At 69.1% G+C, this 56,225-nt stretch carries 56 protein-coding genes and 2 pseudogenes (1 of these 58 running past the window's edge); 36 read left to right on the forward strand and 22 right to left on the reverse strand.

Annotated elements, in window-relative coordinates:
* Positions 1-247: 247 nt before the first annotated feature.
* Positions 248-589 (reverse strand): hypothetical protein, encoded by a 342-nt coding sequence (locus tag GPY60_RS07915; RefSeq protein ID WP_156687101.1) that lies wholly within the window; start codon positions 587-589, stop codon positions 248-250.
* 137 nt (positions 590-726) lie between these two features.
* Between GPY60_RS07915 and GPY60_RS07920 the strand changes: the two genes are divergently transcribed.
* Positions 727-2,709, forward strand: a complete 1,983-nt coding sequence (locus GPY60_RS07920) for an APC family permease (RefSeq protein WP_156687102.1) — start codon at positions 727-729, stop codon at positions 2,707-2,709.
* A gap of 1 nt (position 2,710) precedes the next feature.
* Here GPY60_RS07920 and GPY60_RS07925 read toward each other — a convergent pair whose 3' ends face one another.
* Positions 2,711-4,426, reverse strand: coding sequence for a CocE/NonD family hydrolase (locus GPY60_RS07925; protein ID WP_156687103.1), 1,716 nt, complete (start codon positions 4,424-4,426; stop codon positions 2,711-2,713).
* A 61-nt stretch (positions 4,427-4,487) separates the two neighbouring features.
* Here GPY60_RS07925 and GPY60_RS07930 point away from each other — a divergent pair, with 61 nt between their 5' ends.
* The 8 genes from GPY60_RS07930 to GPY60_RS07965 all read left to right on the forward strand — a co-directional run bounded on the left by GPY60_RS07930 (position 4,488) and on the right by GPY60_RS07965 (position 12,147).
* Complete coding sequence (locus GPY60_RS07930; protein ID WP_156687104.1) at positions 4,488-5,087, forward strand: TetR/AcrR family transcriptional regulator; 600 nt, start codon at positions 4,488-4,490, stop codon at positions 5,085-5,087.
* A 46-nt stretch (positions 5,088-5,133) separates the two neighbouring features.
* Positions 5,134-5,823, forward strand: a complete 690-nt coding sequence (locus GPY60_RS07935) for a M15 family metallopeptidase (protein WP_156687105.1) — start codon at positions 5,134-5,136, stop codon at positions 5,821-5,823.
* Between the two features lie 60 nt (positions 5,824-5,883).
* Positions 5,884-6,696: a methyltransferase domain-containing protein gene (locus tag GPY60_RS07940; protein ID WP_156687106.1), complete on the forward strand. Its 813-nt coding sequence runs from the start codon at positions 5,884-5,886 to the stop codon at positions 6,694-6,696.
* Positions 6,697-6,824: 128 nt separating this feature from the next.
* Complete coding sequence (locus GPY60_RS07945) at positions 6,825-8,075, forward strand: MFS transporter (protein ID WP_156687224.1); 1,251 nt, start codon at positions 6,825-6,827, stop codon at positions 8,073-8,075.
* 72 nt (positions 8,076-8,147) lie between these two features.
* Positions 8,148-9,734, forward strand: a complete 1,587-nt coding sequence (locus tag GPY60_RS07950; protein WP_156687107.1) for a methylmalonyl-CoA mutase family protein — start codon at positions 8,148-8,150, stop codon at positions 9,732-9,734.
* Complete coding sequence (locus GPY60_RS07955) at positions 9,735-10,148, forward strand: cobalamin B12-binding domain-containing protein (protein WP_156687108.1); 414 nt, start codon at positions 9,735-9,737, stop codon at positions 10,146-10,148.
* A gap of 2 nt (positions 10,149-10,150) precedes the next feature.
* A complete protein-coding gene (locus GPY60_RS07960; protein WP_156687109.1) occupies positions 10,151-11,107 on the forward strand; it encodes a TIGR03564 family F420-dependent LLM class oxidoreductase in 957 nt (318 codons plus the stop codon).
* A gap of 8 nt (positions 11,108-11,115) precedes the next feature.
* Positions 11,116-12,147: a CaiB/BaiF CoA transferase family protein gene (locus GPY60_RS07965; protein WP_156687225.1), complete on the forward strand. Its 1,032-nt coding sequence runs from the start codon at positions 11,116-11,118 to the stop codon at positions 12,145-12,147.
* A 38-nt stretch (positions 12,148-12,185) separates the two neighbouring features.
* On the opposite strand, the gene GPY60_RS07970 is transcribed toward GPY60_RS07965, so the two are convergent.
* Positions 12,186-13,079 (reverse strand): LysR family transcriptional regulator, encoded by an 894-nt coding sequence (locus GPY60_RS07970; protein WP_156687110.1) that lies wholly within the window; start codon positions 13,077-13,079, stop codon positions 12,186-12,188.
* 142 nt (positions 13,080-13,221) lie between these two features.
* Here GPY60_RS07970 and GPY60_RS07975 point away from each other — a divergent pair, with 142 nt between their 5' ends.
* Both GPY60_RS07975 and GPY60_RS07980 read left to right on the forward strand, forming a co-directional pair.
* The gene (locus tag GPY60_RS07975) at positions 13,222-14,118 is read left to right on the forward strand and encodes an SDR family oxidoreductase (RefSeq protein ID WP_156687111.1); all 897 of its coding nucleotides are present in this window, start codon (positions 13,222-13,224) and stop codon (positions 14,116-14,118) included.
* Complete coding sequence (locus GPY60_RS07980; RefSeq protein ID WP_156687112.1) at positions 14,115-15,032, forward strand: TIGR03620 family F420-dependent LLM class oxidoreductase; 918 nt, start codon at positions 14,115-14,117, stop codon at positions 15,030-15,032. The genes GPY60_RS07975 and GPY60_RS07980 overlap by 4 nt, the downstream gene beginning before the upstream one ends.
* Here GPY60_RS07980 and GPY60_RS07985 read toward each other — a convergent pair.
* Positions 15,004-15,324, reverse strand: a complete 321-nt coding sequence (locus GPY60_RS07985; protein WP_156687113.1) for a DUF4286 family protein — start codon at positions 15,322-15,324, stop codon at positions 15,004-15,006. The two genes, GPY60_RS07980 and GPY60_RS07985, sit on opposite strands and share 29 nt — an antisense overlap.
* Before the next feature lie 19 nt (positions 15,325-15,343).
* Positions 15,344-15,712 (reverse strand): 2Fe-2S iron-sulfur cluster-binding protein, encoded by a 369-nt coding sequence (locus tag GPY60_RS07990; RefSeq protein ID WP_156687114.1) that lies wholly within the window; start codon positions 15,710-15,712, stop codon positions 15,344-15,346.
* 96 nt (positions 15,713-15,808) lie between these two features.
* Here GPY60_RS07990 and GPY60_RS07995 point away from each other — a divergent pair, with 96 nt between their 5' ends.
* From GPY60_RS07995 to GPY60_RS08010, 4 genes are all read left to right on the forward strand, one after another.
* Positions 15,809-17,224: a class I adenylate-forming enzyme family protein gene (locus GPY60_RS07995; protein WP_156687115.1), complete on the forward strand. Its 1,416-nt coding sequence runs from the start codon at positions 15,809-15,811 to the stop codon at positions 17,222-17,224.
* Positions 17,202-18,107 (forward strand): acyl-CoA dehydrogenase family protein, encoded by a 906-nt coding sequence (locus GPY60_RS08000; protein WP_156687116.1) that lies wholly within the window; start codon positions 17,202-17,204, stop codon positions 18,105-18,107. The genes GPY60_RS07995 and GPY60_RS08000 overlap by 23 nt, the downstream gene beginning before the upstream one ends.
* Positions 18,094-19,182, forward strand: coding sequence for an acyl-CoA dehydrogenase family protein (locus GPY60_RS08005; RefSeq protein ID WP_156687117.1), 1,089 nt, complete (start codon positions 18,094-18,096; stop codon positions 19,180-19,182). The genes GPY60_RS08000 and GPY60_RS08005 overlap by 14 nt, the downstream gene beginning before the upstream one ends.
* Before the next feature lie 63 nt (positions 19,183-19,245).
* Positions 19,246-20,013 carry an enoyl-CoA hydratase/isomerase family protein gene (locus GPY60_RS08010; protein WP_156687118.1) on the forward strand — a complete coding sequence of 256 codons (768 nt, stop codon included), beginning with the start codon at positions 19,246-19,248 and terminating at the stop codon, positions 20,011-20,013.
* Between the two features lie 3 nt (positions 20,014-20,016).
* Here the strand turns inward: GPY60_RS08010 and GPY60_RS08015 are convergent, their stop codons facing one another.
* Positions 20,017-20,868 (reverse strand): proline iminopeptidase-family hydrolase, encoded by an 852-nt coding sequence (locus tag GPY60_RS08015; RefSeq protein WP_156687226.1) that lies wholly within the window; start codon positions 20,866-20,868, stop codon positions 20,017-20,019.
* A gap of 133 nt (positions 20,869-21,001) precedes the next feature.
* Between GPY60_RS08015 and meaB the strand changes: the two genes are divergently transcribed.
* Both meaB and GPY60_RS08025 read left to right on the forward strand, forming a co-directional pair.
* Positions 21,002-21,883 (forward strand): methylmalonyl Co-A mutase-associated GTPase MeaB, encoded by an 882-nt coding sequence (gene meaB, locus GPY60_RS08020; protein WP_156687119.1) that lies wholly within the window; start codon positions 21,002-21,004, stop codon positions 21,881-21,883.
* A gap of 170 nt (positions 21,884-22,053) precedes the next feature.
* Positions 22,054-22,962, forward strand: a complete 909-nt coding sequence (locus GPY60_RS08025; protein WP_197283594.1) for a thiamine pyrophosphate-dependent enzyme — start codon at positions 22,054-22,056, stop codon at positions 22,960-22,962.
* Between the two features lie 30 nt (positions 22,963-22,992).
* On the opposite strand, the gene GPY60_RS08030 is transcribed toward GPY60_RS08025, so the two are convergent.
* Entirely contained in the window at positions 22,993-23,634 is a 642-nt protein-coding gene (locus GPY60_RS08030; protein WP_156687120.1) for a response regulator, read from the reverse strand.
* 106 nt (positions 23,635-23,740) lie between these two features.
* Between GPY60_RS08030 and GPY60_RS08035 the strand changes: the two genes are divergently transcribed.
* Positions 23,741-24,958 carry a sensor histidine kinase gene (locus tag GPY60_RS08035; protein WP_156687121.1) on the forward strand — a complete coding sequence of 406 codons (1,218 nt, stop codon included), beginning with the start codon at positions 23,741-23,743 and terminating at the stop codon, positions 24,956-24,958.
* Positions 24,959-25,031: 73 nt separating this feature from the next.
* Here the strand turns inward: GPY60_RS08035 and GPY60_RS08040 are convergent, their stop codons facing one another.
* Together GPY60_RS08040 and GPY60_RS08045 are read right to left on the reverse strand one after the other, a co-directional pair.
* Positions 25,032-26,648 (reverse strand): FAD-dependent oxidoreductase, encoded by a 1,617-nt coding sequence (locus tag GPY60_RS08040; protein WP_156687122.1) that lies wholly within the window; start codon positions 26,646-26,648, stop codon positions 25,032-25,034.
* 27 nt (positions 26,649-26,675) lie between these two features.
* Positions 26,676-27,341, reverse strand: a complete 666-nt coding sequence (locus GPY60_RS08045; RefSeq protein WP_156687123.1) for an IclR family transcriptional regulator — start codon at positions 27,339-27,341, stop codon at positions 26,676-26,678.
* 137 nt (positions 27,342-27,478) lie between these two features.
* On the opposite strand from GPY60_RS08045, the gene GPY60_RS08050 reads away from it, so the two are divergent.
* From GPY60_RS08050 to GPY60_RS08085, 8 genes are read left to right on the forward strand one after another with little or no spacing between them, the layout of a single operon-like run.
* Positions 27,479-28,342 carry an alpha/beta fold hydrolase gene (locus GPY60_RS08050; protein WP_156687228.1) on the forward strand — a complete coding sequence of 288 codons (864 nt, stop codon included), beginning with the start codon at positions 27,479-27,481 and terminating at the stop codon, positions 28,340-28,342.
* Complete coding sequence (locus GPY60_RS08055) at positions 28,342-30,057, forward strand: bifunctional 3-(3-hydroxy-phenyl)propionate/3-hydroxycinnamic acid hydroxylase (RefSeq protein WP_156687124.1); 1,716 nt, start codon at positions 28,342-28,344, stop codon at positions 30,055-30,057. The genes GPY60_RS08050 and GPY60_RS08055 overlap by 1 nt, the downstream gene beginning before the upstream one ends.
* Positions 30,005-30,922, forward strand: coding sequence for a 3-carboxyethylcatechol 2,3-dioxygenase (locus GPY60_RS08060; RefSeq protein ID WP_231639468.1), 918 nt, complete (start codon positions 30,005-30,007; stop codon positions 30,920-30,922). Before GPY60_RS08055 ends, GPY60_RS08060 begins: the two co-directional genes overlap by 53 nt.
* Positions 30,919-32,646, forward strand: coding sequence for an FAD-binding protein (locus tag GPY60_RS08065; protein WP_156687126.1), 1,728 nt, complete (start codon positions 30,919-30,921; stop codon positions 32,644-32,646). Before GPY60_RS08060 ends, GPY60_RS08065 begins: the two co-directional genes overlap by 4 nt.
* A gap of 2 nt (positions 32,647-32,648) precedes the next feature.
* Positions 32,649-33,953, forward strand: a complete 1,305-nt coding sequence (locus GPY60_RS08070) for an LLM class flavin-dependent oxidoreductase (protein WP_156687127.1) — start codon at positions 32,649-32,651, stop codon at positions 33,951-33,953.
* A gap of 31 nt (positions 33,954-33,984) precedes the next feature.
* The gene (locus tag GPY60_RS08075; protein ID WP_156687128.1) at positions 33,985-34,815 is read left to right on the forward strand and encodes a coniferyl-alcohol dehydrogenase; all 831 of its coding nucleotides are present in this window, start codon (positions 33,985-33,987) and stop codon (positions 34,813-34,815) included.
* Entirely contained in the window at positions 34,803-35,792 is a 990-nt protein-coding gene (locus tag GPY60_RS08080; RefSeq protein ID WP_156687129.1) for a cyclase family protein, read from the forward strand. The genes GPY60_RS08075 and GPY60_RS08080 overlap by 13 nt, the downstream gene beginning before the upstream one ends.
* Before the next feature lie 4 nt (positions 35,793-35,796).
* A complete protein-coding gene (locus GPY60_RS08085; RefSeq protein WP_156687130.1) occupies positions 35,797-36,630 on the forward strand; it encodes an alpha/beta fold hydrolase in 834 nt (277 codons plus the stop codon).
* Here the strand turns inward: GPY60_RS08085 and GPY60_RS08090 are convergent.
* Together GPY60_RS08090 and GPY60_RS08095 are read right to left on the reverse strand one after the other, a co-directional pair.
* Complete coding sequence (locus GPY60_RS08090) at positions 36,618-38,228, reverse strand: multicopper oxidase family protein (protein ID WP_156687131.1); 1,611 nt, start codon at positions 38,226-38,228, stop codon at positions 36,618-36,620. The genes GPY60_RS08085 and GPY60_RS08090 overlap by 13 nt on opposite strands.
* Positions 38,229-38,432: 204 nt before the next feature.
* Positions 38,433-39,206, reverse strand: a complete 774-nt coding sequence (locus GPY60_RS08095) for an SDR family oxidoreductase (RefSeq protein WP_156687132.1) — start codon at positions 39,204-39,206, stop codon at positions 38,433-38,435.
* A 240-nt stretch (positions 39,207-39,446) separates the two neighbouring features.
* On the opposite strand from GPY60_RS08095, the gene GPY60_RS08100 reads away from it, so the two are divergent.
* Complete coding sequence (locus GPY60_RS08100; protein WP_156687133.1) at positions 39,447-40,259, forward strand: SDR family NAD(P)-dependent oxidoreductase; 813 nt, start codon at positions 39,447-39,449, stop codon at positions 40,257-40,259.
* A gap of 14 nt (positions 40,260-40,273) precedes the next feature.
* Here the strand turns inward: GPY60_RS08100 and GPY60_RS08105 are convergent, their stop codons facing one another.
* Positions 40,274-40,906 carry a PAS domain-containing protein gene (locus GPY60_RS08105; protein ID WP_197283595.1) on the reverse strand — a complete coding sequence of 211 codons (633 nt, stop codon included), beginning with the start codon at positions 40,904-40,906 and terminating at the stop codon, positions 40,274-40,276.
* A 184-nt stretch (positions 40,907-41,090) separates the two neighbouring features.
* On the opposite strand from GPY60_RS08105, the gene GPY60_RS08110 reads away from it, so the two are divergent.
* The 7 genes from GPY60_RS08110 to GPY60_RS08140 all read left to right on the forward strand — a co-directional run bounded on the left by GPY60_RS08110 (position 41,091) and on the right by GPY60_RS08140 (position 47,603).
* On the forward strand, positions 41,091-41,768 hold the full coding sequence (locus GPY60_RS08110) for a TetR family transcriptional regulator (protein WP_156687135.1): 678 nt from the start codon (positions 41,091-41,093) through the stop codon (positions 41,766-41,768).
* A 12-nt stretch (positions 41,769-41,780) separates the two neighbouring features.
* The gene (locus tag GPY60_RS08115) at positions 41,781-41,975 is read left to right on the forward strand and encodes a ferredoxin (RefSeq protein WP_156687136.1); all 195 of its coding nucleotides are present in this window, start codon (positions 41,781-41,783) and stop codon (positions 41,973-41,975) included.
* A 1-nt stretch (position 41,976) separates the two neighbouring features.
* Positions 41,977-43,221 carry a cytochrome P450 gene (locus GPY60_RS08120; RefSeq protein ID WP_156687137.1) on the forward strand — a complete coding sequence of 415 codons (1,245 nt, stop codon included), beginning with the start codon at positions 41,977-41,979 and terminating at the stop codon, positions 43,219-43,221.
* Positions 43,222-43,367: 146 nt separating this feature from the next.
* Positions 43,368-44,432 (forward strand): amidohydrolase family protein, encoded by a 1,065-nt coding sequence (locus GPY60_RS08125; protein ID WP_197283601.1) that lies wholly within the window; start codon positions 43,368-43,370, stop codon positions 44,430-44,432.
* Entirely contained in the window at positions 44,429-45,676 is a 1,248-nt protein-coding gene (locus GPY60_RS08130; protein ID WP_156687138.1) for a M24 family metallopeptidase, read from the forward strand. The genes GPY60_RS08125 and GPY60_RS08130 overlap by 4 nt, the downstream gene beginning before the upstream one ends.
* Positions 45,666-46,784, forward strand: a complete 1,119-nt coding sequence (locus GPY60_RS08135; RefSeq protein ID WP_156687139.1) for a M24 family metallopeptidase — start codon at positions 45,666-45,668, stop codon at positions 46,782-46,784. The genes GPY60_RS08130 and GPY60_RS08135 overlap by 11 nt, the downstream gene beginning before the upstream one ends.
* A gap of 9 nt (positions 46,785-46,793) precedes the next feature.
* Positions 46,794-47,603, forward strand: a complete 810-nt coding sequence (locus GPY60_RS08140) for an SDR family NAD(P)-dependent oxidoreductase (RefSeq protein WP_156687140.1) — start codon at positions 46,794-46,796, stop codon at positions 47,601-47,603.
* A gap of 110 nt (positions 47,604-47,713) precedes the next feature.
* On the opposite strand, the gene GPY60_RS08145 is transcribed toward GPY60_RS08140, so the two are convergent.
* From GPY60_RS08145 to GPY60_RS08155, 3 genes are all read right to left on the reverse strand, one after another.
* Positions 47,714-48,544, reverse strand: a complete 831-nt coding sequence (locus GPY60_RS08145) for an SDR family NAD(P)-dependent oxidoreductase (RefSeq protein ID WP_156687141.1) — start codon at positions 48,542-48,544, stop codon at positions 47,714-47,716.
* An 11-nt stretch (positions 48,545-48,555) separates the two neighbouring features.
* Positions 48,556-49,395 carry a mycofactocin-coupled SDR family oxidoreductase gene (locus tag GPY60_RS08150; protein WP_156687142.1) on the reverse strand — a complete coding sequence of 280 codons (840 nt, stop codon included), beginning with the start codon at positions 49,393-49,395 and terminating at the stop codon, positions 48,556-48,558.
* A 195-nt stretch (positions 49,396-49,590) separates the two neighbouring features.
* A complete protein-coding gene (locus tag GPY60_RS08155) occupies positions 49,591-50,241 on the reverse strand; it encodes a TetR/AcrR family transcriptional regulator (protein WP_156687230.1) in 651 nt (216 codons plus the stop codon).
* 265 nt (positions 50,242-50,506) lie between these two features.
* Here GPY60_RS08155 and GPY60_RS27820 point away from each other — a divergent pair.
* Both GPY60_RS27820 and GPY60_RS27825 read left to right on the forward strand, forming a co-directional pair.
* A pseudogene (locus GPY60_RS27820) lies at positions 50,507-51,148 on the forward strand (acyl-CoA dehydrogenase family protein); the annotation flags it as partial.
* A 60-nt stretch (positions 51,149-51,208) separates the two neighbouring features.
* A pseudogene (locus GPY60_RS27825) lies at positions 51,209-51,670 on the forward strand (acyl-CoA dehydrogenase family protein); the annotation flags it as partial.
* Here the strand turns inward: GPY60_RS27825 and GPY60_RS08165 are convergent.
* From GPY60_RS08165 to GPY60_RS08195, 7 genes are all read right to left on the reverse strand, one after another.
* Positions 51,667-51,930, reverse strand: coding sequence for a DUF4190 domain-containing protein (locus GPY60_RS08165; RefSeq protein WP_156687144.1), 264 nt, complete (start codon positions 51,928-51,930; stop codon positions 51,667-51,669). The pseudogene GPY60_RS27825 and the gene GPY60_RS08165 sit on opposite strands and share 4 nt — an antisense overlap.
* Before the next feature lie 88 nt (positions 51,931-52,018).
* Positions 52,019-52,774: an acyl-CoA dehydrogenase family protein gene (locus GPY60_RS08170; RefSeq protein ID WP_231639482.1), complete on the reverse strand. Its 756-nt coding sequence runs from the start codon at positions 52,772-52,774 to the stop codon at positions 52,019-52,021.
* A gap of 50 nt (positions 52,775-52,824) precedes the next feature.
* The gene (locus GPY60_RS08175; protein WP_156687146.1) at positions 52,825-53,913 is read right to left on the reverse strand and encodes an acyl-CoA dehydrogenase family protein; all 1,089 of its coding nucleotides are present in this window, start codon (positions 53,911-53,913) and stop codon (positions 52,825-52,827) included.
* Complete coding sequence (locus GPY60_RS08180) at positions 53,910-54,335, reverse strand: nuclear transport factor 2 family protein (RefSeq protein ID WP_156687147.1); 426 nt, start codon at positions 54,333-54,335, stop codon at positions 53,910-53,912. Before GPY60_RS08180 ends, GPY60_RS08175 begins: the two co-directional genes overlap by 4 nt.
* Positions 54,319-55,539 carry a metal-dependent hydrolase family protein gene (locus GPY60_RS08185; protein WP_156687148.1) on the reverse strand — a complete coding sequence of 407 codons (1,221 nt, stop codon included), beginning with the start codon at positions 55,537-55,539 and terminating at the stop codon, positions 54,319-54,321. The genes GPY60_RS08180 and GPY60_RS08185 overlap by 17 nt, the downstream gene beginning before the upstream one ends.
* A gap of 3 nt (positions 55,540-55,542) precedes the next feature.
* Positions 55,543-55,866: a hypothetical protein gene (locus tag GPY60_RS08190; protein WP_156687149.1), complete on the reverse strand. Its 324-nt coding sequence runs from the start codon at positions 55,864-55,866 to the stop codon at positions 55,543-55,545.
* Positions 55,850-56,225, reverse strand: the end of a protein-coding gene (locus GPY60_RS08195) for an aromatic ring-hydroxylating oxygenase subunit alpha (RefSeq protein ID WP_156687150.1). Its footprint extends 902 nt past the window's final position; only the last 376 of its 1,278 coding nucleotides appear in the window; the start codon falls outside the window, past its right edge; its stop codon occupies positions 55,850-55,852. Before GPY60_RS08195 ends, GPY60_RS08190 begins: the two co-directional genes overlap by 17 nt.

The following is a 56,225-nucleotide window of genomic DNA, read 5'->3' on the forward strand; positions in this document are numbered from 1 at the left end:
TTCGGCGGAGCATCCTCCACCCTCATCGCCACCCAATCCGGTAATGATGGCGCTCCCGGCGGCCCCCAGGGCACCGGCTCCGGTGGACAGGGCGTCGGTACCGCCGACAACGGCGGCGGTTTAGGCGGTGCAGGCGGCTTCCAGGGAGGAAACGCCGGCTCAGGAGGAGGGGGTTATACCGGCCTCGGAAACGGCCTCCCGGGCGGCTCGACCTAGGAGATGGGCGCGGACGCTACCTGCTCCCTCGTCAAGGCTTCGGGTTCGTTGCGGTGCGGTCGTAGAAGGCGGTCCACACCGAAAGCCTCGACAGCACAAGAACGGCCAGGCGGCCGCGCTCCGTGTGCCGGTATCGGTTGTCTGCGGATCCGATGTCGTCCCAGCTGCCCGCGGTCGCGCCCGTCACCAGGCGGCCGACGACGAGATCCCGCAGCGCCGCGCCGATAGCCCGGCGCCGCAGGCGCAGCGCGGCTTGGATTTCGCGCATCGTCATGGGTCCCGACGACAGCACGTCGAGCACCTCGAGCACATGGGGTTGGCCGACCACTGTGCGTAGGTCCGCGACAAGATCCAGCCGTTCATGCGGGGGCATAGCGGGCACCGTAAGGGTCGGCGCCGCACCGGCGCACCGGTCTTTACGGAACGTGCGGGTGCGCGCCGCATATCTTTACGAAATCTCTACGGCTTGAGGCCGACCCGGTGCGGGCGCCGAAATTACGCTCCTTAAACGTGTCTTCACCGACGTCGCTGATGAAACGCCTTGTGGTCGGGCGGCCTTTCCGCAGCGACAGCCTTGGCCACACCCTGCTGTCCAAGCGCATCGCCCTGCCGGTTTTCGCCAGCGACCCACTGTCCTCGGTGGCGTATGCCACGCAGGAGATCCTGCTGATCCTCACCCTCGGGGGCCTGGCTTACCTGCATCTGACGCCGTGGATAGCCGGCGGCGTGGTGGTGCTGCTGGCCGTCGTCGTGTTGTCGTACCGCCAGGTGGTCCGCGCCTACCCGAGCGGGGGCGGTTCCTACGAGGTGGTGTCGAAAAACCTCGGTCCGGCGGCGGGGCTCGTCGTGGCGGCGGCCCTCATGGTCGACTACGTGATGACGGTCGCCGTGTCGGTGGCGGCCGGCGTCGACAACATCATCTCGGCCGTCCCGGATCTCAACCCCTACCGGGTGGCGATCAACATCGGGTTCATCGCCACGCTGACCGCGATGAATTTGCGGGGCGTCCGCGAGTCGGGCCGCGCATTCGCCGTTCCCACGTACGCCTTCGTGGTGGGCGTCTACCTGATGGTGGGCCTGGGAATCCTGCGAACGCTGATGGGGCATCCACCGGTGGCCGAGAGCGCGAATTACGGGATCAGGGCCGAGCAGGTCGGCCTCACGTCCGTGGCCCTCGTTCTGCTCGTGCTTCGCGCGTTCTCGTCGGGCTGTACGGCGCTGACGGGCGTGGAGGCCATCTCCAACGGGGTGCCGGCCTTCCGAAAGCCCAAGGCGCTCAACGCCGCCCGCACCATGACCGCGATGGGCCTGCTGGCCATCACGATGTTCGTCGGCGTGACGGCCCTGGCGCTCATCGCCAAGACCCGCGTCGTGGAGAACGCGTGCGACCTTACGGGATTCGCCGGAAACTGCGAGACCGACCCGCAGCGAACGGTGATCGCCCAGATCGCCGCGGCGGTGTTCGGCAACAACAGCATCATGTTCTTCTATATCCAGGCCGCCACGGCGCTGATCCTGATCCTGGCCGCCAACACCGCCTTCAACGGTTTCCCGCTGCTGGCCTCGATCCTCGCGCAGGACCGGTACCTGCCCCGGCAGCTGCACAACCGCGGCGACCGGTTGGCCTTCTCGAACGGCATCATGGTGCTCGCGCTCATCGCCGGCGGGCTGATCTACGCCTTTGACGGCTCCGTGACCCGGCTGATCCAGCTCTACATCATGGGCGTGTTCACGTCGTTCACACTGTGCCAGGCCGGCATGGTGAGGCACTGGAACGCGGAGCTCGCCGACGCGGCCACACCGGGCGAGCGGCGCCGAATCAATACGGCCCGCGGCATCAACGCCTTTGGCTCCCTGCTCACCGGCCTGGTCCTGGTCGTCGTGATGATCACCAAGTTCACCCACGGCGCCTACCTCGTGGTCATCGCCATTCCGGCGCTGTGCCTGCTGATGCAGGCCATCCACAAGCACTACGCCACCGTCCGCAAGGAACTACGGGTCGACGACCGCGGCGACCAGACGCTTCCCAGCAGGGTGCACGCGGTGGTGCTGGTGTCCGGGTGGAACAAGGCCACGCAGCGGGCGGTCCTGTTCGCCAGGGCCACCAGACCGGACACGCTGACGGCCCTCACCGTGAACGTCAACGACGACGACACCCGGGCGCTCGACCGCGAATGGGAAGAGTTGGACGTCAACGTACCGCTCAAAGTGGTCGAGTCGCCCTACCGCGAGATCACCCGCCCGGTGCTGGCCTACATCAAACGGCTCCCGGTCAGCCCGCGCGACGTGGTGTGCGTCTACATCCCCGAGACCGTCGTCGGCCGCTGGTGGGAAAACCTTCTGCACAATCAGAGTTCGCTGCGTCTGAAGGCCCGGCTGCTCTTTGAGCCCGACGTGATGGTGACCAGCGTGCCGTACCAACTGCACTCGGCGACGAATCGCGATCTCGCCGGGATCGACCGCGCCGAGAGTTACGAGGCCACCCTCGGCTGATCTACCCGAGCACGGGAAGCAGGAGCCGCGACGACGAGCGAATCGTGTTGAGGCTGCTGGTCCCGACGCTCGCATGCCGGAAGTTCATGATCGCCGGGGTGGACGGGTCCTGGTCGTCGCTGGCGAGCACGAGGCGGATGCGGTGGCCGGCCGCGAACCGGCGGGCATTGGGCACCAACGGGATTCGATAGGTGACGTCCTCGCCCACCGGCACCGCGCGTGGGGTGGTGCACGGCAGCACCGGCGCCCCGGGCCGGCTCGCGGCCTCGTCGACCTCGCGCATGCTGGCCCGCAACCACCCCGCCGTCACGTCGCCGACGGTCCCGTCGGGCGCCACGTCCTGCAGCACCGCCATCCAGGCGGTGTCGATCGCGGTCGCCGAGGCAACGAGCCGCAGTTCGATCTCGCCGACCACGTCGATGTCCCCTTCCAGGGGTGGGCCGGTCCAGGTGAGCGTCGACGGCGGATCGATCTCGCTCGGCTTGACGCGCCCCAACCCGGCTCCGAGCACCATGAGCGTGCGGCTGCCCGGCTCGCCCTCGTCCTCGTCCAGCGCGCCGTCGGCCCGCAAGGCCAGTTCGCGGTGGGCGGCACCCGGCGGCGGCCACGAGCCGGCGGTGCGCCATTCGTCGGCGCCGGGCAGGATATAGCGGATCGGCGGCCCCTCGGTGATGCCGGTGTCGCGGCCCTTGAGCCAATGGTCGTACCAGGCCAGCGCTTCGGTGTGCAGGCTCTCCCAGGGCCACGTCAGGCCGAACTTGCCCAGCATGCCCATCCGCACGCAGGCGTTGTGCGACAACCCCTTCCACGTCGCGAACGTGGAAGGAAGGTGCAGCGGAACGTTTTCCCAGTCGCAGCCCAGGTACACGGGGATGTCGATCTGCTTCAGCAGCGGCAAGACGCTGCGCTCCTCCCACCACTCGTCGCGGGTGGGATGCTCGACCGCGGCCTGCAGCCACAGCTCGTCCCACGGGTGCGGGTCGTGCGGCAGCCGGAGAAGTTGGCGCAGCATCGTCACCGCCGCCTCGCCGTTCAATGTCTCGAACTTCTTGTGCAGCCGTGGGGTGTTGAGCACCCGACGGGCCAGGCCGATCGGCCTGCTCCGCCAGAGCTCGTCGCTGCGGTCGGACGTCAGACCCATCATCGCCAGAAACGGCGTGACAAACGACGAACTCAGCAGCCCGTGGTGGTTGGCGCCCTCGTAGAGATCGCTGGTCACCGCCAGCGGGAAGATCGCCTTGAGGTGCGGGGGTCGCTCGACGGCCGCTTCGAGCTGCGTCATCGCGAAATAGCTGATGCCGATCATGCCGACGTTGCCGTCGCACCAGGGTTGCGCCGCAACCCATTCGACAAGGTCGTATACGTCGCGCCGTTCCTGCCCGTCGAAGAAGCCGAACGTGCCGCCGGAGCCGCACGTGCCGCGCAGGTTGGCGATCACGTGCACGTACCCGCGCGGCACCCAGAAATCGGTCACGCCGGCCTCGATGAATCCGGCGGGAGCGCCGAAGTCCTGCATCTGCCGCGGGTACGGCGAGGCGGCCAGCAGCGCGGGAAACCGGCCGTCGGCGTCGGGGCGGTGAACGTCGGCCAGAAGCGTTGTGCCGTCGCGCATCCCGATGGCGATGTTGATGTCGGTGCGCGTGCGGTGTTGCGGCTCGCTGAGGTTGCGGTAGTGCCGTCCAGTGGTCTGTGGGCCGTTGAGCGTCCGGGTCGCCATAGTTTCACGCTACGTTGAAAATAGTCTCAACGCAATATGAAACTTCGCGTATGGTGGGACCGTGGCGAAGCGGTCATCACGCCCCGGCCCGCGGGACGAACGCGGCGTGCTGTCCGCGCGCATCCTTGCCGCGGCGCGCGACGAATTCGCCGAACACGGCTGGGCCGGCACCGCGATCCGGGCGGTTGCCCGGAACGCCGGCGTGGATCCCGCGCTGATCTACCACTACTACGGCTCCAAGGAAGGCTTGCTCGACGCGGCCACCGCGCCCCCGCAGAAGTGGCTCGACTCGGTCGCCGCCACCTGGGCGGCGCCCCGAATAGAACTCGGCCGGAGCCTGATCCGCACGGTGTTGACCGCCTGGACCGACGAGGACGTCGGGCCCGCGCTGCGCGCTGTCGTGCTGACCGCCGCCCACGAGCCGAGAACCCGCGAGAAGCTGCGGCTGATCGTCGAGCGCGGCCTGATCGGCGGATCGACCCTCGGTGGCGACGAGCACGAACGGTTGCGCCGCAGCGGGCTGATCGCCAGCCAGCTGATCGGCTTCGCGCTGTTGCGCTACGTCTGGAAGATCGAGCCGCTCGCGTCGATGCCCGAGGACGAGGTAGTGGCGGCTGTGGCGCCGAACCTGCAGCGCTACGTCGACGGCGACCTCGGCTAGGCCGCGGCTCACGCGTTTTGGCGGGGAAACCCGCGACAATGTACGGATGCCTCGCATCGTCGCGGCCGTGGTTGCCGCCGGGTTGATCGTGGTGTCCGGCGCGGTGGCGCCGGCGAGGGCCGACGTGCCGCCCGTCAGCGACGCGGCCCTGCAGGCCGGATTCCTGGACGTCCGGACCGTCGTTCCCGACGCCGTGATCGACCTGCGCTACGCCACCACCAACAACTTCACCCACACCCAGCTCTATCCGTCCGACGCCCGATGCCTCGTGCATCAGTCGATGGCGCCCGGCCTGGCGACGGCCGCGAACGCGCTGCGCGGGCAGGGCCACCTGATGGTGTTCTGGGACTGCTATCGCCCGCACGACGTCCAGGTCAAGATGTTCAACGTCGTGCCCAATCCGGCCTGGGTGGCCCGCCCGGGCCAGTACGCCCACAGCCACGAGTCGGGGCGGTCGGTGGACGTGACGGTCACCGCCGTCGAGCCGCAGTGCCCGCCCGAACGGCATGCGGACGGCCTCTGCCTGGCCGACATGGGCACCGACTTCGACGACTTCTCGCCCCGCGCAACGGCATACGCGACCCAGGGCGTCAGCGCCGAGGCCCAGGCCAACCGGGCCCGGCTGCGGGACGCCATGAAGTACGGCGGGCTGTCGCCGTACTCCGGTGAGTGGTGGCACTTCGACGGGCCGGGGGCGGCCGTCGACCGCCCGATCCTGAATGTGCCCGTCGACTAGCTGTCTCGCAATATGAGACGATAATCTCGAAATATGAGTCGGCCGGGTAAGCTGCCGGGCATGAGCGAAGCCGACCACAACCAGTACACGCACGGGCACCACGAGTCGGTCCTGCGCAGCCACCGGCGGCGCACCGCGGCGGACTCCGCGGCCTACCTCCTCCCGCACCTCGCGCCTGGGCTGTCCGTGCTGGACATCGGATGCGGGCCCGGAACGATCACCGCCGACCTCGCAGCGCGCGTCGCGCCCGGCGAAGTGGCGGCGGTCGACCGGTCCGCCGACGTGCTCGAGGCGGCCAGTGCCGAGGCGCGCACACGCGGCCTGAGCAACGTCACGTTCGCGACCGCGGACGTGCACCACCTGGACTTCCCCGACGCCTCGTTCGACGTCGTCCATGCGCATCAGGTGTTGCAGCACGTGGCCGATCCCGTGCGGGCGCTGCGCGAGATGAGGCGGGTATGCCGGCCGGGCGGGATCGTGGCCGCCCGCGACGCGGACTACGCGGGCTTCATCTGGTTCCCGGTGCTGCCGGCACTGGATGCGTGGCTGGACCTCTATCGGCAGGCGGCTTACGCCAACGGCGCCGAACCCGACGCCGGGCGTCGGTTGCTGTCGTGGGCCCGACAGGCCGGGTTCGAGGACGTCACGCCGACGGGCAGCGTGTGGTGCTACGCGACCCCCGACACCCGCGACTGGTGGGGCGGGATGTGGGCCGACCGCATCCTTCATTCCGACGTGGCGGATCAGTTGCTGCGTTCGGGGTTGGCCACTACCGAGGCGCTCGAGGACATCTCCGCGGCGTGGCGCACCTGGGCGGCGGCGCCGGACGGGTGGTTGTCGATGCCGCACGGCGAGATCCTCTGCCGGGCGTAGATCGGCGGTCGCTTTGTAGCATCGGCACGGTGCGCGGCGATCGGGTCCCGGAGGTCAAGTCGCCGACCCGCGCTCCCGGCGAAGCCGCCACCGATGCCGGCTTTCCGAAACGCGTGGCGGTCGCGTGCATGGTGGGCACCGCCGTCGAGTACTACGACTTCTACATCTACGGCACGGCGGCGGCCCTGGTGTTTCCCTCGGTGTTCTTTCCGCACCTGAGCCACACGATGGCGACGATCGCCTCGATGGGGACCTTCGCCGCTGCGTTCGTGTCGCGGCCATTGGGCGGGGCGGTGTTCGGCCATTTCGGCGACCGCCTGGGCCGCAAGGCCACGCTCGTCGCGACCCTGCTGATCACCGGCCTCTCGACCGTCGCGGTGGGGCTCACCCCCGGCGCGGCGACGATCGGCGTGGCCGCGCCCCTGATCGTGCTCACCCTGCGGCTGCTGCAGGGGTTCGCCGTCGGCGGGGAGTGGGCGGGTTCGGCGCTGTTGGGCGCCGAATACGCGCCGGCGGCCAAGCGCGGCCGGTTCGGCATGTTCACCCCTCTGGGCGTCGGCGTCTCGCTGTTCCTCACCAGCCTGACCTTCCTGCTCGTGAACCTCACGATCGGGCAGACCAGCGCGGCATTCCTGCAGTGGGGATGGCGCGTCCCCTTTCTCTTGAGCGCGCTGCTGGTCGCGATCGCCCTGTACGTTCGACTCAACATCGCCGAAACGCCCGTCTTCGCAAGCCAATTGGCGACCCAGCGGCCCCCTCGGGCGCCGCTTGCCGAGGTCATCCGCTCGCAGCCCGGCGGCCTGGTGCTGGCGTCGGGCAGCTTCGTGGCCGTCTTCACCTTCGTGTTCATGGCGGGTACCTACCTGACCAGTTACGCCTACGGCCGCGGCCTGACGCGAAACTCCGTCCTGGTCGCCGGAATGCTCGGCGGCCTCGTGTGGACCGTCGGCGTGGTGTTCTCGGGCACCACGTGCGACCGGGTCGGGCGACGGCCGGTCATCATGGCCGCCTGGGTGATCGGCCTGGCGTGGTCCTTCGCCGTCATCCCGTTGATCGATACCGGAAGCGGTGTCCTGCTCGCGGTCGCGATCTGCGGCATCTACGCCATCGCGGCGGTCGCCTTCGCGCCGATGGCGTCGTTCATACCCGAGTTGTTCCCGACGCGGCATCGCTACACCGGCGCGGGACTGGCGATCAACCTCGCTGGGGTCGTCGGGGGCGCGGTGCCGCCGGTGCTCGCGGGGCCCTTGCTCGCCCACTACGGCGGCCGGGCCGTCGGGCTGATGATGGCCACCCTGGTCCTGGTCAGCCTCGCGTCGACCCATCGGCTACCGGAAACGAAGGGCCGGGTCCTCGAGGACGTGGCCGCTCCGCGCTGAAGCCGCCGAGTGTTTGCGCTGATCAGCGCGTGGTATTGGCATTCTCTTTTTTTGCAAGTACGTTATTCACCGATGGATAATGCTGCTCAGACACCGTCGGGCATCCCGCTGCGGCCCGTGTACGGGCCGACTGAACGCACAGGACGGACCGGTGAACCGCCGCCGCCGGGGGAGTTTCCCTTCACCCGGGGCAACTTCGCGTCCGGCTACCGGGGCAAGCTGTGGACGTTTCGGCAGTACTCGGGTTTCGGCACCGCCGAGGAGTCCAACCGGCGCTACCGTTACCTGCTGGATCAGGGCGGGACGGGATTGTCGGTGGCGCTGGATCTGCCGACCCAGTGTGGGTACGACTCCGACGATCCCGAGTTCGGTGAGGAGGTGGGCCGCGTCGGGGTCGCGGTCGACACCCTGGCGGACGCGGAGATCCTGTTCGACGGCATCCCGCTCGACAGGATCAGCACCAGCATGACCATCAACGGCACCGCGGCCATCCTGCTGGCGTTCTACGTGGCGGCCGCCGAACGCAAGGGCATCCCGCGGGCCAAGCTCACCGGGACCATCCAGAATGACATCCTCAAGGAGTACGCCTCGCGCGGCACCTGGATCTGGCCGCCGGAGCCGTCGCTGCGCCTGATCGCCGACACGATCGAGTTCTGCGCGTCGGAAGTGCCCAGGTTCAACGCGATTTCGGTGGCGGGGGCGCACTTTCGGGACGCCGGGGCCAACGCGGTGCAGGAGATGGCGTTCACGTTGGCCGACGGCGTCACCTACTGCGACACCGTGGTCGAACGCGGCCGCATGACCATCGATGAATTCGCGCCGCAGATCTCGTTCTTCTTCTACACCCACGGCGACTTCTTCGAGGAAATCGCGAAATACCGTGCGGGACGGCGCCGTTGGGCGACGATCGTGCGCGAGCGGTACGGCGCGAAGACCGACAAGGCGTCGATGTTCCGCTTCGGTTGCGTGTGTGGCGGCGCGTCGCTGTACGCCCCGCAGGCCCACAACAACGTCGTGCGGGTGGCCTACGAGGCGATGGCCGCGGTCCTCGGCGGCGTCCAGTCGATGTTCACCGCCGCCTGGGACGAGCCGTTCGCCCTGCCCACCGAGGAGTCCACGACGCTGGCGCTGCGCACGCAGCAGATCCTGGCGTACGAAACCGGTGTCGCGGCGGTCGCCGATCCGTTGGGTGGGTCCTACTTCGTCGAGGCGCTCACCGATGCCACCGAGGCGCGCATCGTCGAGATCATGGACGATCTCGAGCGTCACGGCGGCATGGTCAGCGCGATCGAGGACGGCTATCTGCAGGGCCTGATCGCCGACGAGGCCTATCGCGTGCACCAGGACATCGAGGGGGGCGCGCGCCCCGTCGTCGGGGTCAACCGCTTCGTGACCGACGAACCGGAACCCGACGTGGTCACCTACGAACTCGACGCCGAGGGCCGCGACCTGCAGCTCAAGCGGCTGTCGAAGGTGAAGGCCGAAAGGGACTCGGCCGCAGTCCAATCCAGTCTGGCGGCGCTGTCGCGGTCGGCCGAGGGACCCGACAACCTCATGCACAGGCTCATCGACTGCGCCAACGCCTACTGCACCGTGGGTGAGATGGTCGCCGCGCTCAAGGCGGTGTGGGGCGAGTTCCAGCAACCGGTGGTCTTCTAGATGGCCGTCCGGATCCTCGTCGCCAAGCCCGGCCTCGACGGCCACGACCGCGGGGCCAAGATCGTCGCCCGCACCCTGCGCGACGCCGGGTTCGAGGTGATCTACACCGGCATCCGCCAGCGCATCGAGGACATCGCGTCGATCGCCGTGCAGGAGGACGTGGCCGTCGTCGGGCTCAGCATTCTGTCCGGCGCGCACCTCGCGCTCACCGCGCGGACCATCGAGGCGCTGCGCGCCGCCGACGCCGCCGACATCGCCGTCGTCGTCGGGGGCACCATCCCGCACGCCGACGTGCCCAAGCTCCTGGCGGCCGGCGCCGCGGCGGTGTTCCCCACCGGCACACCGCTCGACGTGCTCGTGCGCGAGATCCGCGCACTTACCGGAACCCCCGAACCCGTGAAGGAAACGGAGTAACAGTGCGCGTCGGAGTGATGATCGGACCCGAGCGCGGCGATTCCGCGCGCAAGGTCAGCAGGATGCTGGCCGACATCGACTGGGCCGAGAGCGCCGGTCTGGACACCGCGTGGATTCCGCAGATTCCCAACGACTTCGACGCGCTGGTGGCCGTCGCGCTGATGGCGGCGCGCACCAGCCGGATCGAGCTGGGCACCGCCGTCGTCCCGCTGCAGGCCCAGCACCCGATCGCGTTGGCGCGCCAGGCGTTGTCCGTGCACGCCGCCACCGGCGGCCGGTTGGCGCTCGGCGTCGGTCCGTCGCATCACTGGATCGTCGACGACATGCTCGGAATCCCCTACGAGCGGCCGGCGGCCTACACCCGCGACTATCTCGAGGTTCTGCACGCAGCCTTCGCCAACCCCGGCCCCGTCGACGTGCAGAACGACACCTTCCGGGTGCACAACCCGCTCGACCTGGCACCCGTCGCGCCGCTGCCGGTGCTGGTCGCGGCGCTCGGGCCGGTGATGCTGGCCATCGCCGGCGAACGCGCCGACGGCACCGTGCTGTGGATGGCCGACGAGCGCGCGGTCGCCGAGCATGTCGTGCCGCGGATCACCAAGGCCGCCGACAACACCGGACGCCCCGCCCCACGCATCGTCGCCGGCATCCCGGTATGCCTCTGTGGCGCAGACGAAGTCGACGCAGCGCGGGAGCGCGCCAACCGGATCCTGGGGGAGGCCGAGGTTTCGCCCAACTATCAGCGGCTGCTCGGGTATGGCGACGCCAAGGACGTGGGCGACATCTGCGCGGCCGGTGACGAGGGCGCCATCCTGGCCCGCATGCGCCGGTTCGCCGACGCCGGCGTGACCGACCTGTCGGTGCGGCTGCTGCCGATCGGCGACACCCGCGACGAGCTGGTCGCCTCCAAGCGCCGCACGCGCGAGATGATCGCCTCTCTCGCAGCGGAATTGCGGTGACGTCAGGCGTGACGGGAACCGGGCCGCTGGCCGGCGTGCGGATCCTCGAGGTCGGCACCATGCTGGCCGGCCCGTACGCCACCATGCTGCTCGCCGACCTGGGGGCCGACGTCACCAAGATCGAGCCGCCCGGCGGGGAGATCTCGCGCGGTGTCGGGGCCAGCTACTTCGCCAGCCTCAACCGCAACAAGTCCAGCCTGTTTCTGGACCTGAATTCCGATGCCGGACAACGGCGTCTCGGTGAGCTGGTTGCCGAGTCCCACGCGCTGCTGGTCAACCTGAAGCCGTCGGCGATCCGCCGCCTCGGGCTCACCTATGAGGCGCTGCGGCGGCACAACGAGCGCATCGTCTGCGTCGCGATCACCGGCTTCGGTTTGCACGGCGGCGACGATCCGGCCTTCGACTACGTGGTCCAGGCCTCCACCGGCATCGCCGCGCTGACGGGCGATCCGGACGGCCCGCCGACGCTGCCGGGTTACTCCTCCGCCGACAACTCCACCGGAATGTGCGCGGCGCTCGGCCTCCTGGCCAAGATCGTCTCCGGCACCGGTGGGCAGGTGGACGTGTCGCTGCGCGACGTCATGCTCTCGCAGCTCAATTACCACGCCTCGGCCTACCTGAACGACGGCGTGCGGCCGCAGCGCCGTCCCAACGGCGCGCACTCGTATTACGTTCCGGCGCAGCTTTTTCCGACCGCGGACGGCTATCTGGCGCTCTTCGTCACCCACGACGGGTTCTGGAAGGCCTTCGCGGCCGAGGCCGGCATCGGCGGTTTCGAGACGATGGCCGAACGGGTGGATCGCCGCGACGAGGTACTCGCCGTCGTCACCGCCATGCTCGCGACCGACACCGCCGCGGGCTGGGAGCGGCGTCTGCGTCCCCTCGGTGTCCCGGCGGCGGCCGTTCGCACGCTGCCCGAGGCGCTCGACGCCACGCCCGGAGTGGTCGTGACCGCGGGCGAATTCCGGCTCGTCGGCAGTCCCATCCATGTCGACGGGTATGAGCCCGAGTACCGTCCGCCGCCCGAGTTGGGTTCCTGAACGTGTTCTGCTGAGCCGAATTTCGCCGCTTCGGCGAGTCAGGAGGCGAGGTGCGCCTCGGCGAGCTTGCGGAAGGCCGCCACCAGGCGGCCGCGATCCCCGGCCCGCGTTGCCAGCACGACGTGACTGGGTTCGACGCCTTCCAGCGGGACGGTCGTGATGTCGGGTCGGAGGGCGGTGCCGTGGGGCCCGGCGGTGATGGCCACCGCCTGCCCCGACGCGATCAGTTCGAACTTGTCCTGAAGCGCGTCGATGAACGGACCGTCGGGCGCCCGCCGGCCGTCGGGGCGGGGATCGATGCGCCAGAAGGCGCTCCACGTCGGGTCGGAGCCGCGCACCCGCGGCATGGGTTCGTCGGCGATGTCGTCGAGCGTCACCGACTGCCGGCCCGCCAGGCGATGATCGGTCGACACCGCCAGCACCCGCGGCTCGTCGTAGAGCACGGTCACGTGCAGCCGCTCGGTGGGGAACGGCAGGCGGGTCACCAGCGCGTCCACTCGATGCTCCAGGATCGCGTCGCGCGCCTGGTCCCAATCCACGTACACGACCTGCACATCGGCGTCGGGGTGCTCGCGGCGCATCTCGCGCACCGCCGGCGTGACGATCATGCCCATGGTGTAGCCGATGACGATGCGGCTGGGCTGGGCGGCGGCGCGGGCCTGGGCGGTGGCCTGGGCAGCCGAGCGCAGCAGCGCCTTGGCCCGCGGCAGGAACACCTCACCGGCCTCGGTCAGCCGGGTGCCCTGCGGCGTGCGGTCCAGCAAGCGCACACCCAACTGCTGCTCGAGCCGGCGAATCTGCCGGCTCAGCGACGGCTGGGCGACGCGCAATGCGGTTGCGGCCCGGCCGAAGTGCCGGTGTTCGGCGACGACGACGAAGTATCCGACCAGCCGCAGGTCGAGGTCCACCCCGGTTGATGCCGCGTCGGTCATGGGCCGATCGTAGCGGTTCCGCCCATCGGTCGCTCTCGAGCTGCGGTGATGCACTTTTCGCATCGCGTCATGCGAATCAGGACTTGGACAGTTCGGCGGCCCCGCTCATGTACTGGAATCACCCCAACCTCAAGGAGTCACCATGCATGTCTTTGTCACCGGCGCGGCCGGTCACATCGGGTCCGCCGTCGTCGACGAACTTCTCGAAGCAGGGCACCGGGTCACCGGGCTGGCGCGTTCCGACCAGAACGTCGCCGCCCTCGAGGCCAAGGGCGTCACGCCGCACCGGGGCGACCTCGAAGACCTCGACAGCCTGCGTTCGGCCGCGGCGGCGGCCGACGGGGTCATCCACCTCGCCTTCAAGCACGACGACTTCGGCGACATGCCGGCCGCCGCCGGAGTCGATCTGCGCGCCGTCGAGGCGATGGGGGAGGTGCTCGCCGGCTCCGACCGGCCGTTCGTCATCACCTCCGGAACGCTGCTGCTGACCCTGTCGGGGCAGGGCGGCGTCGGGACCGAGAACGACACGATGGCCGCCGGCCCCCGGATCGACTCGGAGAACGCGGTGATCGCGCTCGCCGAGCGCGGGGTGCGATCGTCGGTCATCCGGCTCTCGCCGTTGGTGCACAGCACCCTGGACCGCCACGGCTTCCTGCACCACTTGATCAACACCGCGCGCGACAGCGGCGTCTCGGCCTACCTCGGCGACGGGTCCAACCGTTGGCCCGCCGTCCACACGCTCGACGCCGCCCACCTGTACCGGCTTGCGCTCGAAAACGCGCCCGCGGGAACGCGTTTGCACGGCGTCGCCGACGAGGGCGTGCCTTTCCGCGAGATCGCCGGCGTCATCGGGCGCCACCTGAACGTGCCGGTGGCCGGCATCCCCGCGGAGGAGGCCGGCCACTTCGGCTTCCTCGCCCTGTTCGCGTCGCTGGACAACCCGACCTCGAGCGCGCTGACTCAGAAGGTGCTCGACTGGCACCCCGAGCGGCCGGGACTGATCGAGGACCTCGACGCCGGCCACTACTTCGGCAAATGAGCGCCGTTTCCGGCTCAGTGGTCGACGCGGCCCGCGAAGCGTTGGGACCGGTGGGGGCGTGCCTTCCGGTCTCCTTCACCGGCCCAACGCCTTTCGCATCGCTACGCGACGCCGTCGGCCGGCTGGAACGCGCCGGGTACAGCGCGGTGTGGACGAACGAGGTCATCGGCAAGGACGCCCTGGTGCAACTCGCGATGCTGCTGGCCGCCACCGAACGGACGGTGTTCGGCACGTGCATCGCCAACGTCTGGGCCCGGCCCCCGCAGACCATGCATGCCGCGGCCGCCCAACTGGCGGAAGCGCATCCGGGCAGGATCGTGCTCGGCCTCGGGGTGGGCTACCCCGAACAGGCCGCCGCGGTCGACCGCGAATTCGGCCGTCCGCTCGCCACCATGCGCGAGTATCTGGACGGGATGGACGAGCCCACCTGGCCGCCGGCGCCCACCGCCGCGTATCCGCGGATCATCGCCGCCAACGGCCCGAGAATGCTTGCGCTGGCGGGCGAGAACGCGGACGGCGCGCTGCCGGCCATGCTTCCCGCGGAGTTCACCGCGCGCGCCCGCCGGGCGCTCGGACCTGACAAACTGCTCGTGGTCGGGTTATCCGTCGTGCACGATTTCGGTGCGGCGCGGCAGACGCTCTCGGACAGGCTGGCTGTGCCGTCCTATGCGGCCAGGCTTTCGGAGCTGGGCTACTCGGCCCGCGACATCGCCGAGACGAGCGACCGGTTGGTCAATGCCATTGTCGCGCATGGTGAGTCATCGTCGATCGCGGCGAAGGTCCGCGAGCATCTCGCCGCCGGGGCGGATCACGTCACGCTGCTGACGCCCCTCGGCGGTGACTTTGCGACTGGGGTGGCGCAACTCGAAGAGTTGTCCCCCGCGGTCAAGCGTTCGCGCGCTGTTCGGTCGTGAGCTCGAGCACGCGCGGAATGGGCGCCGGATCCAGCTGAATCGCATCGGACATGTGCAGCTGGCCGGCGCTGGCGCCCATGTTGTCCAGGATGGCTTGCAGGTCATCGCCTTCCAGCTCGTAGATGGCGACATACGGGCCCTGACCGTCGACCGGGCGAAACCGGCGCGCCCCCACGATCCCGTCGAGCGCCAGCAATTCGGGGATGTGCACGGTTTCGTACCAGGTGTTGTACTCCTGCTCGCGGTCGGGCGAGCTCGGCCGACTCTCGACGTACATGATTCCCTTGGCCATCGCCGCCACCTTCCCGTAGTTACTCGTAGCGCACGGTCACCGAAGCGGTGTCCGGTACGCCCTGGCACGTCAGAATGTAACCCTCGGCCACCTCGTCGTCGTCGAGCGCGTCGTTGACCCGCATCGTCGCGTGGCCTTCGACCAGCCGCGCCATGCACGTGCCGCAGTTGCCCGCCTCGCAGTTGAACGGCGGCTCCAGCCCGGCCCGCCGCGCGCTCTCCAACAGCGTCTCGCCGGGCACCAACGGCACCGAAACCTTCTTGCGGTCCAGGTGAATGGTCACCGTGCCGCTCACGGCCGCGTCGCATGCCGGGTCTGTCACCGGTGCCGTCTCCTCGATCTGCGCGGTGACCGTCCCCATGACCGCCCCCTCCTGCCGTACTTGCATTCTTCACTATAGAGAATAGTATTCTCATCAAGCGATAGGATCTTCTCAAGCTGTGTGGACGTCGGGTCGACCCGGTCTGTCACGGGAGGGCGGGATGTGACCGAGCCGGCGGCGCTCGCGTTCGAGGAACGGCGGTACGGCCTGCCCGAGCTGGACGCGCTCGCCGACGGGTGGGCCGCGGCCCTGGCCGGGAGCGGTGTCAGGGAGCACCAACGCGTCGCGGTCATGTCGTCCAACCGGCCGGAGTTCGTCGCGGCCCTGCTGGGGATCTGGCGGCTGGGCGCGACGGCGGTGTTGCTCAGCCCCGCCTGGCGGCGCGAGGAGGTCGACCACGCGCTCGCGCTGACCCGGCCCACCCACGCCGTCGGCGACCACCCGGTGCTGGGCGAGGCGATGCCGATGCTGCACCTCGACGAACCCCGGCCCCCCGCGAGCCCGACTTCGGCTGCCCACCAGCCGAACACGGACGCCGTGCTGGTGTTCAGCTCCGGCACCACCGGCCTGCCGAAGGCCGTCCGCCACACCCACGCGTCACTGGACGCCGCCGTGCGGCACTGGCGGGGAGCCCTACGCATGACCGGGCGCGACCGGATCCAAGTCGCCACCCCGCCCTCGCACATCCTCGGGCTGCTGAACATCTTGACGGCGCTGAGGACCGGCGCCGGCCTTCGGCTGCATCACCGATTCGACGTCGACAGGATGCTCCACCACATCGAAAGCGACCGCATCACCATCGAAATGGTGGTCGGGCCCATCGCCCTGGCGCTCGCCTCCCATCCCGCCCTCGAGTCCTACGACTTGTCGTCGCTGCGATTCCTGATGTGGGGCGCGACGCCCGTGAGCGCCGACGTCGCCGAGGCGGTGACCGCGCGCGTCGGCGTCGGTTGGGTGCCCGCCTACGGCACCACCGAACTGCCGGTCATCGCGTGCAATCCGCTGCGCGGGGCGCGGCTCGACGCGGTGGGGCGCGCGGTTCCGGGCGTGGACCTGCGGGTGGTCGCACCCGAGACGCGGGAGCCGGTGGGCGCGGGCCGGATCGGTGAGATCGAGGCCCGTTCGGCATCGCTGATGGCCGGGTACCTGCCGCCCGAGGCGACGGCCGAGGCCGTTTGCGACGGCTGGTACCGCACGGGGGACGTCGGCTGGCTCGACGGGGAGGGGTGGTTGCGGATCACCGATCGGTTGAAGGAGATGATCAAGGTCCGCGGATTTCAGGTCGCCCCGGCGGAGGTCGAGATGGTGCTGCACGGTCATCCGGCCGTCAAGGATTGCGCGGTGTTCGGCATTCCCGACGGCGCCAACGGGGAAGCGGTCGTCGCCGCGGTCGCGACGTGTCCGTCGACCGACACCGATGCGCTGGCCGCAGAACTCGCCGCGCGCGTCGAACAGCGCCTCGCCTCCTACAAACGCCTGAGCCGCGTCGTCTTCGTCCCCGACATTCCCCGCCTGCCCTCGGGTAAGGCGCTGCGCCGAATCCTCAAGGAGCGCTATGGATGTACGTCTGACACGTGAGCAGCAGCAGCTGCGCGACGCCGCCGCCAAGCTGGCCGACGACCTGGGCCCGGCGGCCGTGCAGGATCTCGCCGACGACGGCCGAATCACGCGGCTGGACAAGCAGATCGACCGCACCGGGTGGCGGTCACTGCGCTCCGACGGGGCGTCCGGCGTCGAAGTCGCCATCATCGCCGAGGAACTGGGCCGCCGGGTGGTCGACGCGCCGTTTCTGGGTCCGATACTGGCCGACGACCTCGCGCGCCACGTCGACGCCGACAGCCGGGCGGCGACCGTCGCCTTCGGTGACCGGGTGCTGGACGGGCGGGGCGCTCGCCGCGCCCTGTGGTTGTCCGGTCACACGGTCATGGGGGCGGGTGTCGAGGACGTTCGCACCGGTGCGGACCTGACGCGCGCCGACGCGGACGTGGCGGGTACGCCGGCCGCCCTCGGCGAGGTGAGCGCGGAGACGGCCGCCCGGTGGCGGGCCCTTGCGTTGGTTGCCACCACCGCCGATCTCGTCGGGATCGCCCGCGGCGCCCACGCCGTCGCGTGCGACTACGCGAAAATCCGCGAGCAATACGGCAAGCAGATCGGGTCCTATCAGGCGGTCGCACACATGCTGGCCGAAACCCTTGCGCTGATCGAGGGTTCGGTGAGCGTGCTGCGCCATGCCGCCTGGGCGGTCGACGAGCTGCCGGTGGCCGAGGCCGTCCGCGCGGCTCAGATCGCGAAGGTCTACTGCGCGCGCGCCGCGCGCACGGTCTGCGAAACGGCGGTGCAGGTGCACGGCGGCATCGGCAACACCTGGGACTGCATGGTTCACGTCTATCTGCGCCGCGCGCTGACGTCGACCGAGCTGTGGCCCGCCCGACTGAAGGAGATCGACTTTGGACTTTCGTGACTCTCCCGACGAGGCGGCCTTCCGCGAGCGCTTGCGCGGGTGGCTTTCCCTGCACGCCAAGGATTTTCCCAGCTCCGGCGACGAGTATTGGGCCCGGCAGGCGCAGTGGCACCAGGCGCTCTACCGCGCAGGCTTCTTCGGTGTGTCGTGGCCACGGGAGTACGGCGGCCAGGAGCTGGCGCCGGTATACGACGTCATCGTCGACGAGGAGCTGGCGCGCGCCGGCTCCCCGCCCCGGCCGAGCGTCGGGTATCTGGTCTTCGGCATCGGACGGCACGCGAGCGACGAGCTGAGGCAACGCTTTCTGCCCGGCATCATCGACGGCACCGAGCGGTGGTGCCAGGGCTTCAGTGAACCCGGCGCGGGTTCGGACCTGGCGTCGCTGACCACCACCGCCCGGCGCGACGGCGACACCTACGTGGTGCAGGGGCACAAGATCTGGACCAGCTACTCCGACGTCGCCGACTACTGCCTGCTGCTGGCCCGCACCGATCCCGACGCGAAGCGCCACCGCGGCCTGTCGGCCTTCGTCTTGGACATGAAACAGCCCGGCGTGCAACAGCGTCCGCTGCGCATGATCAACGGCGTCACCAACGAATTCGGCCAGGTGTTCTTCGACGGCGCGACGGTGCCCGCAAGCCGGATGGTCGGCGCTCCTGGGGACGGCTGGGCGGTCGCCATGACCGTCGTCGGGCACGAGCGCGAGCCGTCGACGCTCGGTTACGCGGCCCGGTACGGCAAGCTCGTGCGGAACATGTTCGCGCGCTGCGACGGTGACGTGCCCGACGACCTCGCGTGGGCGGCCGTCGAGTCCGAGATGCTGACGCACCACGTGCGTCGCCGGCTCTCGGAGCAGCTGGACGGCGTCTCGCACGGCCCCGAAGGGTCGCTCGACAAGCTGCTGATGACCTGGGTCGAGCAGTCCGTCGGCCATGCGGCGCTGGCGGTTTCGGGAACCCGCGACCCGGATCTGCTCAGCGCCTACCTGTACAGCCGCGCGCAGAGCGTGATGGGCGGCACCTCGCAGATACAGAAGAACATCATCGCCTCGCGGATCTTGGGATTGTCGGAGTGATCGCGAACGCGGGCGAAGCCCGGGTGAAGCGGGTCACGACGATAGAAATAGAAGGAGTCTGACGTGTACGACATGCCCGCGGAAGTCGAAGTCCGGGCCGAAGGTCCGCTGCGGATCATCACCCTGAACCGGCCGGACTCACTGAACTCGGTCAACGACGACCTGCATGTCGGACTGGCGCGGCTCTGGCAACGGCTGACCGACGACCCCAGCGCCCGCGCCGCCGTCATCACCGGGGCGGGCAGGGCGTTCTCGGCCGGCGGCGACTTCGCCTATCTCAAGGAGCTTTCGGCGGATGCCGACCTGCGCGCCAAGACGATCCGGGACGGACGCGAGATCGTGCTGGGCATGGCGCGGTGCCGAATCCCGGTGGTGGCGGCCGTCAACGGGCCGGCCGTCGGGTTGGGCTGCAGCCTGGTCGCGCTGAGCGACATCGTGTACATCGCCGAGGACGCCTACCTCGCCGACCCGCACGTGCAGGTGGGGTTGGTGGCCGCCGACGGCGGACCGCTGACGTGGCCGCTGCACATCAGCCTGCTGCTGGCCAAGGAGTACGCCCTGACCGGCACCCGCATCAGCGCGCAACGCGCCGTCGAACTGGGGCTGGCCAACCATGTGGCGGCCGACCCGCTGGCCGAGGCGATCGCCTGCGCCAAGAAGATCCTCGAGTTGCCGCAGCAGGCGGTCGAAAGCACCAAGCGGGTGCTCAACATTCACCTGGAGCGGGCGGTGCTGGCCAGCCTGGACTACGCCCTGTCGGCCGAGCACCAGTCGTTCACCACCGACGACTTCCGCTCGATCATCACCAAGCTGAGCGCCGGGAAGAACTGAGCGTCAGGCGTCGTGGTCGCGGAGGAAGTCGCGCATCACCCGGTCGAACCTCTCGGGTTCCTCGATGAACGGCATGTGGGCGCTCGACTCGAAGAGCACGAAGCGCGAGCCGGGGATGCGCCGGTGCATGTCCTCCATGTGTTCGGGCACGCATTCGTCGAACCTGCCGGCGAGAACCAAAGTGGGCACCGCGATCTCGGCCAGCCGGTCGACGACGTCCCAGTCGCGGATCGTGCCGACGATGTGAAAGTCGCTGGGGCCGAACATCGTTTCGAAGATTTCGGCGCCCATCCGCCGGAAGGCGTCCTCGAGTTCCGCGGGCCAGGGGCGGACGCGGCAGAGGTAGGTCTCGTTCCAGGTGCGGATGGCGGCCTGGTAGTCCGGCGAATGCGTGGTGCCCGCCGCCTCGTGACGATCGATCGCGGCCTGCGTCGCCGGGTCCAGCTCGGACTTCAGGCGGGCGACCATGCCGGCGAACTGGGGGATGGACGCGATGGTGTTCGAGATCGTGAGGCTGACCGCCCCCGACGGCACGTCGAGGGCGAACTGCTGCGCCAGCATCCCGCCCCACGAGTTGCCGAAAATGTGAAAGCGGTCCAGGCCGAGGCCGCGCACCACGGCATCCATTTCAGCCACCGAGCGGTCCATCGTCCACAGAGCCGGATTGGGAGGGCATGGCGAATTGCCGCACCCCAGTTGATCCCAGAAGATCACCTCACGCTCGTCGGCCAGGCGCTCCAGCGACCGAATGTAGTTGTGCGGCAAGCCCGGTCCACCGTGCACGGCCAGCAGCGGCAATCCCGCACCGCCGCCCACGCGCCGGAACCACACGTCCCCGCCGGGGACGGCGATCATCCCGTCGCGTCGAGCCATCGCCGCCGTCCTTCGAATCGAGTCGTGTGGAATGCGTTTGTGCACCCGCCGCGACGATTCTCCCACGGCGGCCCCGCATTCGATCCCGCCGCGGCGGCCGCGGGATAATGCGCGGGTGAACATCGCCGACCTGATCACCGGCGCGCGCAATGGATCCCCGCGGGCGATCGGTCGGTTGCTCAGCCTCGTGGAGGGCGACGAACGGGACGAGGTGTTGGCCGCCATCGGCCCGTCGTCGGTCCGCGTCCTGGGCGTCACGGGACCGCCCGGCGCGGGCAAGTCGACAACGATCGCCGCGCTGGTCGGCGCCTACCGGCAGCGCGGCTGCCGCGTGGCGGTGCTGGCCGTCGATCCGTCGTCGGAGTTCAGCGGCGGTGCGCTGCTCGGCGACCGGATCCGGATGGCGGCCCACATCAACGACTCCAACGTGCTGATCCGCTCGGTGGCCTCCCGCGGTCACCTCGGGGGGCTGGCGGCGGCGGTCCCGGCCGCCATCCAACTGCTGGGGGCCGTGGGGTATGGCGTTGTCTTGCTGGAGACGGTGGGGGTGGGGCAGTCCGAGATCGAGATCGCCGCGCTCGCCGATCCGACCATCGTCGTCCTCAACCCGGGGGCCGGCGACGCGGTGCAGGCCGCCAAGGCCGGGGTGCTCGAGGTCGCCGACATCGTCGCGGTCAACAAGGCCGACCGCGAGGGCGCGGAACAGACCGTTCGCGATCTCCGGGCCGAAACCGACGCCCCCATCGTCAGCCTCGTCGCCGTCCGGGGCGAGGGCGTCGACGAGCTGATGGCCGCCATCGACGCACACCACCGCGCCGACAGCTACGAGCGACGGGTCGCCCGCGCCCGCGCGCAGATCCTCTCGCTGGCGCAGACCCGGCTGCGGTCCCGGCCGGACATCGACGCGCTCGCCGAGGCGGTGGCCGACGGCCGCGACGACCCCTATTCGGCGGCCGAGAGGCTGCTGTCCGCGCCGCCCGAAACCCACGCTCCGTAACAACCGCCAGCGGGGTGGACCCCGGTGTCCCCCGATCGGGGGACCCCCGCGTTCCTCCCGTTTTTCGTCCGATCGGTGGAGTTCTCCCCACGCGAGTTTCCCTAACTTGAGGGGTGTTCGGCTCGGCGGTCACTTCGGCCGACGAGAGCCACCGCGTGAGGAGGCCTGGCATGACGCGCAACCCGGAACTGTCGGAGGCGATCATGGGTGACCAACTGGAGCTGTACCGCCGGATGTGGGTGCTTCGGCTGCTCGACATGGCACTCGAGGAATCGCGCATCGACGGCCTGCTGAAAGAGGCCATCCAGCCGGCGTTCGGCCAGGAGGCCGTGGCCGTGGGAGTCGCCGCCGCCCTTCGCCCGGGTGACGAGATCGACACCGCCATACCGCATTTCCGGCACGCCCGCCGGATCGCCGACGCCCTGCCGCTCGCCCCGACGATGGCGCGGTTGATCGGCCTGAGGACCGCCTCGAATGAACCGACGGACGGGTTGGCCCTCGGTGACTGGAAGAACTCCCTTGCCGCGACAACCACTTTGGGGCAGTCGACACTTTTCGCCCTCGGTAACGCGCACCAGCGGTCGCTGGCCGGCGACGGCGACGTCACCGTGTGTGCGATCGGGCACCGTGACGCCGACTCACCCGAGTTCACCGCGGCGGCGAGCATCGCGCTGGCGTGGCGGCTTCCGGTGGTGTTCGTCGTCGAGAACGTCCGCACGGCCTCCGGGGCGCGTCACGACAACTACGTGCGTCGGGCCGACGGCATGCCGGCGAGGTGGGTCGACGGTAAGGACGTCGTGGCGGTCCGTGACGCCGTTGCCGGCGCTGTTCATCGCGCCGGCGCCGGCGGCGGACCCACCCTGGTCAGCGCGGTCACCTACCGGACGGATCACCCCGCCGGTGCGGACCCCCTGGTCTTCGCCCGCCGCCGGCTGACCGCGACCGGTGTTGACGCGGGCCACCTCTACGAGGTCGAACGCCGCGCCCGCCAGCTGGTGGCCGAGGCCGAGCGCGTGGCCAGGGCGACGTTCCGGGCGGAGGAGCCGCCGTCGGCGAGGGACCCCTTGGTGGGCGGATAGCGCGGTGGGCCGCAGCCGGCCACCTCCGAACTACGTCAGCAGGCCTTGACGCATAGCCTCGGCGACGGCCGCGGCCCGATCGCTGACGCCCAGCTTCTCGTAGAGGCGTTGGACGTGGGTCTTGACCGTCGACGGGGCCACATAGAGCTCACCCGCTATCGCGGGGATGCTCTGCCCGCGCGCGATCCGGCCGAGCACCTCGCGCTCCCGCGCGCTGAGGACGGGCGCCGACGGCGCCGCGCGCTGGCGGATCTCCGCGGCGAGTCCTCCGGCGAGCGCGGGTGCGAGCACCTCGCGGCCCGCCGCGCAGTCGAGCACGGCCTGGACGATCTCCCCGCGCGTCGAGTCCTTGAGCAGGAAGCCGGCCGCACCCTGCTGCAATGCCTGGTAGACGATCGCCGGCTCGTCGTGCGCCGAGAGCAGCAAAACGCGGGTGGTCAGGCCCTGGCCCCGCGCGGCCGCCGCCACCTGGGCTCCGTCCATCCCGGGCATCCGGTAGTCGAGCAGCGCGACGTCGGGTTGATGCGCCTTGATCAGTTCGAGCGCCGCCGCCCCGTCTTGGGCCTCACCGACGACGTCCACCGAACCGCTCGACTCGAGCGCCCGTACGACGCCCTCCCGAAACAGCGGGTGATCGTCACCGATAACCACACGGGGCTTCGGGGCCGTCATGGCGAAGAGTGTAAGCCCGGCGGGGCGCCGGGCACAGAAGGGAAACCTGATGCGAAACCTCATCGTTCGCCCCGGGCAAGCGGTGGAGGATGAGTACTGTGTTCGCGTGGCGGTAGCCGACGACGCGGAACTGCGCCGGGTGCGCGCGCTTCATCAGCTGCGCTCGTACCGGATCGCGTCGGTGATCCGGGTCGGCGTGGTGGGCCTGATGGTGGCCGCCATGATCATCGGTACCCAGCGCTCCGAGTGGGCGCAACAAAGCGTGTTGATCGTCTCGTACGCCTTCTTCGCGCTCTGCGCTGTGGCGCTGGCGTTTCCGCGTTTGCGGCGGTGGATCGGCATGGGCCGCCTGGGTGCGGTGGGCCGCGTGGAGCCGCTCGCGTTCACCGTGGTCGACGTCGTCGCCCTGACGGTGCTCCAGCTGTTGTCGACCGGCGGTGTCTACCCGCTACTGATCATGACCTTGCTGCCCATCCTGTTGGGGCTCGACGTGTCGTCGCGGCGAGCGGCGGTCGTGCTGACCTTCTCCATGGCCGGGTTCGCCCTCGCGGTGCTGACCGACCCGGTGATCGTGGACTCGATCGGCATGACGGAGTCGGTGTTCTGGTTCGTGCTCTACGCGTTCTTCTGCGCGACGGCGTTCATGGTGGTCCGGATCGAGGAGGGCCACACCCGCTCGGTGGCGGGCCTCAGCGCGCTGCGGGAAGAGCTTCTCGCGCAGACGATGTCGGCGTCGGACGTGATGCAGCGGCGCATATCGGAGTCGATCCACGACGGGCCCCTGCAGGACATTCTTGCGGTGCGCCAGGACCTCGACGAGTTGCACACCGCCCTTCCGCAAGACGAGCGCATCGGCCGAGCCCTCACGGGGCTGCAGGCGGCCTCGGACCGCCTGCGGCAGGCCACTTTCGAGCTGCACCCCGCCGTTCTCGATCGGGCGGGGCTGGGCGCGGCGGTGCAGCAGCTGGCCTCGTACACCGCACAGCGTTCGGGCATCGAGGTCTCCACCGACATCGACTACCCCGTCCGCAATGCGATCGACCCCGTGATGTTCGGGGTGGCGCGCGAGCTGTTGTCCAACGTCGCAAGGCATTCGCAGGCACGATCCGCGTCGGTGCGGCTGGGCGTCACCGATGGCACCTGCGTCCTGGACGTGGTGGACGACGGCGTCGGATTCGACGACGAAGCGGTGGCGCGGCGCCTGGGTGAGGGGCACATCGGGCTGGCCTCGCACCGGGCACGCGTGGAGGCCGCGGGCGGGGAGTTCCTCGTCCTCGAGACGCCGGTGGGTGCGCACGTCTGCGTGGAACTGCCGCTGAAATGACCGCCGATCGCCGCGGTGGGAGCAGCTCGGCTGGCCGGTGCAGGAGTGATTCACCCAGGGCTGATCCCGGCCATTATTGCAGGTCGACCGACTTTCCGGTGGCCGCCGCATACCCGGCACGATAGCCGAATACCATTGCGGGACCGAGTGTTCCGCCGGCTCCGCCGTACGCCCGCCCCGTCACACCGCCCATCGCATTGCCGGCGGCGAAGAGCCCCGGTATCGGCTCCCCGCCGACGTGCAGGACGCGGCCGTCGTGGTCGGTGCGCGGGCCGCCCTTGGTGCCCATCGCCCCGATGCGCACGGGGACCGCGTAGTAGGGCGCGGTGTCGATCGGGCCGAGCGTCTTGCCGGCCGCCGTGGCCGCGGTGTCGTCCCCCCAGTAGCCGTCGTAGGCGCTGGAGCCGCGCCCGAAGTCGGGGTCGGCGCCGGCGGCGACGTGGCGGTTCCACTGCTCGACGGTGCGGGTGAGGCCGTCGGGGTCGATGCCGGTCTTCGCGGCGAGTTCGGTCAGTGTCGCGGATTCGCAGAACCAGTCGGGCACGGGCTCGCCGGGCGCGACGCCGAGGAAGCCATAGCGTTGCAGGTGGACGGAATCGAACACCATCCAGCCGTCGTCGTTGACGTAGCCGCCCCGCGGGTCGAGGTAGTGGAACGCGCCGGCCATCGAGTTGTAGTCGCAGGCCTCGTTGACGAATCGGCGGCCCGCCGAGTTGACGATGATGCTCCTGGGCCGGGTGCGCTCCAGGCGTACACTGCGGCTGCGCGGCTGGCCATCGATCGTGTCGCCCGGGATCTGCACGATCGGCACCCACCAGGCCTCGCCCATGTTGGCCAGGTCGGCGCCGTGTTCCATCGCCATGCGCAGCCCGTCACCGGTGTTGTTCGGTGGGGACACCGCGCCGTGCATCGGGCCGCGCAGGAAGGCCTGCACCAGGTTGGGATCCCATTCGAATCCGCCGGTGGCCAGGATGACGCCGTGGCGGGCGCGAACGTCGACGACCCCGTGGCTCAACGCGATTCGCACCCCGACGATTTCGCCGGCCTCCTCGAGCAGGCGTTCGGCGCGGGCGTTGGTGTGCAGCTCGACCCCCGCGTCCAGCAGTCCCTTGATCAGTCCGGCGATCAACGCGGTACCGGCGACGCACACATCGCCGGTGCTCTCGTCGACCGCGGCATGCAGCCGGGCCCGCGTTTCGGCGTCGGTACCGACGTTGGACCAGTCGGCGGGAAAGGATGTGATGCGGGTGGCCCAGTCGCCCAGCCGGGCGAGTTCGAAGGGCGCAGGGCTGAGGGAGCGGCCGCCGCCGGGCTGCCCTCCCGGCAGTTCCGGGCGGTAGTCGGGGAAGCCGGTCGCGATCTCGAAACGCACGCCGCTGTGCGCCTCGACGAAGTCGAGCATCGCCGGCCCGGTGCGCACGAACGTCTCGACCAGGGCGTCGTCCATCGACCCCAGGGACTGCGCACGCAGGTAGCGCAGCGCATCGTCCGGCGTCAATTCGCCTTCCCGGCAACGGTTGTGGGCCGGGATCCACACGACGCCACCCGACACCGCGGTGGTGCCGCCCACGGTCGGCGCCTTCTCGCAGACCGCCACGGACGCGCCGGCGGCCGCCGCCGCGAGTGCCGCGGTGAGGCCGGCTCCGCCGCTGCCGAGCACGACGACATCGACTTCGTGATCCCAAGGCATGGATGAAATCCCTTCAGCTGGGCGGCTTTAGTTCAGAAGCTCGGACAGGTGCCGGGCGGCGTCGATGACCGCGTCCTTGCCGCGCAGCACCACGTCTTCGCGGTGCGAGATGAGGTTGATGCAGGTGGGCGGCGACGGTGCCCGGCGACGGACCGCGACGGCCAGGCCATAGGTGTTCGGCTCGATCTCCCCGTAGGTCGTCACCCAGCCGCATTCGCGGGCGCGGGACACCAGATCGCGTTCCCCGGGGCGCGGGGGCATGCTCGCCAGCAACGCGATTCCGGCCGCGCCGCGGTTCAGGGGATACCGGCTGCCCTCATGGAAAGACAGTTGGTAGGCAACATGACTCGGCACGATGACGGCGACCGCCACCTGCTGGTCGCCCTCGGCCATCAGCAGAGACACGGTGGTGCCGAGATCGTCGGCCAGCGCTCGCAGCGTCGGCAGGCTGACCTGGCGCACGTTGCGGTCGAACGACGCGCCGAGCACCGCCAGTCCCGCGGCGGGCCGGTAGCGCCCGTCGTCCCCTTTGGCCACCAGCCGGAATTCGGCGAGGGTCGACAGCAGCCGGTACGCGATGGTGCGATGCACCCCCACCTGATCGGCAAGCTGCTGCGCGGTGAGCCCGCTCGGCGAATCCGCCACCATCTGCAGCGCGGTCAACCCGCGGGCCAGTGTCTGGGAACCGGTCACAGCCTTGACAGACCTCCACGTGAGAGCGAAGCTCTATATATATCGCACGTTAGTGTGCGATATTAGCACACATGGTAGGCCGAAAACGAGAATAAGATTTCCAGGTCTCCGGTTGCCTACCGGCGTTGAAAGGAATCGTGGCGGAGTTCGAGAGCATATGGAGCGACCTGCAGGGCGTCGCTTTCGAGCAGGGTTACCTGGACGCCGGCGGCGTGCGCACGCGCTACCTGCGCGCCGGTGAGCCGGGCAAGCCGGTGCTCGTGCTGCTGCACGGCTCCGGAGGCCACGCCGAGGCCTACGTTCGCAACCTGGCGGCCCACGGGGAGCACTTCTGGACGTGGTCGATTGACATGCTGGGCCACGGCTACACCGAAAAGCCGGGTCACCCGTTGGAGGTGTCGCACTACGTCGAACATCTGATGGCGGTGCTCGACGCCATCGGCGCCGACCGCGCCTCGGTCAGCGGGGAATCCCTCGGCGGTTGGGTGGCCGCGCGCGCCGCCGTCGACCATCCCGACGTCGTCGAGAAGCTGGTCCTCAACACCGCCGGCGGCTCCCAGGCCGACCCCGCCGTGATGCGGCGAATCATCACGCTGTCCATGGCGGCAGCCGAGAACCCGACCTGGGACACCGTCGCGGCGCGCATCAAGTGGCTGATGGCCGACAAGTCGAAGGGCTACGACGACCTGGTCGCCAGCCGCCAAAGGGTCTATCGCCAACCGGGTTTCGTGGACGCGATGCGCGACATCATGGCGCTGCAGGATCCCGAAATCCGGGCCCGCAACCTGCTCGGTCCGGCGGAGTACGGGGCGATCACCGCGCCCACGCTGGTGTTGTGGACGAGCGACGACCCGACCGCCGACGTCACCGAGGGGCGTCGCATCGCGTCGATGATCCCCGGCGCGCGTTTCGAGGTCATGCCCGGCTGCGGACACTGGCCGCAGTACGAGGACGCCAAGACCTTCAACCGGTTGCACCTCGACTTCCTGTTGGGGCGGTGATGACCGGCACCGGGCAGGACGCCGACGTCGACGTGGTCGTGGTGGGCGCCGGTCCGGTCGGTCTCACCCTGGCCAATATCCTTGGCCTGCAGGGTGTTCGGACGCTGGTGGTCGAGGAACGCGACACGCTCATCGACTACCCGCGCGGGGTGGGGCTGGATGACGAGGCATTGCGAACCTTCCAGGCGATCGGGCTCGTCGACCGCGTGCTCCCGCACACGGTGCCCAACCAGATCCTGCGGTTCGTCGACGGGAAGCGGCGGGTGCTTGCCGAAATGGCGCCTCCCGACGCGTGTTTCGGCTGGCCGAAGCGCAACGGCTTCGTGCAGCCGCTCGTCGACGCCGAGTTGCTGGCGGGGCTGGACAGGTTCGCGCACGTCGAGGTCAACTGGGGCCGCCCGATGACAGGCTGCCGGGAAAGCGCCGACGCGGTGACCGTCGAGTTCGGCAGCAATGGCGAAACGGCCGGCGTACGTGCGCGCTACGTCATCGGATGCGACGGGGGCCGCAGCGCGACGCGGCGCGTCATGGGCGTGTCCTTCGACGGCACGACGTCGTCGACGCGGTGGCTGGTCGTCGACGTCGCCAACGATCCCCTGGGCCACCCGAACAGCGAGGTGGGGGCCGACCCCGAACGCCCGTACGCATCGATATCCATCGCCCACGGTATCCGCCGCTTCGAGTTCATGATTCACGCCGACGAGACCGACGAGCAGGCGGAGGACCCGGCGTTTCTCCTGCGCATGCTGGCGCGGTTCGTCCCTTATCCCGAACGGGTCGAGGTCATCCGGCGCCGCATCTACACCCATCATTCGCGGATCGCCGGCGCCTTCCGGCGCGGCCGCCTCCTGCTCGCCGGCGACGCCGCGCACCTGATGCCGGTGTGGCAGGGCCAGGGCTACAACAGCGGCATCCGCGATGCGTTCAACCTCGGGTGGAAGCTCGCCGCGGTGGTCAAGGGCCAAGCGCAGGACGCGTTGCTGGACACCTATGACGTCGAACGCCGCAAGCACGCTCGGGCGATGATCGACCTGTCGACGATGGTGGGCCGCGTCATCTCGCCCACCAACCGCCGCGTGGCCGGGGCGCGCGACCTGCTCGTGCGGTCGGCGTCGATTGTTCCCACGCTCAAACGGTATGTCCTGGAAATGCGGTTCAAGCCGATGCCGCGCTACGAGCAGGGCGCTATCGCAAGATTGCCCGTGCACGCCGCCACCGACGGCGCCGACTCGCCCCTCGGCACCCTGTTCATCCAGCCCCGGGTCGACACCCGCACCCGGCGCGACGTGCTGCTCGACGACGTGCTGGGCGACTGGTTCGCCGTGCTGTGCTGGAACAACGACCCCCGGACCATTCTCGGCGAGGCGGCGTTCGCCAGCTGGAAGGCGCTGGGCGCCAAATTCTTTGCGGTCCGGCCCTCGACTCAGCTCGACTGGGGCGGGCAGGACGATCCGGACGTCGTGATCGTCGGCGATCGCGGGGGCGGCCTCAAGTCCTGGTTCGACGTCCACCGGGAGTCGGTGCTGTTCCTGCGCCCCGACCGCTGCATTGCGGGTGCGTGCATCGCCCAGCGTGCGCCGGAACTGAGCGTCGCCCTCCTCGACGCCCTCACCCTGACGCCGGAAGGGGGTGAATCGCACGGTGACACTGGCCCTGTGCTGCATGTCGCACAGCCCGCTCCTGAATCTCCCCGGGCCGTCGCGGGACCTGCTTGACGACGTAGAAGCCGCGATCGCCGACGCGCGGCGGTTCGTCGAAGACTACGACCCCGAACTCGTCGTCGCCTTCTCGCCCGACCACTACAACGGCTTCTTCTACAAGGTGATGCCGCCGTTCTGTATCGGCAGGAGCGCCAACGGCGTTGGGGACTACGGCACCCACACGGGCCCGCTTGACGTCCCGGAGAAGCTCGCGGGCGACTGCGCGAAAGCCGTGCTGAGCGCCGGGGTGGACATCGCCGTCTCGGCCTGCATGGACGTCGACCACGGCACGGTGCAGCCGCTGGAGAAGCTGTTCGGCGACGCCACCGCACGCCCAGTGATCCCGATCTTCGTCAACGCGATCGCCACGCCGCTGGGACCGCTGCACCGTTGCCGGGCCCTCGGGACCGCGGTCGGCGAATACCTCGCCGGGCTGGACCTGCGGGTCCTGGTGCTCGGCTCCGGCGGCCTCTCACACAGCCCTCCCGTGCCGACGCTGGCGACCGCGCCGCCCCCGGTCTTGGAACGGATCGTGCAGGGCACGCCGATGACGCCCGAGCAGCGAAACGCCCGGCAGGCGGCGGTGATCGAAGCGGCGCGCAGCTTCGCCGACGGCGAGAGCGGGTTGCAGCCGCTCAACCCCGCCTGGGACCACCGGTTCCTCGACATCATCGACAACGGACGGCTCGCCGAGCTCGACGGATGGTCGAACTCGTTCATCGTTCACGAGGGCGGCAGCTCCGCGCACGAGATCCGTTCGTGGGTGGCCGCATTCGCCGCCCTGGAAACCGCCGGTCCGTACCGCACCGTCGTGCGCTACTACAAACCGGCCGCCGAGCTGATCGCCGGGTTCGCCATCAGGACGGCGGTGCCGGAATGAGCGCGCCCTCGACCGGTTTCGACCACATGGTCGACGTGCTCGTCGTCGGCTCCGGCGGCGGCGGCATGGCGGCGGCGCTCACCGCACAGGCCGCCGGGCTCGACGTGCTGGTGATCGAGAAGTCCGCGCATTTCGGTGGTTCCACCGCGCTGTCCGGCGGCGGCATCTGGGTGCCCGGCGCCCCCGCCCAGCGCCGCGAGGGCTACGCGCCCCCGCCGGAAGGAGTGGTCGAGTACCTGAGCCGGATCACCGAGGGCCTGGTGAGCGAGGCGAAGATCCGGCAGTACGTCGACGCGGCGCCGCGCATGCTGGAGTTTCTCGAAAAGACTTCGCGCTGGCTGGAATTCGTGTGGAAGCCAGGATACGCCGACTACTACCCGGAACTGCCCGGGGGCTCGGAGCTCGGCAGCACGATCAACGTGCCGCCGATCGACCTGCGCGAGCTCGGCGCCGACGAGCACAGGCTGCTTCAGCCGCTCGCCCTGGCGCCCAAGGGGATTTGGCTGGGTCCGAAAGAGCTTCGCACCTTCTACCGGATCAGGCAGTCGTGGGCGGGCAAGGGCGTGCTGCTGAAGCTCGTCGCCCGGATGGTCAGGGCCCGGGTGCTCGGCGAGCGGATGGCCGCGATCGGGCAGTCGCTGGCGGCCCGGCTGAGGCTCGCCATGCGCGAGCGCGGCATCCCGCTGTGGCTCGAGTCGCCGATGTCCGACCTGCTGACCGACGCCGACGGGTCGGTGACCGGCGCGCTGGTGCACCAAGACGGCACCACCCGGCGGATCGGCGCGCGGCGCGGGGTCATCCTGGCCACCGGCGGCTTCGACCACGACCTCGCGTGGCGCAAGGAGGAACTGCCCGTCCTGGAACACGATTGGAGCTTCGGCAATCCAGCCGCGATGGGCGACGGCATCCGGGCGGCGCAGAAAATCGGCGCCGCCACGGAGTTGCTCGACGAGGCCTGGTGGTTCCCGGCGATCCAATGGCCCGACGGGCGCATGCAGTTCATGCTCAACGAGCGCATGATGCCCGCGCAGTTCGTGGTCAACGGCGACGGCAGGCGGTTCATCAACGAGGCGGCGCCGTACATGGACTTCGGGCACGCGATGATCGACGGCCAGAAGTCCGGAGTCACGCACATCCCGTGCTGGCTGATCACCGATCACCGGTCGTGGAATCGGTACGTCATCGGCGGGCACCTGCCGATACCGAAGGCGCCCGGGGCCCCGGTCCCCACCGGGCGCCGGATCCCACCAACGTGGCTCGAGTCCGGTGTGGTGAAGGCGGCACGGACCTGGGAGGAAATGGCGGCCAAGATCGGCGTGCCGGCCGGCAACCTCGCCGAAACCGCCGGCCGCTTCAACGAATTGGCTCGCAAGGGCCACGACGATGACTTCAACCGCGGCGACAGCGTGTACGACAACTACTACGGCGATCCGACGCTGCCCAATCCGAACCTGCATCCGCTGAGCGGTCCGCCGTACTACGCCTTCCGCATCGTGCTCGGCGACCTCGGGACGTCCGGCGGCCTGTGCACCGACGAGCACGCGCGGGTGCTGCGTTCCGACGACACCGTGGTGCCGGGCCTGTACGCGGTGGGCAATACCTCGGCGCCGGTCATGGGCCGCAGCTATGCCGGCGCCGGGGCGACCATCGGCCCGGCCATGACGTTCGGCTTCGTCGCCGCGAGACACCTTGCAGCCCAGACCCTTGACTCTCCCAGGAGGTAACGATGAAGATCTCGCTGTTCTACGAATTCGCGCTCCCCAGGCCGTGGGCGCCCGACGACGAGCGAATCATGCTGCAGGAGTGCCTCGACGAGGTCGAGGCCGCGGACAAGGCCGGCTTCTCGACCGTCTGGCTCACCGAGCACCACTTCCTCGAGGAGTACTGCCACTCCACGGCGCCCGAGATCTTCCTGGCCGCGGCCAGCCAGCGGACCAAGAACATCCGACTCGGGTTCGGCATCATGCACCTGTTGCCGGCGGTCAATCACCCGGCCCGCGTCGCCGAACGCGTCGCCACCATCGACCTGCTCTCCAACGGCCGAGTCGAGTTCGGCACCGGGGAAGGGTCCTCCGTCGGTGAACTCGGCGGGTTCGACGTCGACCCCGCCGACAAGCGCGCGCAGTGGGAGGAGTCCCTCGAGGTGGCGATCCGCTGCATGATCGAGGAGCCGTTCACGGGTTTCAAAGGCGAGCAAATCCAGATGCCGCCCCGCAACGTGGTCCCCAAGCCGATGCAGAAGCCGCACCCACCGGTCTGGGTCGCCTGCACCCGGCCGGCCAGCGTGCAGATGGCCGCCCAGAAGGCCATCGGCGCACTGAGTTTCGCCTACACCGGTCCGGGGCCGCTGAGCGAGCGGGTCAACGGCTACTACGAGGAACTCGAACGGAACGGCGCCCCGATCACGCCGGCGATCAACCCGAACATCCTCGCCATCGGCGGCGACCTGTCGATGATGGTCGCCAAGACCGACGAGCAGGCGCTGCAACGGCTGGGGCAGGGCGGTGGATTCTTCTCGTTCGGGATCATGCACTACTACCTGACGGGCATGCACATCCCGGGCCGGACCGGGGTGTGGGAGCGGTACCTCGAGGAGGTCGAGAAGGATCCCACGCTCGCCTATGGCCCCGGGCGCGGCGCCATCGGCTCCCCGGCCACCGTTCGCGAATTTCTGCGCGGCTACGAGGAGAGCGGGGTCGACGAGATCATCCTGTTGCTCAACCCGCGCAGCCACGAGGGCACCATGGAATCCATCGAGTTGATGGGCAAGGAGGTGCTGCCCGAGTTCATCGAGCGCGACGCGAAGGCGGTGGCCGACAAGGCCAAGCGGCTGGAGCCCGTGATCGAGAAGATCGAGGCGCGCCGCCCTGCGTCGTCGGCACCGCAGTTCGATGAGACGTACGCGTTCGGCGGGCTGCCCACCGGGCGGGACAAGTTCACCGCCAGCGAGATTCCGGAGGCCATGGCCGAGATCAACGAAGGCCGGGTGCAGGCGGCGCAGCGCGCCAAGGAGGAGAGCCGCGGCAAGTGACAGCGGAGGACCTCTGAGCCAAGGAAAGGCGTTGGGACGCATCGACGAACTCCTGCGCTACGACGGTCGCCGCGCCGTGGTGACCGGGTGCGCGTCCGGCATCGGCGCGCACGTGGTCCGGCAGCTCACCGAGCTGGGCGCAGACGTCGTCGGGCTCGACGTTCGCCGCCCGGACGTTCCCGTCGCCGAGTTCCACGAGATCGACCTTGCCGACCCCGACTCGATCGACTCGGCCGTCGCGTCCGTCGGCGGGCCGGTCGACGCCCTGTTCAACGTCGCCGGAGTCTCGTCGGGAATCGGCAATCCGCCGCTGGTCGTCACCATCAACTTCCTCGGGCTGCGCCACCTCACCGAGGCGCTGACCCCGCGCATGGGTGCCGGATCGGCTGTGGTCAGCGTGTCATCCCTTGCGGCGGCGGGCTACCGCGAGCATTTGCGTTCCGTCGCCCCGCTGCTGAACACGGCCACCATGCGGGAGGGAGTCGAGTGGTGTCACCGCCACGCCGACGCGCTGGCCGGCGGCGGGTACCAATTGTCGAAGGAAGCGATCATCCTGTACACCATGCACAGCGCCACACCCCTGGGCTCGCGGGGCATCCGGATCAACTGCACCGGACCGGGGGTCACGGAGACGCCCATCCTCGACCAGCTGCGAACGGCGTACGGCCAGGCGTTCCTCGACGACATCCCCAAACCGCTCGGCCGCGTCGCCGACCCGGCCGAGCAGGCGTCGGTGCTGGTCTTCCTCAACAGCCCTGCGGCCAGCTACATCACGGGTCAGGTCGTGTGGGTTGACGGGGGCAACGTGGGCGCCGCGATCGCCCGCGAACTCGAGAAGGGGCGGGCCGAGTGGCCGGCCTGACCGAGTTCCGGCGGGTCGCCCGCGACGTCAGCAACTGGGGGCGCTGGGGTGCCGAGGATCAACTCGGCACGCTGAATTTCATTACCGCGGAGAAGGTCCGGCAGGCTGCCGGTCTGGTCCGGCACGGAAAAGTCTTCCCGCTCGGGGTGGACTTCGGCTCGTCCGGGCCGCAGGGCGCCTTCCACTTCCGGCACAATCCCGTTCTCGTGATGACCGTGGACGGGGGAGACGCGCACACGCTGGCGCAGTACGGCCCGGGGTGGACGGCCAACCCCACGGCCCAGCAGATGGGAAACTACCTCGTCGACAACCTGTTCCGCTTCAACGAAGACATGGTCATCATGCCGCTGCAGGCGGCCACCCAGTGGGACGCGCTGTCCCACGTGTACTACGAGGGCAAGCTCTACAACGGCTTCCCGTCCGAATCGGTGACCAGCCTCGGGGCCTACCACTGCAGCATCGACAAGGTCGACGTCAAGGGCATCACCTCCCGCGGTGTCCTGCTCGACGTGGTGCGCCACCGCGGCGCGGAAGTCTTTCTCGAGCAGGGTAATCCGATCACTGCGTCGGAACTGGACGACGTGGCCCGCGCGCAGGGGGTGACCATCGAGCGCGGGGACGTGGTGCTTGTCCGGACGGGCTGGTGGACGAGGTACCTGCAGACGGGCGACAAGACCGAACCTTTCTCGGGTCTGCACTGGCGCTGCGCCTCGTGGCTGCACGACCACGAGGTCGCGGCGGTCGCGTCCGACAACCTCCAGGTCGAGGACCTCGTGCCCGACGTCGACGGCGCCTTCCTGCCCCTGCACCTGCTGTGCCTGCGCGACATGGGGCTGATGCTCGGTGAGTATTGGGACCTCACCGCGCTCGCCGACGACTGCGCCGCGGACGGCGTATACGAATTCCAGCTCATCGCACCGCCCCTGAGATTCGTTGGCGCGGTGGGCTCCCCGGTCAACCCGATCGCGATCAAATAAGCCGATGGAGATTCGGCGCAGGACGATGATGGTCGACGGGCTGGCCACCAGCTATCTGGAGGCCGGCGAGGGCGATCCGGTGGTGCTGCTGCACGGTGGCGAATTCGGGGCCAGCGCCGAGCTGGGCTGGGAACACACCATTCCCGCCCTCGCCGCCCACTACCGGGTGCTCGCCCCGGATCAACTGGGCTTCGGGCAGTCTGCGAAGGTGATCGACTTCGTCGACGGACGCGGCATGCGGATCAGGCACGTGGCCCGGTTCTGTGAGGTCCTCGGCACCGGGCCGGCGCACTTCGTCGGAAATTCGATGGGGGCCATCAACCTCCTCACGGACGCCACATCGGAGAATCCCCTGCTGCCTTTGCGGAGTCTCGCGGTGATCTGCGGCGGCGGGGAGATCCAGCAGAACCGGCACTTCGAGGCCCTCCAGCAGTACGACGCGACCCCGCCGGGGATGCGGCGCATCGTCGAGGCGTTGTTTCACGACCCGCGCCGCCCGGCCGACGACGACTATGTGCGGCGCCGATTCGAGTCGAGCACCGCACCGGGCGCGTGGGAGGCGGTGGCGGCGGCCAGGTTTCGTCGTCCCGGTGCCGGACCGTCCGCCACGCCGTCAAGCGGCCGTCGGTACGACCGCATCCGCGTGCCGACACTCGTCATCGAGGGCGGTGACGACAAGCTACTCCCCGCCGGGTGGGCCGCGGAGATCGCCAAGCAGATCGACGACTCCCGTTCGGCCGTGGTGCACGGGGCCGGGCACTGCCCGCAGATCGAGCGGGCGGACGAGGTCAACCGCCTGCTGCTCGACTTCCTGCGCGAGGCCGCTCAGAAGACGTAGTTCAGCAGCGTCTGCATGCCGGCGAACTGGTGGTAGGTGTTGTGACAGTGCATGACCCACGTGCCGGGGTTGTCGGCGACGAGCACCGCGTTGACCGTCTGCCGCGGCAGGACGATCACCGTGTCCTTCCGCGGCCCCAGGCCCCCGTCGGCGTTGATGAGCTGAAACGTGTGCCCGTGCAGGTGAATCGGGTGATACATCATCGTCGCGTTGTCGAACATCAGGCTCGGCCGCTGGCCCTGGCGCACCTGCAGCGGCTTCGTCCGGCTGTAGGGCTCGTTGTTGATGGTCCAGTTGTACTGCTTCATGTTGCCCCCGAGCACCACCGGCAGCTCGAGGCCCGGTTCGGGCCGCCCGAGGTTGACCGGTGTTGTGGCAGTGAACATCTCGGCTGTGCCGACCACCTTGTTGAGCTCGGCAGGCTGGAATTGCGGGTCCGGCGGGCCGCCGGCCCCGGTCGACAGGAGCGCGCGCGCCAGGGCCCCCTTGCCTTCGGCCAGGGCCACTAGGGGAAAGACGCCGTCGGCCGCGGTGACGATGACGTCGTAGCGCTCGGCCATGCCGATCAGCAGGGCGTCGACCTGTTTGGGCACCACCGGGTAGCCGTCGGTGTGGGTGACGGTCATCGAGTGGCCGGCCAGTGCGACCCGGAACGCGGTGTCGGAGCCGGCGTTGATGAAGCGAATCCTGATCCGCTGCCCCGGTTTCGCGCTGAACGACGTGGGCGCGGTCGGAATGCGGCCGTTGATCAGGTAGTAGGGATACGCGATGTCACCCGCGTCGCCGCCGAGCAGGTCACTGCTGCCGACGCGCCCGGCCGGTGCCCCGGGCGTCGGGCTCGTCGACGTCGTCGGGGATGTCGAGGTGGTTTCGGACGTGGTCGTCTCGGACGTGCTGGTCGTCGTGGTCGTCGTCGTTGTCGTTGTGGCGGGGCCCGGTGCGGGCCGGTTGGGATCCGTCAGATCGCTGTAGAGCTGCTGGGGACTCTTGCCGACGCCGTCGGTCCAATCGTCCAAGACGACAATCCATTCCGCTTCGTAATCGCCCTCGCCCGGATCGTCGACGATGACCGGGAGGTACATCCCCATGTCGGCGTCGAGGCCGACATGGGGATGCGCCCAGTACGTGCCCGGATTCGGGACCGAGAACCGGTACGTGAAGTCGTGGCCGGCAGCGATGTTGGGGGTGGCGGGCTCGGCGCCGTCCATGTCGTTGCGCAGGGCGATGCCGTGCCAGTGCACCGAGGTCGGCTGGTCGAGCCGGTTGGAGACGGTGACCACCAGTTCGTCACCGACCCGGGCCCGAATCAGGGGACCGGGGATGCTGTTGCCGTAGGCGAACGTCCGCGCGATCGGACCGCCCAGGTCGACGTCCGTCGGCTGTGGCGTCAGACTCGCGGTCACGGTGCGGCCGCTGTGCGGCCGGGCCGCCTCGGCGGCGGCGATGGCGGCGGACAGCCGGGCATTGGCGGACGGCGGGGCCTTGGACTGGCTGCAGGCCGCCAGGGCGAACCCACCGGCGACCCCGGCCAGCATGAATCCGCGTCTGCTGAGCCGAGTTTCGTGCGGCGGGATGTCGCTTCCCGGTGACGCAGGCATCGGTCGCTCCTCGTCTCTACCCCGAGTCGGCCCCTACTCTCTCATATCGGCGGCGAGAAACACCCCTAACGGATGCTTTCGAGATTGCGGGGGCGCGGCGTCGTCGTCGGCGCGTGCGGGGCTCAGACGGCGACGCCGCCCCATCGAGGTGCAAGGGTTGACCCGGTGCCGAAACTGGACCGGGAAGAGCACAGGTGCTGGCGACTAAGCCGCGCCCGTCGGCACTCGGGAGGCCGTCCAGTCGCCGAAGCGGGTCTCGAAGATCGTGGCGTGTTCGCTCTCCGTCGGCACGATGGTCCACTCGTCGAGCAGCGTGCCGAAATAGCGGGCAGTAGGGTCGGCCACCACGTTCCGGGGATCGCCGGACGCCGCGAGGCGGTTGCGGATGAATTCGTCCATGCCGAGCTTCTCGGGCCCCGCGATGTTCACGATCCCGTTGAGCGGCTCGCCGATTGCCGCACGGGTTACCGCCGCGGCGACGTCCTTCGAAGCAATGGGCTGAAACGCCCCGTGCGGCAGCCGAACCGTGTCGCCATCGGTCGCCGAATCGGCTATCGCGTCGACGAACTCGAAGAACTGCGTCGCGCGGACGATCGAATACGGGGCGCCCGATTCCTCGATCAGCTTCTCCTGCGCGACCTTGGCGCGCATGTAGCCGCTGTCCTGGGCCCGGTCGGCGCCCACGATCGAGAGCGCGACGTGGTGCTGCACCCCGGCGGCGCGCTCCGCGGCCAACAGGTTGCGGGTCGACGTCGTGAAGAACTGCATCACCGGGTCGTCGTCGAACGACGGAGAGTTGGACACGTCCACCACCGTGTGCGCGCCGGCGACCGCTTCGGCGAGACCTTCGCCGGTGATGGTGTCGACACCCGAGCGCGGCGAGGCCGATACCGCCTCGTGCCCGAGTTCGGTCAGATTCGCGATGACCTGCGAGCCGATGAGCCCGGTGCCGCCGATAACTAGGATCTTCCGCGCCATGATCTTTGTCCTCCCGAGTGGTGCGATGAGCTGGCCAACTCAGCATCGCGCGACCGGGGGCCGCTCGAACCCTTGGAAGTCCGTAGTCTCTGCCCGCCAGTGGGGAGCCGCACCCCGGTGTCGCCTGCGCGACGCGATGCCGAGGTTCCCGCACCCGCCTCCGTAACCTGCGGGTGCACGCACCATCTTCTGTTAAATCAACTGCTTGACTTAATCCGGTGGCGCCGATTAACTCGTCGTGTGGGCAACGATCTCGCGGGCAAGGTCGCCGTCGTCACGGGCGGCGCGTCGGGCATCGGCCGTGCCGTGGCGGAGCGATTCGTTTCCGAGGGAGCGCGGGTCGTCATCGCCGACGTCCAGACGGACTTGGGCGAAGAACTCGCCGCCAACCTGGGCCCCGACGCCCACTTCTGCCGCACGGACGTGTCGGATGCCGACCAAGTCGGCGCCTTGGTGGCGCTCGCGGTCGAGCGTTTCGGCGGTCTGCACGTGATGGTCAACAACGCCGGGGTCTCGGGCACGATGCACGCCAGGTTCCTCGACGACGACCTTGCCGACTTCGACCGCATCATGCGGGTGAATGTCCTGGGTGTGATGGCAGGCACCCGCGACGCCGCGCGGCACATGGCCGTCAACGGCGGGGGATCGGTCATCAACATGACCTCGATCGGCGGGATCCAGGCCGGCGGGGGAGTGATGACCTACCGGGCGTCCAAAGCCGCGGTCATCCAGTTCACCAAGTCGGCGGCAATCGACCTGGCGCATTACGAAATTCGCGTCAACGCCATCGCGCCGGGCAACATTCCCACGCCGTTCGTCGCGTCGTCGGCCGCGCATATGGACTCCGAACAGGTCGCGCGCTACGAGGCCGCGATCCGGGCGACGATGCGGGCCGACCGGCCGCTGAAGCGTGAGGGCACCCCCGCCGACATCGCCGAAGCGGCACTGTATTTCGCCGGCGAGCGCTCCCGCTACGTCACCGGAACCGTGCTGCCCGTCGACGGCGGAGTTGCCGCGGGTAAGCCCATCCGCCGCCGGAACGAGGATCGTTAGGAATCCGGCGACGCTCAGGAGTCCGCCGCCGGACGACCGGCGCGGGCCTCCAGCCGCAGCCTGGCCAAGGCCTCGGCGCGTCGGAAGTCAGGCGCCCCGCAGTCCTCCATGACCGTGCTGAGCGAATGAGTCAACACGCTCAACACCGCCGCGGCGGGCAGCGTCGGGAACTGCTCGGCCAGCACCTCGGCCGCACGACGCAGTGCGGTCAGCTCCCGGCCGGCCCCCTGGGGAACCGCGCGGGTGACGTCCTCGACGTGATGCAGGATGCCCACCGTCTTGCGGTCCTCCTTGATCGGCGAGTGCACCGGCGTCCAGACCCGGTAGACGAACTCGCCCGGGTGCTGCCGATCCGGCGCGTCGTGCCGCTGTACGCCCATCCAGTGCCGGGTGCCCCGGCGCCACACCCGCTCGATAGAGGCCACCGCCTTGGCCACGCCGTCCGCTTCGGGGTTGGCGGGGTTATCCGGGAAGGCCTCCGGTAGCAGCAACCCCACCAGGCTCTCGCGCGGATGCTGCGTCACGCGTTCGTAGGCCGCGTTCACCGCCCGGATCCGCAAGTCGTGGTCGAGCAACAGGTAGGGCGCCCACCTCGTCTGAAACCAGGCGGACGCCTCGACCGCAGACACCTGCCGGACTGACAGCATCACATCCCCCGTGAACGGTTCTTCGCCTGGACACCACCCTGATGCCGTCGCGCAAACACCATCGTGGCGGAGCGGGACGGCCGGGGACGAGGGACTTTGGTCATCGTCAGACCGGCACATCGACTCAATGCGCGAATTAAATCAATCGCTTGACTTAACGACCGATGCGCGGTTGACTGTCTGAATGACCACCGCGGGCAAGGCCGTTCGCACCGAGCGGGCAAGCTCCACCCAGGAGGCGATCCTGGTCGCGGCCGAAAGGCTCTACGCCGAGCACGGCATGTTCGCGGTGTCCAACCGGCAGGTGAGCGAGGCCGCGGGCCAGGGCAACAACGCCGCGGTCGGCTATCACTTCGGCACCAAGGCCGATCTGGTGCGCGCGATCGAGCAGAAGCACCGCGGGCCCGTCGAGCGGCTGCGCGACCAGATGGTCGCCGAGTTGCTCTCCTCGCGCGGCGATCCGGTGCCGGCGCCCTCCTTGCGGGACTGGGTCGCATGCCTCGTGCTCCCGCTGACCGACCACCTTGCCGACCTCGGCAACCCCACCTGGTACGCGCGGTTTGCCGCGCAGGCGATGACCGACCCCGCGTACTACAACATCATCGTCAAGGGAGCGCTCAGCTCACCGTCGCTGGTGCAGGTCGTCGAGGGCATCAATCGCTGCCTGCCCGACCTGCCGGCCGAGGTCCACTTCGAACGCAACATCATGGCGCGCAACCTGTTGATGCACACCTGCGCCGACCGCGAACGCGCCCTCGCGGCGGGAACACCGTTGTCCCAACGCTCCTGGCGGGCCGCCGCCTCCGGACTTATCGACGCGATCGTGGGCCTGTGGCTGGCGCCCGTGACGCCGTACGAGTAAGCGAACGACACGATGAAAGTGACTGTAAATCAGGATGTTTGCGCATCGTCGGGCAACTGTGTGCTGAACGCGCCCGAGCTGTTCGACCAGCGCGACGAGGACGGCGTCGTCGTGCTGCTCAACCCGAATCCGTCACCCGAGCAGGCCGAGGCGGCCCGGAAGGCCGCCGCCGCCTGCCCCGCGCTCGCCATCCACATCGAGGAATGACATGTCGGAAACGTTGACGGACAACGCGACCCGGGCGACTCACGGGGTTCCCGACTACCCGATGGCCAGGCGGGCGAGTTGTCCCTTCGCCCCGCCCCCGGACGTGATGGCGCTCGCCGCCGACGCGCCGCTGTCGAGAGTCCGGATCTGGGACGGCAGCACCCCGTGGCTCGTCACGGGTTACGAGCAGGTGCGCGAACTCTTTTCGGATTCCCGCGTGAGCGTCGACGACCGCCTGCCGGGCTTCCCGCACTGGAATGCGGGCATGGTGTCAACCGTCCACAAGCGGCCCCGGTCGGTCTTCACCGCCGATGGCGAGGAGCACACCCGCTTCCGGCGGATGCTGTCGAAGCCGTTCACGTTCAAGCGGGTCGAAGCCCTCCGCCCCTTCATCCAGCAGGTCACCGACGACCACATCGATGCCATGCTGGCCGGACCGCAACCCGCCGACCTCGTCGCCGCGATCGCCCTGCCGGTCCCGTCCCTGGTGATCAGCCAGCTGCTAGGGGTGCCGTACGAAGACGCCGAGATGTTCCAGCACCACGCCAACGTGGGGCTGGCCCGGTATGCCACGGGCGAGGACACCGTCAAGGGCGCGATGAGCCTGCACTCCTACCTCGCCCGGCTCGTGGAGGCCAAAATGGAATCCCCCGCCGAGGACGCGGTGTCCGACCTCGCCGAGCGGGTGAAGGCGGGCGAGCTGAGCGTCAAGGAGGCCGCCCAGCTGGCCACCGGGCTGCTCATCGCCGGCCACGAGACCACCGCCAACATGATCGGCCTCGGAGTCCTTGCGCTGCTGCAAAATCCGGACCAGCTGGCCGTTCTGCGCGACGCCGAAGAGCCCAAGATCATCGCCAGTGCGGTCGAGGAGCTGCTGCGCTATCTCAGCATCATCCAGAACGGCCAGCGGCGAATCGCGCTGGAGGACATCCATATCGCCGGCGAGACCATCAGCGCCGGCGACGGCATCATCATCGACCTGGCCCCCGCCAACTGGGATGCGGACGCGTTCTCCGAGCCCGAACGGCTGTATCTGCACCGCTCGAACGCGGACCGCAACGTCGCATTCGGTTACGGCCGCCACCAATGTGTGGGCCAGCAGCTTGCGCGCGCGGAGCTGCAGATCGTGTACCGCACGCTGCTTCGCCGTGTCCCGACGCTGGCGCTGGCCATCCCGTTCGAGCAGGTGCCCTTCAAAGACGACCGCCTGGCCTACGGCGTCTACGAGCTACCGGTGACCTGGTAACCGGACTGATACCAATTCCGAATGGAGGGTCGATGATGACGACTTCTACGAGCACCGTTTCGCTCTACCCGCCCGGCGGCTTTGGCGCACCGAAGGATCGGCGCGGGCACGCCCGCGACAGCAAGGTGGGACTGCCGGAGGGGACGGTGGTGTTCTCCGCCGACAACCACATCTCCTTGGCGGATGACATCTTCTACGAGCGCTTCCCGGAGGAGTTCAAGGAGAAGGCGCCGCGTATCTGGTACGAGGAGGGCGCCTACCAGGTCGGGCGCAAGGGACAGTCGTTCCTGCCCGGCGACTTCAGCGCGGTCCTCATGCAGTACGACGACCTGCCCGGCGCCGCGAGCACCAACATCGAGGCCCGCATCCAGGAGCTGCGGGAGGACGGCGTCGACAAGGAGCTGGCCTTCCCCAACGCCGTGCTCGCCCTGTTCCACTACCCGGACAAAAAGCTTCGCGAGCTGACGTTCCGGATCTACAACGAGTACATCGCCGAGCTCCAGGAACGCTCGGGCGGCCACTTCTACGGGGCCGGGCTGATCAACTGGTGGGACCCGGCCGGCACCCGCCGCACGCTGGACGAATTGAAGTCGTTGGGACTCAAGACCTTCCTCATGCCGCTGAACCCGGGCAAGGACGACGACGGCAATCCGATCGACTACTCGTGCCGCGCCATGAGCGCGGTCTGGGACGAGATCGAGGCCTCCGGCCTCCCGGTCACGCACCACATCGGCGAGACCCCGCCGAAGAGCCCCTGCGAGTTCAACAGCGTGGTCGTCGGGATGATGATCAACATCGACGGGTTCCGGGAAACGTTCTCCAAGTACATCTTCGGGGGCATCCTTGACGAGCACCCCGGCCTGCGCATCGGTTGGTTCGAGGGCGGAATTTCCTGGGTGCCATGGGCGCTGCAGGACGCCGAGCACCTCGTGGCGTCGTATCAGCACATGTTCAACCGATCGCTGCAGCACGACGTGCGGTACTACTGGGACAACCACATGAGCGCGTCGTTCATGGTCGACCCCCTCGGCCTGGAACTGATCGACCGGATCGGCGTCGACAAGGTCATGTGGTCCAGCGACTACCCGCACAACGAAAGCACTTTCGGCTACTCGGAGAAGTCCCTGGCCGCCGTGGTCGACGCCGTCGGCCCGGCGAACGCGGTGAAGATCGTCAGCGACAACGTGACGAAGTTCCTGGGGCTGCAGTGACCACCGTCGCGCCGGCGCCGGAAGGCGCCGGCCTGGTGATCCCCGAGACGCCGGACCCGGCGCGGCTGCGCCGCGAGACCGGCGCGCGGCTGCGCTCGGCGATGACCGCGCGCGGCGTGGACGCGATGATCCTGCTGGGTAACAGCGCCGTCGTGTACGCCACGGGCACCAGTTGGCCGCTCGGCGACGCCGGGCTTTCGTACGTCGAGCGACCGGTCGCCGTGGTGCTCGCCGACGACGAATGGCCGCATCTGTTCCTGCCCTACCGCGAGGGCGCGGCGCAGGAAGCGGAGTTGCCCGCCGACCACGTCCACGGACCGGTGTACCTCGAATTCGACGAGGGCGTGCGCAATTTCGCGCGCCTGCTGGCCGAGCTCATCCCGGCCGGGGCGGTGCTGGCGGTCGACGAGTGCACCGGCGCGATGTCACGCGCGGCGACGTCGCTCTTCCCCGGCGGCGCGCCCGCCGACGCGTCGGCGATCGTGAGCGCCGCCAAGGTCGTCAAGACGCCGGACGAACTGGCCTGCATCCGCACCGCCATCCGGATCACCGACGAGGCCATGATCGACGTGGACAAGGCGCTGGCTCCCGGCATCCGCCAGAGCGACCTGTCGGCGAGCTTCTTGCGCCGGGCGTTCGAATTGGGCGCCATGGCCAGCATGCTCGAGCCGATCTGGCAGGTGATGCCGCCCAGCAAGGCCGAGGGCGTGTGGACAACACACGGCGACCTGGCGCTGCCGTTGTTGAGCACCGAGCGGGAACTGGCCGAGGGCGACGTGCTGTGGACCGACGTCAGCATCACCTACCGCGGCTACTGCTCCGACTTCGGGCGAACCTGGATCGTCGGCCGCAATCCGTCACCCCGGCAGCAGGCGCAGTTCCACCGGTGGTCGGAGATCATGACCGCGGTCCTGGACGTCGCGCGGGCCGGCGTGACCGCCGGTGACCTCGGCCGGGCCGCCACGGCCGCCAACGACGGCCGCAAGCCGTGGTTGCCCCACTTCTACCTCGGCCACGGCATCGGCGTGAACGCGGCCGAAATGCCAATGATCGGAACCGATCTCGGTCAGGCCTTCGACGACGACTTCGTGCTGCAACCGGGCATGGTGCTGGTCCTCGAGCCCGTGGTCTGGGAGGACGGCACCGGCGGATACCGCAGCGAAGAGGTCGTGGTGATCACCGAGGAGGGCTGGATCAAGTTGACCGACTACCCGTACGACCCCTATGGCTCCCATGTCAGTTGAGGTTTGCCCGGACGAGACCGCCCTGAGGCTGGGGCGCCGGGAGCGGGCGCTGGAGCAGATGGCGGCGCACGACCTCGACGTCCTCGTGCTCGGGCGTCAGGCCAACGTCCGCTACGTCACCGGGACGCCGCAGCTATGGGTCGCCGGGACGCGGCCGTTCGGTCCCGGCTGCGTGCTGGTGCGCGCGACGGGCGCGGTCCACCTGCTGAGCACGTGGGACGAGGGGGTGCCCGACGACATCCCGCACGAAAACCTCTACGGCATCTCGTGGAACCCGATGACCACCATGGCGGTGCTGGGGCGCATCGACGGTGCGGCCACCGCCCGCCGCGTCGGAACCGACGCCCTTTCACCGGCTTTCGCGAAGCTGCTGCCGACCGCGTTCCCCAACGCCGAGCTGGTCGACGGTGAACTCGCGATGCGTGCGGCCCGGCGCGTCAAGACGGCCGACGAGGTGGCCGCCATACGGAACGCCATCGCGGTCGCCGAGTCGGGTCTGGCGGCCGCCGTGGCCGAACTGCACCCGGGGGTGCGCGAGCAAACGCTGGCCGGCGCGATGATCGAGGCGATGGCCGCCGGCGGGGTGAGCACGCCGTCGAACCAGGACGTCGCGTGGGTGACGTCCCGTGACCACCCGTGGCGGCGCGTCGATGGCGGCGGCCGCGTCAATGACGGTGACCTGGTGGCGTTCTCGGCCGGGGTGCTCGCCGGCGGCTACATGGGTGAGGTCGGGCGCACCTGGCCCGCGGGCAGTGGTCGGGGCGCCGCGCCTCTCTACCGCCGGTGGGACGACCTCTGGGCCGGGCTGCTCAGCGCGTGCCGGCCGGACGCACCCACAAGCGACCTGCTGGCCGCCTACGAGGCCGCGGGGGAGCCGCCGCCGCCGATGCCGGTGGCCCGGGGCCTGGGCATGGGCTTCGACCCGCCCGTCGTCTCCCAGCGCCTGCCGGAGACCGCGGCCGGCGACCGGCTGGAGCCGGAAATGGTGCTGGCCGTGACGGGTTACGTCTGGGAGCCCGGGGTGGGTGCCGTCTTCGGGCGCGAGGCGGTCCTCATCACGGCTGACGGCGCGGAGGTGCTGACCTCCAGCCCCGCCTGGCGGGGATGATCGACTCCGGTGACGATCGATCCGTCCACGATTCTGCTGACGGGGCGCGTCGCGGTCGTGACCGGCGCCGGCTCCGGTATCGGCCGCGGGGTCGCGGCGGGGATGGCCGCCTTCGGGGCCCGAGTGGCGATCTGGGAGCGCGACCCGCAGACCTGCGCGGCCGCCGCGGAATCGATTGGCGCGCTCGGGATCGTCACGGACGTTCGGGACAGCGCTCAGGTCGACGCCGCGCTGCAGCGCACGACCGCCGAACTCGGTACGCCCACGATCCTGGTGAACAACGCCGGCGGCGTGTTCTCCTCCCCGTTGCTGGACACGAGCGAAAACGGTTGGGACGCCTTGTACAAGGCCAACCTCCGGCACGTCCTGCTGTGCACCCAGCGGGTCGCGCGTGAGCTCGTGTCGGCGAAGCTGCCGGGCAGCGTCATCTCGCTGACGTCGATCGAGGGCGTCCGCGCCGCCCCCGGTTATGCCGCGTACGCCGCGGCGAAGGCCGGCGTCATCAACTACACGAAAACCGCCGCGCTGGAACTCGCGACCCACGGCATCCGGGTCAACGCGATCGCGCCCGACATCACGCTCACCGAGGGGCTGGAGCGCCTCGGCGGTGAAGGGGCGCTGACCGGCATGAAAAGCGTTGTGCCAATGGGCCGTCCCGGGCATGTCGACGAGATCGCCGGTGTGGCCGTGTTTCTTGCGTCCGACATGGCGGCCTACCTGACCGGGCAGACGCTCCACGTCGACGGCGGCACGCACGCGGCGGGCGGCTGGTACCACGACCCGCTGACTGGGGACTACCGGCTCGGGCCGTCGGGTTAGCTCACCGCCGGCCCGGGCTCTCCTGCATCACCGAACGTGTGCGTTATGTACGGTTTGCGCGAGACTTTCGTCCATAGGCCCCACGTTCGGTGGACAAATGGACCGAGCTTTCAGTGATTCCATCCCTCGGCGGCCTGGTCGTCGAAGGTGCGGTCGATGCGTTCGAACCTGCGGCGAACCGACGCCTGGGCCGCTCGGTGCGGCAGGACGTACAACCGGTTGGCGAGGATTGCGTCGGCGGTGAGCCGCGCGACCTCCTCGACTCCCACGCCCTCGTCCTGCGTCGGCAGCTCGCCGCCCGCCGCCTCGGGTGAAGATGCCAGCCCGTAGTCGGCGCCGCGAATCCGTTCCGAATTGGAGACCAGCTTGGTGTCGACGACCATCGGGCACAGCACCGACACCCCGATGCCGTTGGGCTTGACCTCGCGGGCCAGGGTCTCGGCGAGCCCGACGACGCCGTACTTCGCGACGCCGTAGGCACCGAGCCCCGCGTTGGGCACCAATCCGGCGAACGATGCGGTGAAGGCGATATGACCGCCGGTGCCCTGCTCGAGCAGCCGCGGCAGGAACGCCTCGACGGCGTGGATCGAACCCCACAGGTCGATGTCGATCACCCACCGCCAGTCGTCGTGCGTCATCTGCGCGATCGGGCCGGCGACCACGATGCCGGCGTTGCTGAAGACGACGTCGACGCTACCGAGCAGGCGGAAAGCCTCGTCAGCGAGATGACGCACCTCGCTAAGGTGGCGGACGTCGCACAGCACACCGTGCGCGTCAAAACCGTTGGCCCTCAGATGCTGCACGGCCAACTCCAGCGAAGGCTTGTCGACGTCGCCGAGCACCACCCGAGCGCCGCGGCGCCGGGACTCGGTCGCCGTCGCCAGTCCGATGCCGCTTGCCCCGCCGGTGACAACCGCCCCGCGTCCCGCAAATCCGTCCATACGACGGAACCCTATTTCAGGCAGCCGCCCGCATCGACGGGCAGGGTGACACCGGTGATGTAGCGGGACTCATCGGATGCCAGGAATAGAACCGCGTTGCTGATGTCCTGCGGCTCCACCCACGGAATCGGCAGGGTGTGGAACAGCTGGCAGATCGGGGCCATGTCGTCGGGCCCCGGGTTCTCCAGGTCGGGGCGGAACATCTTGAACGTGCCGTCGTTGTGGAGCATCGGCGTCTTCACGTGGGTCGGATGCACGGAGTTGACGCGAATCATGTGCTGCCCCAATTCGACCGCGAAAGCCCGCATCAGCCCGACCACCCCGTGTTTGGCGGCGACGTAGTGACCGGTGTGCGGGTAGGCCTTCAGGCCTCCGACGGAACTGGTCAACACGATCGATCCGCCGCGCCCGCCAGAGAGGATGTGCGGCACAGCGGCTTTCACCGTCTTCCACACCCCGGACAGGTTGACGTCGATCATCTGCGACCAATCCGCCTCGCTGGTCTTGTCCAGCGTCTCGCCGCCGTTGCCGATGCCGGCATTGGCAACAACGATGTCCAGGCGGCCCAACTGCTCGACGCCCGCGTCGACGGCGGCCTTCATGGCGTCGTAGTCGCGCACGTCGACCTCGGCCGTGAAGATGCGGCGGTTGTGGCCCTTGACGAGGTCCGCTGTCTCGGCGAGGTCCTCGGGCGTCGACGCCGGGATGGTGGTGTTCTCGACGATGGGCTTGCAGACGTCGATGGCGATGATGTCGGCGCCTTCCTGCGCCAGCCGCACCGCGTGGCTGCGGCCCTGGCCCCGCGCGGCCCCGGTGATGAAAGCGACCTTGCCTTCGACGCGTCCCGTCATGCCTGCCCTCGTTTCCTGACCCGGGCGGCATGCCCCCACGGGTCACCCGACCGATGCCGCCTTCTGCACTCTGTCATCGGCGCCCGACGAGTGTCAATGCCGAATCCGTTTTTGTCATCTCGCACTCTCATCACGAGAGAGGCACATTCTCGCGACGGCACGCCGAACCGGTCAGTGCTGCGGGGTGGCTGGCGGCTAGCCGACGAATCCTCGTGAGCAGAAGTCCCACACCTCGTCGGCGGTGATGGGATGAACGGTCGCATCGTCGGAACCGCCGCTGGACTGGGCGATGAACATCACAGTCTGCATCGTCATCGCCGCGACGCGCTTCGGATTCACGCCCGAGCGAAGTTCGCCCGCGTCACCGGCGGCCTCCATGAGCTCCGTCAGCAAAGCCAGCAACGGCGCATGAGCGATCTTGACCTCGGCCGGATGCGTGACCAGCAACCGCGGCGCGAAGTCGGTGAACAGCGGCCGCTTGGCCGTCGGGTCGGGCCGGGAGGCCTCGTAAAGCAGCTCGACGGCCACCTTGAGCCGCTCCAGCGGATCTGAATGGCTCTCCGTGGCGGCGCGGATCTGGTCCGCCGACCGGCTCAGCGCGTCTTCGAAGAGGGCCAGGAGAAGTTCGTGCTTGCCGTCAAACTGCAGGTAGAAGCTGCGCAGCGACTGACGTGAGCGGTCGACGACCTCCTGCACGGTAAAGTCTGTGCTGCCCTTCTCGATGATGATGGCTTGCGCCGCGTCGAGAAATCGCTGAACGCGTTGGGCCGCCCGCAGTTTCGCGGTCTTGATGGACCGCTCGACCGCGCGCTGCTTCCAGGCCGGTTCTTCGCTCGGGCTTGTCACGGCCGGCTCGCCTGATTGCCGTGCAGGGAGAACATGATTGGACTCTACCGGAGAACGCCGTGACATCGCTGCGCTCGACCCCCTCACGGATGCCGTGTCTGAGATTGTAACTTTCTCGATGTGAGAATAGTATTCTCTTACATTCGCTTATGGAAGCGGAAATGTTTAGAAGGACTCGTGCCGCGCGCGGAAATCGCGATCTACCGTCCGCGCACACGCGCAGCAATTCGCGGGGAGCGCCGTGCAACTGACCTTTGACCCTGACGTGGAGGCGTTTCGCGCGGAATTCGCGGCCTTCCTGGACGCGCACCTGCCTTCCGAGGCCGAGGCGGTCGAGCGCCCGCGGTCGAGCTCGCACGTTCCCGGTTGGGCCCGCCGTTGGCAGCGGCTGCTGTTCGACAGCGGTTGGCTGGTGCCCGGCAACCCGCCGGAGTTCGGGGGGCGCAACGCGACGCTGCTGCAGCAATACGTGTACATGGAGGAGTTGGGGCGTCGCCGCATTTATCAAAGCTTCAATCCGCAAGGGGTCGGCATCGTCGCGGCGTCGTTGTTGACCTTCGGTACGCCGGAGCAGAAACAGCAATGGGTAGTGCCCATTCTGCGGGCGGACATCACCGCGTCGCTGGGCATGAGCGAACCGGGGGCGGGATCGGACCTGGCGTCGCTCAAGACGCGGGCGGTGCTCTCCTCCGACTCGCAAGGTGACCACTTCGTCGTCAATGGGCAGAAGGTATGGACCTCCGGCGCCCACGACGCCGACGTGTTGCTGACCTTCGTGCGCACGGACCCGAATGTCCCGAAGCACAAGGGCATCAGCGCATTGATGATTCCGACCGACACCCCGGGCGTGGTGCGCAGGCCGTTCGCGTCGATGTGTGACAACGACGAGCTCGACTTCAACGAGGTGTTCTTCACCGACGCGCGGGTGCCGGCCGAGAACCTCGTCGGTCAGCTGAACGGCGGCTGGCGGGTGGCGACCGGTTCCCTCGGGCACGAGCGCATCATGCTGTGGACGGGTTACGTCGACTTGTTGCACGAGCTGACAATCGATTTCGACCCGTCCGGGCCGCTGCAGCGCGATCACTTTGCGACCTTGATCATGGACGCGTACGCGCTGCGGCTCCTCGGGTCGGCGGCCCTGGCACGGGCCGCTCGCGGGGAAGAGGACGTGCCCGCCCAGTCGGTCCTGAAGCTGCTGGGCTCCGAGGCCCTGCAGCGCGCGTCGGAGGATGCGCTGAACGCCGCGGGCGCCGACGGGCTCGTCGCCCGGGCGGTCACCGCCCCCTTCGCGCCGCTGAACCTCGACAGTCACTACCGCAGCTGGTTCGACCGGTATGCGCGCAGCTTCGCGGCGACCATCGCCGGCGGAACGTCGGAGATCCAGCGCAACATCATCGCCGAGCGGGTGCTCGGACTGCCGCGCAACTAGCGGGCGTCACGCCAGGCGTAGAAACCGACGGCGACGATGCCCGCCGCGATCGCTACCGCACCCAAGATCATGCCCGCCAACGCAATTCGCGGGTTGCTCGCTTCGCCACGCCGTACCCGCCGCCGGGCGATGTCCCCGGTGACCACCGCCGCCACACCGAGTGGCACCCCGAGGAGGAGCCAGCACGTCATGAGGGCGACGAGGGCCAGGATCAGCGAGGCGACGCCGAACTGGTTCTGCGGTGCGTCGGGATGACTCATGGCCAACAAATTTAGCGCCCAGCGTCGACCTGTCGTGCGAGCGGGCGGACATTTGCCGCAACCAAGTCGACGTTCGGCCTGTCGAAAGTTACAGATGGGCCAGCCGAGGCGCAAATCCGTTCGCCAGCAACACCTTCCCCGCTTCGCGGGTCAAATCGCGTGTGCTGCCCAGCAGTCCGTCCAGGACGAGTGACCGCTTGACGTGGTGATGCAGCCCGTGTTCGGCGGTGAAGCCGATCCCACCCAGCACCTGCTGGCAATGGCGCGCGGCCGTCAGCGCCGCCTGCCCGGCGGCGGCCTTGGCTAGCAGCGAGGCGAGGCCCTCGCCCGGCTCGTCGGTCGCCACGTGCAACGCGGCCTCGGCGCCCTCGATCGCCACCAGCGTCTCGGCCAGCCGGTGCCGCACCGCCTGGAAGGAGGCGATGCGGCGACCGAACTGGACCCGGTCGACGGCATGTTGGCGGGCCAGCAACAGCATCGCCCGGGCGGTGCCCACCAGCCACCAGCCGAGCGCCCGCCGCCCGGCGGCCAGCGCGTCGTCCGACAGCGGATCTCCCTGCCCCACAGTGTGAATCGGCAGGGCCTCGTCGATGGCAGGGCCGGGCACGTCACCGCGATCCCATATCACCCATGCGCCACCGGTGAACGGCAGCGGCAGCGTGCCCCCGGGCGCGCGCCCAGCCGCCGCCAGCACGACGTCGTTGAGCACGGGGGCCTGCGCGCCCGTCTCTCCCAGCAGCCGGAACACCAAAGCGATAGCGGGCTCGGGCATCTCGTCCAGCATGTCGAACCAGCCCAGATCTTTCAGCGCGGCGTCGAGGCGGGCGCCTGAGGCCGTGGTCATCGTCGTCCGGAGCGGGTCGGCGAGTAGGTCCAGCGAGTCGACGTCCACGCTCACTCCTTGCCGAGGTCGAGCAGCCGGCGGGCGATGATGTTGCGCTGGATCTCCGCGGTGCCGCCGTAGATGGTCGCCGCGCGCGAGTACAGGTATTCGGGCCGCCATGACGTGTCCTCGAGCTCCAGCGTCCCCGGCAGCAGATCCCGCACGGTGTCGTAGAGCCGCTGCTCGGCCCCTGCCAGCAGCACCTTGTCCACCGAGGTGTCCGGCCCGAGGCGCGCGCCGTCGCCCAGCCGGTGCTGGGTGTCGCGGGATCGGCAGCGCAGGGTGTGCAGCGCTAAATACGCCGCCCCCAGCGACGATTCGTCGGGATCAACCGCCTCGCCGATCAGCGCGTCGAACCGCGAGTAGAGGTAGGCGATCCGCTGCCAGAAGCAGGTCGAACGCTCGTAGGGCAGCAGGTCCATCGCCAGCCGCCAGCCGTCGCCCGGCCGGCCCAGCATCCGGCCGGACGGGATCACCACGTCGTCGTAGTACACCTCGCAGAATTCGTCGACGCCGTGCATCGTGCGCAGCGGCCGGATGGTGATGCCCGGTGTGTCGAGGTCGACGAAGAATGCCGTGATCCCCTCATGCCCCGGCCCGGTACGGGTCAGCAAAATGCAGCGGGTGGAAAATTGGGCGAAGCTGGTCCAGACCTTCTGCCCGTTGACAATCCAGTTGTCCGCGTCGGGTACGGCGCGGGTGGTCAGCGACGCCAGGTCGCTGCCCGAGCCCGGTTCGGAGAAGCCCTGACACCACTGCTCGCGCCCGCTCAGGAGGCGGGGGACCATCTCGGCGGCGAGTTCCGCGGGAGCGTAGTCGATCATGGTGGGGGCGAGCACTTCCAGCATCGAGTAAGGGCCCGGCTCGGCCAGCCGCCGGCCCACCACCTCTTCGCCGACGATCGCGCGCAGCACCGCTGGCCCGCCCAGGCCGCCGACCTCCACGGGCCAGCCGTAGCGCATCCAATCGGCGTCGTAGAGGGCGCGGTGCACGCGGGCCAGTTGCCGCATCTGGCCCCCCAGCGAGTGGTCGGGCCCGGGCGTCAGGTCGTTGTCGTCCAGCCACGCCCGCAGATCGTCGCGAAATTCCGCGACGTTCACGAGTCGCCGGCGGGCCGCCCGATGGCGTGCGGGCGGCCGGAGTCGTGCACGCCGCTGCGGCGGATGAACGTCATGGCCCGCGTCTTCAGCCGCCACCCGTCGGCGGTGCGGGAGTAGGTGTCGCGGTAGTAGCCGATCCGCATGTCGTGCGTGGCGTGGTCGATGAAGCACAGCGGCTGCGTCCCGCTGGCGGAGTCCCCGTCCAGTTCGACCGCCGCGGTCCCGGTGAGGAACAGGCCCTTCGGCGCGGCCGCCACCAACTCCGGAAAACGGTTGAGGCTGTACGTCTCACCGAAGGCGCTGTAGGTCCCGTCGGGGGTGAAGACGCCGACCAGCCCGTCGATGTCTTCCTGGGTGATGGTCACCGCATAGCGGGCGAGCATCTGCTGGATCTCGACGAGGTCGTCAGTTCTGGTGGGCATACACCTTGCCGCCTTTCATCACAAAGCTGACATTGCGGGTAACTGTGATGTCCTCCAACGGGTTTCCCGGCACCGCGATGATGTCGGCGAGCTGTCCCTCGGCCAGCCGCCCGCGGTCGGTGCAGTTGATCAGTTCGGCGGCGGTCACCGTCGCGGCCCGCAGGACCGCCAGGGGCGGCAGTCCCCAGTCGACGAGCGTCACGAGCTCGTCGGCGTTGCGGCCGTGCGGAATCGCCGGGGCGTCGGTCCCCACGGCGATCTTTACGCCAGCCTTGTAAGCGGCGAGGATCGAGGTTCGCGCCTTGGGGAACATCTCGGCGGCCTTCGCCTGCAACTCGGGCGGGGCGTGCGAGACGTCCATCGCGTCGCCGTCGGCGAGGCGGCGGGTGCTGACGAGGAACGTGCCGTGCTCCACCAGCATCGCGATGGCATCGTCGTCGATCAGGAAGCCGTGCTCGATGCAGTCGATGCCCGCGGCGACGGCGTGTCGCACCGCCTCGGCGCCGTGCGTGTGCGCGGCGACCCGCAGGCCGCGCCGATGCGCCTCGTCGACGATGGCGCGCAGCTCTTCATCCGAATAGTGTTGCGCGCCCGGCGGTCCCGTCAACGACATCACGCCGCCCGAGCAGCACACCTTGATGAGCTCCGCCCCGTGCTTGATCTGGTAGCGCACGGCCTTGCGGATCTCGTCGACACCGTTGGCGATGCCCTCCTCGACCGTGAGGTCGAGCACGTGGGGGGCGAACGCCGCGAACATCGTTGGGTCCAGGTGCCCCCCGGTGGGCGTGATGGCGTGCCCGGCCGGGACGATCCGCGGGCCGTCGATCCAGCCCGCGTCGATCGCCTTGCCGAGCGCCACGTCGAGCAGGTAGCCGCCGGTCTTGACGAACAGGCCGAGGTTGCGCACGGTGGTGAATCCCGCGCGCAGGGTGCGGCGCGCGTTGCCGACCGCGCGCAGCATCCGCGTCGGCGGGTCGTCCTGGACTTGGGACAGGCCCGGCTTTTCCCCGCGCCCGCCCATGAGGAGGTTGACCTCCATGTCCATCAGGCCCGGCAGCAGGATCGCCTCGCCGAGGTCGAGCACATCACCCTCGACCGCGCCGCCGACGCCCACGATGCGGTCGCCCTCGACGCGCACCACGCCGGGCCGCCGGATCTCCCCGGCGTCGACGTCGAGCAGTCCGGCGGCCTTGAGCGTCAGCACCGTTCAGATCACCGGTTCCCGGATCAGCTCGACCCAGGCCGCCCCGCTGTCCGGTACGCGCGGCTGCTTCCACGCCTCGATCGGAAACGACACCATGACCAGCGACTGCATGATGTGCATGAGCGTCCTGGCGTCCTCGGGAAGATCGTCGAGCGGGTACTGGTCACAGTAGGCGATCACGTCGTTCATGCGGGGGAACGCGGCGTCGTAGAACTGCTGCATCTCGGCCATGGTCGAGGCCAGCCGCTTGGCGTAGCGCTCCGGTTCGGTCGCGAGGTCCCAATCCAGATAGGGCTCCAGGTCGGCGAATTCAGACGGTAGCGCCATTGGTCTGGTATCCCTTCACGTAGTCGCCGGTCGTCTTGTGCAGATGGCGGATCAAGACTTCCTGGTCGCACAGCAGGAACTCCTTGACGGCCCGTGTGCCGATCATGGTCTGGGTCGCTTCCAGGGTGTTGGCGTCCTGCAGCGCGTACTCCTTGAACGTCACCGCGGCCAACTCCTGGGCGAGGCGTTCGCGCGCGTTGCGTGGCGGCACGAAATACAGCGAGCACTCGAAGATGTGCTTGTCCACGGCCGTCGGCCAGTAGTGGTAGGTCAAGTACCAGCCGGGTTCCCAGATCAGCAACATGAAGTTCGGATAGAACAGCCACGAGTCGATGCCCCACTGCGGCACCCTTTTCACG

The sequence above is a fragment of the Mycobacterium sp. Marseille-P9652 genome (assembly GCF_902652685.1).
In the GTDB taxonomy this organism is placed as follows: Bacteria; Actinomycetota; Actinomycetes; order Mycobacteriales; family Mycobacteriaceae; genus Mycobacterium.

Coding starts and splice junctions, on each gene's coding strand:
- GPY60_RS08110 (WP_156687135.1), top strand. CDS start 41,091: ATGACCACCGCGGGCAAGGCCGTTCGCACCGAGCGGGCAAGCTCCACC.
- GPY60_RS08165 (WP_156687144.1), bottom strand. CDS start 51,930: ATGAGTCATCCCGACGCACCGCAGAACCAGTTCGGCGTCGCCTCGCTG.
- GPY60_RS07915 (WP_156687101.1), bottom strand. CDS start 589: ATGCCCCCGCATGAACGGCTGGATCTTGTCGCGGACCTACGCACAGTG.
- GPY60_RS08105 (WP_197283595.1), bottom strand. CDS start 40,906: ATGCTGTCAGTCCGGCAGGTGTCTGCGGTCGAGGCGTCCGCCTGGTTT.
- GPY60_RS07970 (WP_156687110.1), bottom strand. CDS start 13,079: ATGACCGACGCGGCATCAACCGGGGTGGACCTCGACCTGCGGCTGGTC.
- GPY60_RS07990 (WP_156687114.1), bottom strand. CDS start 15,712: ATGCAAGTACGGCAGGAGGGGGCGGTCATGGGGACGGTCACCGCGCAG.
- GPY60_RS08040 (WP_156687122.1), bottom strand. CDS start 26,648: ATGCCTTGGGATCACGAAGTCGATGTCGTCGTGCTCGGCAGCGGCGGA.
- GPY60_RS08065 (WP_156687126.1), top strand. CDS start 30,919: ATGAGCGCGCCCTCGACCGGTTTCGACCACATGGTCGACGTGCTCGTC.
- GPY60_RS08090 (WP_156687131.1), bottom strand. CDS start 38,228: ATGCCTGCGTCACCGGGAAGCGACATCCCGCCGCACGAAACTCGGCTC.
- GPY60_RS07950 (WP_156687107.1), top strand. CDS start 8,148: ATGGATAATGCTGCTCAGACACCGTCGGGCATCCCGCTGCGGCCCGTG.
- GPY60_RS08145 (WP_156687141.1), bottom strand. CDS start 48,544: ATGGACGGATTTGCGGGACGCGGGGCGGTTGTCACCGGCGGGGCAAGC.
- GPY60_RS08190 (WP_156687149.1), bottom strand. CDS start 55,866: ATGGCGCTACCGTCTGAATTCGCCGACCTGGAGCCCTATCTGGATTGG.
- GPY60_RS08025 (WP_197283594.1), top strand. CDS start 22,054: ATGACGCGCAACCCGGAACTGTCGGAGGCGATCATGGGTGACCAACTG.
- GPY60_RS08180 (WP_156687147.1), bottom strand. CDS start 54,335: ATGCCCACCAGAACTGACGACCTCGTCGAGATCCAGCAGATGCTCGCC.
- GPY60_RS08135 (WP_156687139.1), top strand. CDS start 45,666: ATGTCAGTTGAGGTTTGCCCGGACGAGACCGCCCTGAGGCTGGGGCGC.
- GPY60_RS08070 (WP_156687127.1), top strand. CDS start 32,649: ATGAAGATCTCGCTGTTCTACGAATTCGCGCTCCCCAGGCCGTGGGCG.
- GPY60_RS07940 (WP_156687106.1), top strand. CDS start 5,884: ATGAGCGAAGCCGACCACAACCAGTACACGCACGGGCACCACGAGTCG.
- GPY60_RS07975 (WP_156687111.1), top strand. CDS start 13,222: ATGCATGTCTTTGTCACCGGCGCGGCCGGTCACATCGGGTCCGCCGTC.
- GPY60_RS08060 (WP_231639468.1), top strand. CDS start 30,005: ATGTCGCACAGCCCGCTCCTGAATCTCCCCGGGCCGTCGCGGGACCTG.
- GPY60_RS07980 (WP_156687112.1), top strand. CDS start 14,115: ATGAGCGCCGTTTCCGGCTCAGTGGTCGACGCGGCCCGCGAAGCGTTG.
- GPY60_RS08000 (WP_156687116.1), top strand. CDS start 17,202: ATGGATGTACGTCTGACACGTGAGCAGCAGCAGCTGCGCGACGCCGCC.
- GPY60_RS08030 (WP_156687120.1), bottom strand. CDS start 23,634: ATGACGGCCCCGAAGCCCCGTGTGGTTATCGGTGACGATCACCCGCTG.
- GPY60_RS08150 (WP_156687142.1), bottom strand. CDS start 49,395: ATGACGGGACGCGTCGAAGGCAAGGTCGCTTTCATCACCGGGGCCGCG.
- GPY60_RS08170 (WP_231639482.1), bottom strand. CDS start 52,774: ATGACCACGGCCTCAGGCGCCCGCCTCGACGCCGCGCTGAAAGATCTG.
- GPY60_RS08120 (WP_156687137.1), top strand. CDS start 41,977: ATGTCGGAAACGTTGACGGACAACGCGACCCGGGCGACTCACGGGGTT.
- GPY60_RS08055 (WP_156687124.1), top strand. CDS start 28,342: ATGACCGGCACCGGGCAGGACGCCGACGTCGACGTGGTCGTGGTGGGC.
- GPY60_RS08115 (WP_156687136.1), top strand. CDS start 41,781: ATGAAAGTGACTGTAAATCAGGATGTTTGCGCATCGTCGGGCAACTGT.
- GPY60_RS07955 (WP_156687108.1), top strand. CDS start 9,735: ATGGCCGTCCGGATCCTCGTCGCCAAGCCCGGCCTCGACGGCCACGAC.
- GPY60_RS08095 (WP_156687132.1), bottom strand. CDS start 39,206: ATGGCGCGGAAGATCCTAGTTATCGGCGGCACCGGGCTCATCGGCTCG.
- GPY60_RS07925 (WP_156687103.1), bottom strand. CDS start 4,426: ATGGCGACCCGGACGCTCAACGGCCCACAGACCACTGGACGGCACTAC.
- GPY60_RS07945 (WP_156687224.1), top strand. CDS start 6,825: ATGGTGGGCACCGCCGTCGAGTACTACGACTTCTACATCTACGGCACG.
- GPY60_RS08015 (WP_156687226.1), bottom strand. CDS start 20,868: ATGATCGCCGTCCCCGGCGGGGACGTGTGGTTCCGGCGCGTGGGCGGC.
- GPY60_RS08085 (WP_156687130.1), top strand. CDS start 35,797: ATGGAGATTCGGCGCAGGACGATGATGGTCGACGGGCTGGCCACCAGC.
- GPY60_RS07935 (WP_156687105.1), top strand. CDS start 5,134: ATGCCTCGCATCGTCGCGGCCGTGGTTGCCGCCGGGTTGATCGTGGTG.
- GPY60_RS07985 (WP_156687113.1), bottom strand. CDS start 15,324: ATGGCCAAGGGAATCATGTACGTCGAGAGTCGGCCGAGCTCGCCCGAC.